Here is a 56966-nt window from a genome sequence, read left to right on the forward strand (position 1 = left end):
TGTCGACGAATCCCGGTGACCGCAGACAGACCGCCGATTCCGTTTCCGCATCGCGGACATTTACGCTCACCCGCATGACCCCTCAGCCGAATCCCCGGGCCGGCGCCGCCGTGAAGGCCGCGGACCGCGCGCACGTCTTCCACTCCTGGTCCGCCCAGGAACTCATCGACCCGCTCGCCGTCGCCGGCGCGGAGGGCTCGTACTTCTGGGACTACGACGGCAAGCGCTACCTGGACTTCACCAGCGGGCTCGTCTTCACGAACATCGGCTACCAGCACCCGAAGGTCGTCGCCGCGATCCAGGAGCAGGCCGCGACGCTGGCCACCTTCGCGCCCGCCTTCGCGGTCGAGTCCCGCTCGGAGGCGGCCCGGCTGATCGCCGAGCGGACGCCGGGCGACCTGGACAAGATCTTCTTCACCAACGGGGGCGCGGACGCGATCGAGCACGCCCTCCGCATGGCCCGGCTGCACACCGGCCGGCCCAAGGTGCTGTCGGCGTACCGCTCCTACCACGGCGGCACCCAGCAGGCGATCAACCTCACCGGCGACCCGCGCCGCTGGGCCAGTGACAGCGGCGCGGCCGGGGTCGTGCACTTCTGGGCGCCCTTCCTCTACCGTTCCCGGTTCTACGCGGAGACCGAGGCGCAGGAGTGCGAGCGGGCGCTCGAACACCTGGAGACGACGATCGCCTTCGAGGGACCGGGCACCGTCGCCGCGATCGTGCTGGAGACGATCCCGGGCACGGCCGGGATCATGGTTCCGCCGCCCGGCTATCTCGCCGGGGTGCGGGAGATCTGCGACAAGTACGGGATCGTCTTCGTGCTGGACGAGGTGATGGCCGGGTTCGGGCGGACCGGTGAGTGGTTCGCGGCCGACCTGTTCGACGTCACCCCCGACCTGATGACCTTCGCCAAGGGGGTCAACAGCGGGTACGTGCCGCTCGGCGGTGTCGCCATCTCCGGCGCGATCGCCGACACCTTCGCCACCCGCCCCTACCCGGGCGGACTGACGTACTCCGGGCACCCCCTGGCGTGTGCCGCCGCCGTCGCGACGATCAACGTGATGGCCGACGAGGGCATCGTCGACAACGCCGCGGACCTGGGCGCCCGGGTCGTCGAACCGGCGCTGCGCGCCCTGGCCGACCGGCACCCGAGCGTCGGCGAGGTGCGCGGCGTCGGCATGTTCTGGGCCGTCGAACTCGTCCGCGACCGTGCGACGCGCGAGCCGCTGGTGCCGTACAACGCGACGGGCGAGGCGAACACGCCCATGGCGGCGTTCGGTGCCGCCGCGAAACAGCACGGCCTGTGGCCCTTCATCAACATGAACCGCTTCCACGTCGTCCCGCCGTGCAACGTGAGCGAGGCCGAACTGAAGGAGGGCCTCGCCGCCCTGGACACGGCGCTCTCCGTCGCGGACGAGTACACGCGGGCGTAGGCCCGGCGGGGTGCCGCGGCCGGTGCCCCGATCCGGGCATCGGCGGTGTGCCGCGGCCGGTGCCCGGATCCGGGCAGGGCGGGAGTTCGAACGCGTAAGGTGGCGTGCTCGTAGTCATATGCGAGTACGCCATCGAACGCGACGAGGGAGACGCTCCGACCATGCCCGGCAGCAGCGGCAACGGCGCCGTGACCCGCAGCACCCTGCGGCAGCAGATCGCCGACGCTCTCCGCGACGAAGCGCTGGCGGGACGGCTTCAGCCGGGCCAGGAGTTCACGGTGAAGGAGATCGCGGAGCAGTACGGCGTCTCCGCGACCCCGGTCCGTGAGGCACTCGTCGAACTCTCCGCGCAGGGCCTGCTGGAGGCCGACCAGCACCGCGGCTTCCGCGTGCACGAGTACTCGGCCGACGACTACCGGGGCATGATCGAGGCCCGCAGCCTGGTCACCGACGGCATGTTCCTCGCCCTCGTCGAGAGCCACCCCGCCTTAGACCGCGTCGAGGACCCCCGGATGGTCGCCGCCCTCGCCGGCGTCCGGCGCCGCGGCGAGGAGGCCCAACGCGCCGCCGTGGCCGGTGATCTCACCGTGCTGATCGGCTACGACCTGCGGTTCTGGCGCGAGTTGGGCGCCCTGTTCGGCAACGCCTATCTCGCCGACTTCCTGCACCGGCTGCGCGTGCAGTCCTGGGTGTGCATGGTGCAGCAGCTGCGCCGGCTGACCGATCTGCGCGGCCAACTCTGGTCCGAACACACCGAGTTGGTCGACTCCCTGGCGCGCCGGGACACCACGACGGCACGGGCCGTCGTCGCCGCGTACAACCGGCACTCCCTCGCTCTCATCGAGCGGCTGGCCGCCTGGTGACCGCTGCGACGGAGGCCGTCGACCTGAGCGTCGTCGTGCCCGCCTTCAACGAGGAGCGGCGGCTCGGGCCCACCCTCGACGCGATCACCGCCTATCTGCACGCCAACGAGGGCCGTTTCGGCGCGTGGGAGGTCGTCGTCGCCGACGACGGTTCCACCGACGGCACCCGGGACGTCGTCACCGCCCGCGACGACGCCCGTGTGCACCTGGTCACCAGCCCCCGCAACCGCGGCAAGGGCCACGCCCTGCGCCTCGGTGTCGCCGCCTCGCGCGGCGGCCGGGTACTCGTCACGGACGCCGATCTGGCCGCGCCCATCGAGGAGTTGGAGAAACTCGACAAGGCGCTCGGCGAGGGACACACGGCCGCGATCGGCTCCCGCTCGGTGCCCGGCGCGACCATCGAGAGCCGCCAGCACCGGCTGCGTGAACTGCTGGGCCGGGCCGGCAACTTCCTCATACGCGCGGCCGCGGTACCCGGCATACGCGACACCCAGTGCGGCTTCAAGCTGTTCGACGGCGACCACGCCCGCGAGGCCTTCGCCGCCTCCCGGCTCAACGGCTGGGGCATAGACGTCGAGGTCCTCCAGCACTTCCACCGCTCCGGCCGGCCGATCGCCGAGGTCCCGGTGCGCTGGGCCCACCAGAGCGGCTCGAAGGTACGGCCGCTCGACTACGCCCGCGTCCTCACCGAACTCGGCCGCCTGCGCGCCCGCTCCGTGCGCCCCGTCGACGCCCTGGTCCCCGTCCTCTTCCTGCTGATGTCGGTGGCGCTCTACTCGGGCCGCTTCTTCGACCCGGCCCACCGCTATCTGGTGGACTCCCTCCAGGACCAGAACCAGTGGGAGTGGTTCTTCGCGGTCACCGCGCACAACGTGGCCCACCTCCACAACCCGTTCTTCAGCGATCTCCAGGGGTTCCCCGACGGCGTGAACCTGATGGCCAACACGGTCATGCTCGGCCTGTCCGTGCCGTTCACGCCGCTCACCCTGCTGGCCGGCCCGGCGGTCGCCCTCAGCGTCTGCATGGCGTTCGGCCTGGCCGCGACCGCCGCCGCCTGGTACTGGCTGATCGTGAAGCGCGTCGTACGCCAGCGGGCCGCCGCCTTCGTCGGTGCCTCCCTCGCGGCCTTCGCCCCGCCGATGGTCAGCCACGCCAACGCGCACCCCAACTTCGTGATCCTTTTCATGATGCCGCTGATCATCGACCGCGCCCTGCGGCTGTGCGCGGGCACCAGGGTCGTACGGGACGGGGTCGTGCTCGGCCTGATGGTGGCCTACCAGGTCTTCCTCGGCGAGGAACCCCTGCTCCTGGCGTCGATCGGCATGGTGCTCTTCGCGGCGGCCTACGCGGTCGTCCGCCGGGACGTGTGCGGAGCCGCCTGGCGTCCGCTGCTCAAGGGGCTGGGGGTGGCGGCGGCGGTCTGCGCGCCGATCGTCCTGATCCCGCTCTACTACCAGTTCGCGGGACCGCAGAGCTATCGCAGCGTCCTGCACGGTGACAACTCCGGCAACAGCCCCCTCGCCCTGCTCTCCTTCGCCGAGCGCTCGATGATGGCGGGCAACGCGGCCCGCGCCAACGACCTCTCCCCCAACCCCACCGAGCAGAACGCCTTCTACGGCTGGCCGCTCGCCGCCCTCGCCTTCGCGATCGTCGTACGGCTGTGGGAGCGGCCGGTGGTCAGGGCGCTGGCGTTCACCGCGGCCGGGGCGGCGGTGCTCTCCCTGGGGCCGACGTTCCAGATCCCGCTCACGCACACCGTCTACCCCGGCCCCTGGGCGTTGCTGGCCCACCGGCCACTCTTCGAGTCGGTGATCGAGGGCCGGGTGGCGATGGTGTGCGCGCCGGCCCTGGGCATGCTGCTCGCGATCGCCGTCGACCGGCTCGCGGCGACCCGCGAGATGGGCACGCAGTACGTCGGCCTGCTCGCCGTCTGCCTGTCCCTGCTCCCCCTGATCCCCGCGCCGCTGAAGGCCGTGGACCGGGCGGCGGTGCCCGCGTTCATCACGGACGGCACCTACAAGTCGTACGTCCGCGCCGACGAGTCCCTCGTCCCGGTGCCGCTGCCCGACCCCGGCGCCGCGGAGGCCCTGCACTGGCAGACCGCCGCCGGCCTCGGCTTCAAGGTCCCCGGCGGCTACTTCAACGGCCCCTACGGCCCCGACCGCGTCGGCATCTACGGCGCATCGCCCCGGTACACCTCCAACCTGCTGCGGGACATCCGCTACACCGGCGTCGTCCCGACGATCGGCACGAACTGGCGGGCCCAGGCGAAGGCGGACTTCGCGTTCTGGCACGCGGGTGCGGTGGTGCTCGCGCCGCAGCCCCACGACGACAAGCTCCGCTCGGCCCTGGACCAGCTCGTGGGCCGTCCCGGCACGTGGGTGGACGGGGTGTGGGTATGGGACCTGCACAGGGGGAGCTAGGCCGGGGCCGCACCGACTACGCTTCCTTGACCACCATGCGAACACCACGCTGCGCAGTGAGTACTCAAGGAGCCCTCTTTTGGCCTGTGACCTGTGGCTGGTCCCGCTCGTGGACATCCTGTGCCACACCCCCGACAACCCCTTCGCCGACGAACTCGCGCTCTACAACTCGCTGCTCGCCGAGGCCGGGCTCCCGCCGGTGCCGGTGTACCAGTACATGCCGGGCCTCTCCGGCGAGGTGGCCCCGGTGGCCGGGTTCGACTACGACGCGCTGCACTTCCTGCGCCGGGCGTACCTGCTCCAGGTCTGCGGACTGCCGGTGACCCCCGTGGACGAACTGGGCGGCGACTACGAGCAGTTGCTGGAGATGTTCGAGGCGACGGCACAGCAGTCCCACCTGGTCTGGCACTACGACCACGCGGGCGCCTACGTCCCGGTCGACTTCCCCCACCCGCTCGCCAACGACGAACTCCTCGCGGGCGGCGGCCCCTTGGGCTCCTCCCAAGCCCTGCTCCGCGAGCTGATGGTGGTCGCCCCCTCGATCGGCATCGACCCGGCGAACCCCCCGGCGGCCCCCGAACCGCCGTCGGCGCCCACGGAGTTGGAGGAGCCGGCCGGCCCCGCACCGTACGACCCCAGCCCCTTCGCCCGCGAGCGCCACGTCTGGCTGAGCCTGCACGCGGCGGCGACACGCAGCCTGGCCCAGGGCTCGATGATCGTGTTCAGCTAGGACCTGTCCGGTCGATCATGCGAGCCGTACAGGCCGTTCGGTCGCTGTCGTCGGCAAGTTCTGCGAATCGCACCCGGACGGGCGGGTCATGCGCGACACTGCGACCCCTTGCGAAGCAGAGGGGGCACCATGACAGAGATGGATCATCAGGCCCTGGCGGCACGTCGGAACGGCGACGTCATGCTGATCCGGCACGTGCCGGCAGGACAAGACGTCGCCAAGGTGCAGGCGGCCATCGAAGCGGCCGGATGGACTCTGGCCAGCTCAAAAGAGCACGGCGTCTTCAAAAAGAGGACTGTTCTCGCTTTCGCTGCCGCCGACTAGACCTGTCCGGTCGATCACATGCGTAGCCGGACGGTGAGGGCTGCCGCTGTCGCGGTGCCGAGGTAGACGTAGCCGCGCTTGTCGTAGCGGTGGCGACGGCTCGGAACTGTTTCCAGCGGTTGATCGCCCGCTCCATGGTGTTGCGCTTCTTCAGGCGGTTCTGGGCGCCGCGGCTACTGCCGGCAGGGCGTCCGCGCGCACCGTCCCACCGCCGACCGCCGACCCCCGCGTCAAAAGGGGCCGAAATAGCAGTCACATGATCGACCGGACAGGTCCTAGCGGGTCTTGGCGAGGCCTCTCTCGACGTCCTCCGGGGTCATCACCGGGGTGTAGGTCAGCTCGGCGCCCAGGTTGTGGAAGAGCGGCTCGCTGATCGACGGGATGTCGGAGGGGTCCTCCAGGTCGAAGAACAGGAAGGCGGTGCGCTTGCCGCCGTCAGCGGTGAAGTAGGCCGCCTCGGGCTTGATCTGCTCCATGGTCTCCTGGACCAGTTTCCCGAGGGTGCCGTGCTGGGCCGCCTCGCTCGCCTTCTCGGTGTCCATGGACGCTCTCAGCATCATGCGCATCGCAAGTCACCTTCTTCTGGTCGATGTGCACAGATGGACGACCTTATGATATGCCCGATATGCGCGTAATGCCCCCTGCCGTTCGATGGTGAGCCCGAGAGGAACCTCCGCGGACAGGCCGGGTTCGGCCGTCGGGCGGGATGCCTACGCGAGGGCGGGGCGCCCCTGCAACAGGGCGCGGGCCAGTTCGCCGCCCCGCCGCGCGGCCTCGCGGTACGCCGTGGCGCCGGGCTTGCGCGACTCGCCCCCGGCGGTAGCGACCGGTGCGGCGGCGGGAGCGGGAATGGGAGCGGGCGGGCACTTCCGCCGCGGCCGGTTCTCGACGATGGCCCCGGGCGAGTACATCCGTCGCGGCAACCCGTCCGTCGGGGCCGCCCGCACCTGCGCGCTCGTCGCGCCCCGCTCCCGCCATTCCTCGACCAACGGCGCGAGCCGCACCGCGTCGGCGGCGCCGAGCGTGAGCCGGGGCTCGGTACGCCCCAGCGAGCCGAGCAGCTTCGCGGCGAGCGCCGTGCGCTCGCTCAACTCGGCCTCGGGCGGCGGGGAGGGCGGTTCTTGTTCCCTGGTCTGTTCTCCCGAAGGGAGAGCGTCCGACGGCGCGTCGGCCAACTCGCCGGAGGCCAGGTTCTCGACTTTCTCTTCTTCACCCGCAGGCGGCCCATCCTCGTACGGAGTGTCGAAAACCTCGTACACGGTGAAGAGTTGGCCGCTCTCCGGGTTCTTGCGCACCACCCGCCGCAGATACCGCGAATCCTCCAGCTCATGCAGGGCGGCGGCGATCCGCGACCGCCCCTCCTTGCGCTGGTCGGCGAGTGTGCGGATGGTGACGCGGGCCTCGCCCGGGAGGCTCAATAGGTACGTCAGTACGCCGACCGCGCACCAGGAGAGGCGGGTGTGGACGAACTGGCCTTGGACCATCGGGCTGTAACGCCAAGTCAGCGGCCAGGTAAGACCGTCGAAGGCCGGGACCGGGATGTACGCGTGCGGTTCGGTAGTTGGACGGAATCATTGGATACACGAGGTCCGCCATCAGCGCGATGAGGACGTGCGCGACATCGCGCGCCAGTGGATGCTGAAGGAGAAGCACCCGGCACGCTTCCGTGGATTCGCCGTGAGGGGGCACCTTCCTCGCCCCCTCCCCACCCCTCGCCCTAAAAAGCGTGACACTTTCAGCTGAACCGACACGCTTTCCGCCTCGCACCCCTCCCCCCTCGCGTCCTTCGCGGTCCTGCAAGAGGACCGCTGTCCTCCGCTGCGGAAGGGAAAGCATCGCCAACTCGAACTATCCCAACCACACCGTGCAGACCCGGGCCCTGCACGCCTACCTGCGCCGGCGCAACGCCAACGCCCGCCACCGCGACGTCCTGGCCGCCGAACGCAAGGAACGCGCCCGCGTCCGCAGCGAGAAAGGCATCCGCTGGGGCGGACGCCCGCTCACGACGGCAGCCTGAACAACCCTGCAAACCACAGCTCACGACCTGTCCAGGCACCGCCCGCGCTGGCCACCGTGTACCGCGCGACGCTGGACGCGCTGGCAGCGCACGGGCCCCGGCGCGCGGGTGTGACGCACATCGCGCGGCTGGCCGACACCAACCGGCCGTTCATCTACCGGAACTGGCCGACACCGTACGTGCTGCTTCGGGACAGCACGCTGCGGGAGTTGAGACGCGTGCTCGATCTGGCCCGGGAGGTGCCGGGGCCACCGTCGGCACCGGAGTGCTTGAGCCAGGCCGTGCACGCCTGCCTCGGCCTGCCGCTCGCCTGCCCCGACTGCACGCCCCCGTTCTCCCCGGACGCGGGACCCGACGGACCTTGAAGCGACGGACCGACCCCCTACGGACCCCGACGGACCCTGCACCGACGGATATCCGACGGAACCTCTGTGGACATGGACCGAGCGGGCCACCGAGTGGTGCCGGTGACCCGCCCGCTCGTCGGCGGCCCGCTCGTGAGGCGGCCCGCCCGTGAGGTCGGTCAGAAGACCGGCGTACCGTTCTGCGTCAGCTTCCAGTTGACCGCCGCGAAGTCGGCCGGGTTCAGGCTCCCCTTCGAGGTGACGTAGTCGATCATCAGCTGGCGGATCTCGTTGGTGGAGCTGTAGGCGATGTCGGCCGAGGCGATGTGCGGGTAGCCGCTGCCGCCGTTGGCACGGTAGTTGTTGACCGCGACCACGAAGACCTGGTCGTCGGCGACCGCAGCGCCGTTGTAGGTGAGGTTCTTGATGCGCGAACCCTCCGCCTGGGCGATGTCGATGTCGTAGGAGACACCGGCCGCCGTGTCGTACATGTAGTCCCAGAAGCTGTTGGCGTTGGTCAGCGTCGCGGTGTCGACCTTCGTGCCGGCCGGCACCCGGAGGTAGTACTTCGCGGCGTACTCCAGGTAGTCCTTGAGCTGGGCGCCGGTGAGCTTCTTCCCGTAGAGGGTGTTGTCGTAGATGTAGAGGCCGGCGATGTCCTTGATGGTGACGTTCCCGGCGGGGATGTCGGCGGTGCGGGAGAAGGGCGCGGCGACCGAGATCAGCGGAAGCGCCGCGTCGGACGCGGAGAGGCCCGCCTTCACCGCCGCCATCTGGACCTCGTGGATGAAGTCCATGATCGGCACGTCCTTCCAGCAGGACTCCGCCGCCGAGAGGTCGGCGGTGCAGGTGCCGACGGTTGTGTTGACGTACTTCACCACCAGTTCGTGGTCGGCCTCCAGGAGCTTCTTGATCTCCGGGTCCTCGTCCACGGTGTTCGGGTTGAGGGTCTGGGCCGTCTTGCCGGTGACCTTCCACTGGCCGCGGACGAGTTCGAGTTCGAAGTCGAAGACGCTCAGGCGGTAGCCCCAGCAGTACGGCTCGGAGAGCAGGACGTCCGCGCCGGTCTTCTCGTTCTTGACGGTGTAGGAGGGGATCTCGACGTGGGTGTGGCCGACGAGGATCGCGTCGATGCCCGGGACCTGCTCGGCGACGAGGTTGGAGGCGTTCTCGACGTAGGGGAGTTCGTCGCCGTAGGAGGAGGAGCCGTCCAAGCCGGAGTGGTCGGTGAGGAAGACCACGTCGCAACCGAGGGCGCGCAGGCGCGGCACGTACTTCTTGGCCTGCTCGACGAGGCCGGGGAAGACCATCTTGCCGCTGACGTTGTCCCGGTCCCAGATCGCGATGCCCGGGTTGGTGAGGCCGAGGATGCCGACCTTGATGTCGGGGGCGCCGGGGACCCGGATGCGCTTCACGGTGTACGGCGCGAAAGCGGGGCGCAGGGTCTTGGCGTCCAGGGCGTTGGCGCCGAGCAGCGGGAAGTGACACTGGTGCTCGAACTTGCGCAGGACGTCGATGCCGTAGTTGAACTCGTGGTTGCCGAGGGCGGCGGCGTCGTAGCGCATGTGGTTCATGGCGGTGGCCATCGGATGCCTGGCGCCGCTCGTGATCGGGTCCACGCGCGCGAAGTAGTAGCCCAGGGAGGTGCCTTGGATGATGTCGCCGGCGTCGACGAGGAGGACGCGCCCCTCACCCTTCGCCTCGCGCTGCTGCTTGATGAGGGTGGCGACGCGGGCGACGCCGACGGAGTTGCCCTTGGCGTCGGAGTAGGCGGCGTCCCGGTAGTAGTCCCAGTCGAAGATGTGACTGTGCAGGTCGGTGGTGCCCAGGATGGAGAACGACCAGGTCTTCGGCTTGGGTTGGGGCTTCCCGTGGCGGTCGGCCGCCGCGGCCGGCGTCGCCGCGGCCGTCCCCGCGACGGCGACGGCCGCGCCGGTCACGGCCGACTTCTTCACGAACTCCCGGCGGTTCAACGGATTGACGGGCATAAGGGCTCTCCTGGGCTGGGATGGCTCGGGCTACGGCGGAGTCGTGCGGGACGTACGCGGCGGGCTACACGCGTAGATCGTGGTCGCCCGTTGCCCGCGCGAGAACCAGTAAATACCCATGTCCGGGTCAAGGATGGGTATGGCACGACAACGCCCCCGGAGCGGCCGAAGCCACGCCGGGGGCGCTGAATTACCGTGCGGGAAACGCTAGATGAACGAGTTGATCTCGATCGTCTCGGTGCGGCCCGGGCCCACGCCGATCGCGGAGATCGGGGCGCCCGACATCTCCTCCAGGGCCTTCACGTACGCCTGCGCGTTCTTGGGGAGGTCGGCGAAGGTCTTGGCCTTCGTGATGTCCTCGCTCCAGCCGGGCAGGTTCTCGTAGACCGGCTTCGCGTGGTGGAAGTCGCTCTGCGAGTACGGGAGTTCCTCGACGCGCCGGCCGTCGATCTCGTACGCCACGCAGACCGGGATCTGCTCCCAGCCGGTGAGGACGTCGAGCTTGGTGAGGAAGAAGTCGGTCAGGCCGTTCACGCGGGTCGCGTAGCGGGCGATGACCGCGTCGAACCAGCCGCAGCGCCGGTCGCGCCCGGTGGTCACCCCGCGCTCGCCGCCGATCCGGCGCAGCGCCTCGCCGTCCTCGTCGAAGAGTTCGGTCGGGAAGGGACCGGAGCCGACCCGGGTGGTGTACGCCTTCAGGATGCCGATGACCCGGCTGATCTTCGTCGGGCCGACGCCGGCGCCCGTGCAGGCGCCGCCCGCGGTCGGGTTGGACGACGTGACGAAGGGATACGTGCCGTGGTCGATGTCGAGCAGCGTGCCCTGGCCGCCCTCGAAGAGGACCACCTTGTCCTGGTCGAGCGCCTGGTTGAGCACCAGGACCGTGTCGGCGACGTACGGCTGGAGCCGGTCCGCGTAGCCCAGCAGCTCCTCGACGACCTGGTCGACCGCGATGGCGCGACGGTTGTAGAGCTTGGTGAGCATCTGGTTCTTGGCGTCGAGCGCCGCCTCGACCTTCTGGGTGAGGATCGACTCGTCGTAGAGGTCCTGGACGCGGATACCGACGCGGTTGATCTTGTCCGCGTAGGTCGGGCCGATGCCGCGGCCGGTGGTGCCGATCTTCCGCTTGCCGAGGAAGCGTTCGGTCACCTTGTCCACAGTCACGTTGTACGGCGTGATGATGTGGGCGTTGCCGCTGATCAGGAGCTTGGACGTGTCGACGCCGCGCTCGTTCAGCCCGTTCAGCTCGGAGAACAGGACCGACGGGTCGACAACGACACCGTTTCCGATGACCGGAGTGCACTCCGGTGTGAGGATCCCGGAAGGGAGGAGGTGGAGGGCGTACTTCTGATCGCCCACGACTACCGTGTGGCCGGCGTTGTTGCCGCCCTGGTAGCGCACCACATAATCCACCGAACCACCGAGCAGGTCGGTGGCCTTTCCCTTGCCTTCGTCACCCCACTGAGCACCGAGCAGCACAAGTGCGGGCACGCGCGTACACCCCTTCCGGGCGGGGCATGTCCAAGGTCAGGGGCGTACGCGGCACGGCGTGCGCCTCGTACACCGGCGACCCTCGTCGGCCGCCGTCGGCCGTCGTCGGCCGCGAACCCGTCGGACCCGGATGCCCCGGAATAGACGAAGCCCCTGGCGCAATGGCGCAAGGGGCTCTTGCACAAAGATGTTACCCGAGGAAGCGAGGCATGGCCGAGGTGGCGACTTTCGCGACTCACGATCAGCTGCTGGTCGTCATCGATCCGGTCGCCCGGCACACCGATGGGGAGTCCGTCCGTATCGCGAAAGACGTGCTCAGCGCGGGTGCCGCGACGAAGGTGTGCCTTCCGGAGGGGCCCGAGGAGTTCGCCCGCGCGCTGGCGCGGCGGGGCTCGCGCCGGCCGGTGGTCATCGGCGACGACCGGGCGCTGCTGCGGGCCGTGTCGCTGCTGCACCGGCGGCGGGAACTGGCCGAATGTGCGCTGTCCATGGTTCCGGTGGGGGGCGCGCTGACCCTGGCGCGCGCCCTGGGCGTGCCCACGGACGCGGTGGCGGCGGCTCGGACGGTCCTGGACGGAGCCGTACGACGGCTGGACCTGCTGGTGGACGACAGCGACGGGGTGGTGCTGGGGGCGCTCCGGATACCGCCGGCCCCCCCGGCGCGGGCTCCGCGGGTGGAACCGGTGACGTCGTCGTCCGGGGCGGGCCATCCGTGGCTGGCCGACCATCCCTGGCTGCGCACCTACCAGTCGCTCGTACGGACCCTGGTGCCCGCCCGCCCGCACCGGCAGCCCCTCTCCTCCGTGCCCCGGCCCGGTCCGGCCCGGCTGCGGGTCGAGGTGGACGGGGTGACGCTGGTCGACCTCGACCAGCCGGTGGCGGGGATCCGCGTCGTACCGGGGGCTTCGGGGCTCGCGGAGGTGGAGGTGCGGCCGGCCTCGGTGGGGGCGGAGGCGTCACCGCTGCGCGCGAGCGGGCGGACGGTCACCGTCTCGGGGGCGGACTTCCGTTACCGGGCGGACACGGCGGTGGCGGGACCGGTACGGACCCGGACGTGGGTGGTCCGGCAGGGAGCGTGGGGGCTCACCTTGCCGCCGCCGAAGTGAGCACCGGGATGAGCACCCAGATGAGCACCGGGTCGACCGTCTCAGTGACCGCCTGAGTCCGCGGCCGGTGCGGTCAGAGCGTGACGCTCAGCCCCTCCAGCCCCCGGATCACGAAGTTCGGCTTCCGCGTCGGCTCCTCCGCCAGGCCGAGGGCCGGGGCTCTCTCCAGCAGGGCCGTCATCGACGCGGCGAGTTCGATACGGGCCAGCGGGGCGCCGATGCAGTAGTGGATACCCGCGCTGAAGGAGATGTGCGGGTTGTCGGCGCGGGCGAGGTCGAGCCGGTCCGGGTGCGGGAAGACGGCCGGGTCGTGGTTGGCGGAGCCGAAGAGCATGGCGATCTCGGCACCCCGGGGCACGGTCGTGCCGTCGATCTCGATGTCGTCGAGCACCCACCGTTCGAAGAGCTGGAGGGGAGTGTCGTAGCGCATCAGCTCCTCGACGGCGGAGGGGACCAGCGAGTGGTCGGCGCGGAGGGCGGCCAGCTGGCCGGGGTTGCGGAACAGGGCCCACCAGCCGTTGACCGTGGCGTTGACGGTCGCCTCGTGGCCCGCGTTCAGCAGCAGTACGGCGGTGGAGATCATCTCCTGCTCGGTGAGCCGGTCCTCCTCGTCGTGGGCCGCGATGAGGCCGGACATCAGGTCGTCGCCGGGCTCCTTGCGGCGGGCGGCGATGAGTTCGCGGAGGTAGTCGGAGAACTCCACCGACGCGCGGACCGCCCGCGCCGCCGTCTCCGCGGACGGGCTCAGCTCGTACATCCCGCAGATGTCGGCGGACCAGGGCCGCAGCGGGGCGCGGTCCGACTCCGGGATGCCGAGCATCTCGGCGATCACCGCGACGGGCAGCGGCTCGGCGACCTCAGTGAGCAGATCGCCGCCGCCCCGCGCCACCAGCCCGTCCACCAGATCGCCGGCCAACTTCTCTACGTACGGCTTGAGTTGCTCCACCGTGCGCGGGGTGAACGCCTTCGACACCAGACGCCGGATCCGGGTGTGGTCCGGCGGTTCGAGGTCGAGCATCCCGTGGTCGTTGAGCGTGCGGAACGGCTCGTGCTCCGGCGGCGGCGCCGTACGGCCGAACTCCTCGTGGGTGAACCGGTGCTGGTAGGTGCGGCCCAGCCGGCGGTCGCGCAGCAGCGCCGACACGTCCGCGTGGTGCGGCACGAGCCACTGGTCGGTCGGCTCGTAGTACACGACCCGGCCCCGCTCCCGCAGCCCGGCGTAGGCCGGGTACGGGTCGGAGACGAAGCGGGGGTCCCAGGGGTCGAAGACGAGGTCGTCAGCAGCTGCCATGACCGGACGTTATCCGCCGGCCGGGCTCCTGACCAGGGTGTCCCCGCTCACCCGGTCTCAGCCCGGCGTCACCAACCGCGCCTCGTACGCGAACACCGCCGCCTGGGTGCGATCCCGCAGCCCCAGCTTCACCAGGATCCGGCTGACATGGGTCTTGATCGTCGACTCGGCGACCACCAGACGCTCGGCGATCTCCGCGTTCGACAGGCCCTGGGCGATGAGGACCAGTACCTCCGTCTCGCGCTCGGTCAGGTCGCCGTAGGCCGCGTGCGCGACGGGGGTGAGGCGCGGGGTCTCGGAGAGTTTCGCGAACTCCTTGATCAGGCGCTTGGTGACGGAGGGGGCGAGCAGCGCCTCGCCGGACGCCACCACCCTGACCCCGTCGGCGAGTTGGCGGGCCGAGGCGTCCTTGAGGAGGAAGCCGGAGGCGCCCGCCCGCAGCGCCTGGTACACGTACTCGTCCAGGTCGAACGTGGTGAGGACCAGTACCTTCGCCGAACCGTTCGCCGCGACGATCTCCCGGGTCGCCTCGATGCCGTTCAGTTCGGGCATCCGGATGTCCATCAGGACGACGTCCGGGGCCAGTTCGCGCACCCGCTCGACCGCCTCGCGTCCGTTCACCGCCTCGCCGACCACCTCGATGTCCGGCATCGCGCCCAGCAGGACCGAGAAGCCCTCGCGCACCATCATCTGGTCGTCCGCGATCAGTACACGGATCGTGCGGGTCGTCATGCCCTGTCCTTGCCGTCGTCGCCGATGTGTCCGTCGCGGCCCCCGCGGCCGCCGTTGCCCCCGCCGCCACCCGCGCCGGGTGCGACGGGTGCGACGGTGCGTCCGGGGCGGGCGTCCGCCGGTTCCGGCACCGAGGCCACCGGCAGGAACACCGCCACCTCGTAACCCCCCTCGCCCGTCGGGCCGACCGTCATCTCGCCGTCCAGCATGGAGACCCGCTCCCGCATCCCGGTGATGCCGTGGCCCGCGCCGGGCGAGGGCTTCACCAGGCTCGGCTCGGGTGCCGGGCCGTTGACCATCCGCAGCCCCAGCCCGCCCAGGACGTAAGCGATCTCCACCCGGGCGCTCGCGCCGGGCGCATGCCGCAGGGTGTTGCTCAGCGCCTCCTGGACCATCCGGTACGCCGACAGCTCGACGCCCTGCGGGAGTTCGCGCACCGCGCCGGTCACCGCCTTCTCCACTCTCAGGCCGGCGTCCCGCACGTTGGCGAGCAGCGCGTCGATGTCGGCGAGCGTGGGCTGGGGGGCGTCCGGCGCCTCGTAGTCCTCCGCGCGGACCACACCGAGGACGCGGCGCAGCTCGGTGAGGGCCGCCACCGCGTTCTCCCTGATCGTGACGAAGGCGCGTTCCAGCTCCGGCGGCGGGTTCTCCACCCGGTAGGGCGCGGCCTCCGCCTGGATGGCGACGACCGACATGTGGTGGGCCACCACGTCGTGCAGCTCTCGGGCGATCGTCGTGCGCTCCTCCAGCAGCGTGCGCCGGGAACGCTCGTGCGCGGTCACCGTCTGCTGCGCGGTCACCTCCTGCTGCGCCTGCCGCCGGATGTGCCGGACCGTGACGCCCAGCAGCAGCAGCGCGGAGACCACCAGCATCGGGCCGCTGTTGGCGTCGTAGTGGCCCCAGACCCCTTCGGCGAGGAAGCCGTAGAGCGCGGTCAGTACCCACATCCACGCCGCCGTGCGCGGCCGGGTGCGGAGCGCGACGACCGTGAGGACCACCAGGTGGGCGAGGAAACTCCCGGGCAGCCAGGGCCACTCCCCCCACGCCGAACCCAGCGCGGAGCAGAGGGCGGTCGAGCCGAGGGAGAGCCAGAACGCTCCCGCCGGGCGGACCAGCGTCATCAGGACCGGCAGCAGGGTGAGGAAGGCGCTCACCGGGGAGCCCGCGCCGTCGCCGCCGTCCCACCAGGTGATGAGCATCGCCAGGACGCCGGCCGCCACCACCAGGGCGTGCGGGGTCCACGACGCGTACTCCCGCGCGCGGCCGTTCAGCCGCCCGGTGATCCGGCCGTCGACGGCCATGCGGGGCATCGGGCGGTAGGCGAACGCGTCGCGGAACAGGTCCTGCCGCAGCCCGCGCAGGGCGCCCGCGGCCAGCCGGAACTCCGGGCCGCGCGCCTCGTGGGCACCGTCCGGGGGCATCGTCTGCGTCTGGGTCTGGGTCGTATCGGTCACATTCGAACGGTAGGCCGGGGCGGCTGCCCCGTCGTCACCTGTGAGAAGGGTCCTGCCGACTCCCTCTCAGGTACTACGGGTACCACCGGGACGCGCCCCCGGGCCGGCTCACCCGGCCGGCCGGGCGCTCGCCCATCCGGCCGGGGCGCGCTCACCACGCCGGCTGGACGCTCGCTCACCACGCCAGCTGGGCGATCTCCTCGGCCACCACCGCGCACGCGTCCGCCGCCGGATCGATCAGCGGGAAGTGGCCTACGTCCGCCAGCAGGGTCAGGCCCACCACCTCGCCGGCCCGCGCCGCGGCGTCCGCGTAGGACTCGGCGACGGCCTCGGGAACGACGGTGTCCGCGCGGCCCTGGACCAGGGTGGTCGCGATGCCGGTGGGCAGCAGGAGCGCCGGGTCCGCGTACGGCTGCCGTTCGGTGAACTCGGATTCCCCGCCCAGGAGTTGGCGGGCCGCTCCGCCGCACACGCCGAGCCGCCCCGCGACCGTGAAGTCGGCGATCGGGGCCAGGGCGACCACACCGCGCAGCGCGGCGGGGCCGTCCGTGCGCCAGGGGGCGTCCTTGGGCAGGAGATGCCGGGCCGCCGCCCACAGCGCCAGCTGGCCGCCCGCCGAGTGCCCGGTGATCACCGTGCGGTGGGCGTCGGCCTGCGGGAGCGCCTCGCGTACGAGCGAGGGAAGGGCGTCGAGGGCCGCCGCGATGTCGTCGAAGGTGTCGGGCCACCGTCCGGCCACCGGACCCGGGCCGTCCGGCTCGGCGAACCCGTCGTGCGCCTGCCCGGCTCCCGTGCTCCGCCCGGGAATCGCGGCCCCCGCCGGGGAGGGCGCCGCCCCGCGCCGGTACTCCACGTTGGCCACGGCGAAGCCCCGGCGGGCCAGGAAGTCCGCGAACGGCGTGATGTGCCGCCGGTCGTACGGGGCCCGCCAGGCACCGCCGTGCACCACGACGACCAGCGGTACGGCCCCGCCGCGCCGGTCCTCGCCGCGCGGGGCGTAGAAGTCGATCACCTGGTCGGGGTGGTCGCCGTACGCGGCGGTGCTGTCGGGGTCGACGGCGGGGTGCGAGAACGCCGACTCCTCTTCTGCGGCGGCACGTGCGCCGTCGTCCGGCATGCTCCAGCCTCTCAGCGACGGGATACGGAACGGGGACGGGCGGAATCGCGAACTAGGGGAACCAGTAAGGGATTCGGCCTGTGGCCGGGACGCTATCAGGCCGGTGACGTGCGCGGAGACGCGGATCTCACGCTCGGTGAGTAAGGGCGGCGCCGCGGTCCCCGCCCACCCGACGCGCTGCCCGCAAGCCCGGTGTGCGGACAACGCGTCGCGCCCGTGAGGGGTACCCGGTCGCGCCCGCGAGGGGGTACCCGTCCTATCCGAGCAGTTCGCCCAGCACCCGGGCCGCCCGCTCCACCTCGCCGAACCCGACGTAGAGCGGCGTGAATCCGAAGCGCAGGATGTCCGGGTACCGGAAGTCGCCGACCACGCCGCGCGCGATCAGCCGCTTCATCACCTCGCCGGCGTCCGGGCAGCGCAGCGCGACCTGGCTGCCGCGCTCCGCGTGGGCCACCGGTGTCACCGACTCGACGCGGCCCTCGGAAACGTAGGCGGTCACGCACTCCAGGAAGAAGTCCGTCAGGGCCAGGGACTTGGCGCGGACCGACTCGACCGGTACGCCGTCCCACACCTCCAGGGCGGCTTCGAGGGCGAGCATGGAGAGGATGTCCGGCGTGCCGACCCGGCCGCGCGGGGCGCCCTCGGCGGGTTCGTAGTCGGAGCGCATACCGAAGGGGTCGGCGTGCGAGTTCCAGCCGGGCAGCGGGGAGTCGAAACGGTCCTGGTGGTCGCCGCGCACGTACAGGTACGCCGGTGAACCCGGGCCGCCGTTCAGGTACTTGTAGGTGCAGCCGACCGCGAGGTCCACCCCGTGCCGGTCGAGTCCGACGGGCAGGGCGCCCGCGCTGTGGCACAGGTCCCACACGACGACCGCGCCCGCCGCGTGGACGGCGGCGGTGAGCGCGGGCAGGTCGTGCAGCCGGCCGGTGCGGTAGTCCACGTGGTTGAGGAGCACCGCCGCCGTCCGCGCGCCGAGCGCACCCGGCACCTGGTCCGAAGTGACCGGTCGCAGCGCGCAGGTGGTCATCCGGGCCGCCGACTCGGCGATGTAGCCGTCGGTGGGGAAGGTCGCCGCGTCGACCACGATCTCGTCCCGGCCGGGGTCGGCGAGCCGCGCCAGCCGGACCGCTCCGACAACCGCCTTGAAGACGTTGACACTTGTGGAGTCGCCTACGACGATCCGGCCGGGAGCCGCTCCCACCAGCGGAGCGATCAGGTCACCGATCCGCTCCGGCGCGGTCCACCAGCCGCTCTCCTCCCAGGACCGGATGCGCAGTTCGCCCCACTGCCGGCGGACCACGTCCTCGACCCGGCCCGGCACGCCGGCCGGCAGGGCGCCGAGCGAGTTCCCGTCCAGGTACACGGTGTCGTCGAGAACGAACTTCTCGCGCACGAAGGCCAGTTCGTCCGCGGCGTCCAGCTTCTCCGCGCGCATGCCCAGCTCAGACATGGGACCTCGCCGTCCACAGCTCGGGGAAGACGTTCTTCCGCGTGCGCTTCTCCAGCCAGGCCACCCCGGCGGAACCGCCCGTGCCGGTCTTCGAGCCCATCGCCCGCCGGGTGGCGACGAGATGGTCGTTGCGCCATCGCCACACCAGCTCGGCGACATCGGTCAACGCCTCGCCGAGACGGGCGAGTTCCTCACCCGGGTCACCGGAGTAGAGGTCGGTCCACACCTGCTCGACCTCGTCCGAGGGCTCGTAGCGCAGCGACACGTCCCGCCCGAGGACCGCCTCGGGGACCGCGTGCCCGCGCCGGTCGAGAAGCCTCAACACCTCGTCGTAGAGGCTGGGTTCGTGCAGCGCCTTCTCCAGCTCGGCGTGGACGCGGGGAGCGCCCCGGTGCGGTACGAGCATGGAGGCGGACTTGTCGCCGAGCAGGAACTCCATACGGCGGTACATCGCCGACTGGAAGCCGGAGCCCTCGCCGAGGGCGCCGCGGTAGGAGTTGAACTGGGCCGGTGTGAGCTGGCCGAGCGGCTTCCAGGAGGCGTTGAGCGCCTCCAGTTCCCGTACCGACCGCTTCAGCGCGTCGACCGCGACCGGCACCCGGTCCTCGCGCAGGGCGCGCGCCGCGGTCTCCCACTCGTGGACGATGACCGTGAACCACAGCTCCATCACCTGGGTGGTGACGAGGAAGACCATCTCTCCGGGGTCGTCGGAGCGGGTGTGCTGGAGGTGGGTGAGGACGTCCGCCTGGACGTAGTCCTCGTAGGGCGTCGTCCCCTGGAAGTCGAGATGCGGGGCCTCGGGCTCCTGAGTCTCCTGAGCCTGCTGGGACATCGCTGTCTCCTGATGCGTACTCCGGGTAGCGGTCCGCCCCTGCCGTTACCGACACGGGGGCCCCGGTCCCCACCGGGCATCCTCCGCAATCGTCCCCCATCGGCGCAAGGTCCGCCTGGTCACACCGGGCGGACCTGCGTCGATGCCCTTCCCTGCCGGGGGCCTCCGCTAGCCGAGCGTCCGGGCGGCGGCGGGCGAGGAGTCCTTCAGGAACTGGCTGCAGCGCTCGTACTCCTCCTGCTCGCCGATCGCCTGCGCGGCGCGGGCGAGGGCGTGCAGGGCGCGCAGGAAGCCGCGGTTCGGCTCGTGCTCCCACGGCACCGGCCCGTGGCCCTTCCAGCCGCTGCGGCGCAGGGAGTCCAGGCCCCGGTGGTAACCGGTACGGGCGTAGGCGTACGACTCCACCACGCTCCCCCGCTCGAACGCCTCGTCGGCGAGCTGGGCCCAGGCCAGCGAGGACGTCGGGTACTTGGCGGCGACCTCGGCCGACGGCGTGCCGTTGGCGAGCAGCTCGCGCGGCTCCGGGTCGTCGGGGAGATGGGTGGGGGGCGGTCCCCCGAGGAGGTTCTCGTGAATCGTCATGGGCTCCAGTCTGCGGCACGGGACCCGCCGGGGGTTAGCCGAGACTCATGCGCGCGGCCGGTGTGGGTGTGGGCGCATTCCGGGGGCTGCCGCCCCCACACCCCCACACACCGGCCTGGACGGCCTCGTCCTCGAACGCGGGACGGGCTGTAGCCACGCCCGCCGGGCTGAGCGGCGCGGCTCGCGCCGGAGCGGTCCGGTCCGGCTCGCGCCGGACCGGACCGCGCCCATCCGCGCAGGCCGAGCCGCGCCACGCAGGCCACGCCGGGCCGGGCCGGACCGGACCGCGCCGGACCGCGCCGGACCGCGCAGGCCGCGCCGGGCCGGGCCGCGCCGGGCCGGGCCGTGCCGGGCCGCGCAGGCCGGGCCGTGCCGGGCCGCGCAGGCCGGGCCGTGCCGGGCCGCGCAGGCCGGGCCGTGCCGGGCCAGACCGGGCCGAACCGTGCCGGGGCCGGGCCGGGCCAGGCCGAACCGTGCCGGGCCGGGCCGGGCAGGGCCAGGCCAGGCCAGGCCGAACCGTGCCAGGCCGGGCAGGGCCAGGCCAGGCCGAACCGTGCCAGGCCGGGCAGGCCGAGCCGCCCCGCGCCGAGCCGCGCCGAGCAGGCCGAACAGGCCGCGCAGGCCGAACAGGCCGCGCAGGCCGAACCGCGCCGGGCGCCGCCGGGCCGGGCAGGCCGGGCCGGGCAGGCCGAGCCGCCCCGCGCCCGCTGAGCCGCCCCGCGCCGCGCCGCGCCGAATACGCTCACCCCGCGTCGAGGGGCCGCTGAGGTTCCACCGGAGGACTCGTGACGCAGCCGTGGGTGCGGCACTCGGGGTCCGGCGACTGCGGGGCCGGTCGCCGCACGGTCGTGCAGGCCAGTACCGCGCCCACCACGAGGATCGCGGCGCACAGCGGCATCGCCCGGTCGAAGGCGTGGTCGAAGGCGGCCGGCGAACGGTAGGCGTCGGGGCCCATCCCGGCCAGCAGCGGGAGCGCGGCCACCGCGAGCAGGCCGGCCGCGCGGGCCGCCGCGTTGTTGATGCCGCTGGCCAGGCCGGCCCGCGCGGTGTCCACGGAGGCGAGGACCGTCGCCGTCAGGGGTGCCACCAGGGTGACCATGCCGCACCCCATGACCAGCAGGGCGGGCAGCACGTCGGTGAGGTACGACGCCCCGGGCCCGACCCGCAGCATCAGCAGCATCGCGGTGGCGCAGAGCAGGGGGCCGACGGTGAGCGGGAGGCGGGGGCCGATGCGCTGGGCGAGGGAGCCGGAGCGGGCGGAGAACAGCAGCATGAGGGCGGTCGTCGGGAGCAGGGCCGTACCGGCGCCGAGGGCGGAGTAGCCGGCCACCACCTGGAGCTGGAGCGCGGTGAGGAAGAAGAAGCCGCCGAAGGCCGCGTAGACGCAGAAGGTCACCAGGTTGACGGCGGTGAACTGGCGGGACGCGAAGATGTCCGGCGGCATCATCGGGTCCGGGCGGCGCTTCTCGACGTGGACGAAGGCCACGCCCGCGAGCAGTCCGGCGACGGCGGTCAGCGGGACGAGGAACGAGCCGCCGCGAGCCTCGATCAGGGCGTAGGTGACGAGCGCGAGGGCCGCGGCGCCGAGGACCGCGCCGAGCACGTCGAAACGTGCGTGCGGGCGGTCAACTCCTGCGCCCTCAAGGGCTGTTGAGGGTGAGGTGCCGTCGGACTCGGGGACATGGCGTACGGCGATGGGAGCGCACAGCAGGGCGAGCGGGACGTTGAGCAGGAAGACCCAGCGCCAGCCGGGGCCGTCCACCAGCCAGCCGCCGAGGAACGGGCCGACGGCCGCGCCGATCCCGCCGAAGCCGGACCACAGGCCGACCGCCCTGGCCCGGTCGTCGGGGTGGAAGGAGGCCTGGATGAGCGCGAGGGAACCCGGGGTGAGGAGCGCGCCGCCGACGCCCTGGAGGGCGCGGGCGGCGACGAGCACACCGGTGTTCGGGGCGAGGCCGCACAGCAGCGACGCCGACGCGAACCAGACGACACCGACGACGAAGACCTTGCGGCGGCCGTAGCGGTCGCCGAGCGAGCCGCCGAGGAGGATCAGGCCGGCCAGCGTGAGCATGTACGCGTTGACCGTCCACTGGAGGGCACCCAGGCCGGCGCCCAGGTCACGGCCGATGCGCGGCAGCGCGACGTTGACGACGGTCGAGTCCAGCATGGCCATGCTGGAGCCGAGCACGGTGGTGAGCAGGATCCATCTGCCCTGGGGCGAGGCGAGCCGGACGTCGGACATGCCCCCAGGTATACAGCGGGCCCGGTGCGGTGGCACCGGGCCTGCTGGGATGAAGCCGCGGACTACTTGATCTTCGTGCCGGTGGAGCGGAGGTGGGCGCAGGCCTCGGTGACGCGCTGGGCCATCGACGCCTCGGCGAGCTTGCCCCAGGTACGCGGGTCGTATGTCTTCTTGGAGCCGACCTCGCCGTCGACCTTCAGGACGCCGTCGTAGTTCTTGAGCACGTGGTCGGCGATGGGACGCGTGAAGGCGTACTGGGTGTCGGTGTCCAGGTTCATCTTCACCACGCCGTTCTCCAGCGCGGTGGCGATCTCCTGCTCGGAGGAGCCGGAGCCGCCGTGGAAGACGAAGTCGAAGGGGGACGCCTTGCCGTACTTCGCGGCCACACCGTCGCTCAGCTCCTTGAGGAGCTCGGGGCGCAGCACCACGTTGCCCGGCTTGTAGACGCCGTGCACGTTGCCGAACGAGGCGGCCAGCAGGTAGCGGCCCTTCTCGCCCAGGCCGAGGGCCTCGACCGTACGGAACGCGTCGTCGACCGTGGTGTACAGCGAGTCGTTGATCTCGTGCGAGACGCCGTCCTCCTCGCCGCCGGTCGGGGTGATCTCCACCTCAAGGATGATCTTCGCGGCGGCGGCGCGGGCCAGCAGCTCCTGCGCGACGGCGAGGTTGTCGGCGAGGGTCTCCGCCGAGCCGTCCCACATGTGGGACTGGAAGAGCGGGTTGCGGCCGGCCTTGACGCGCTCCTCGGAGACGGCGAGCAGCGGGCGCACGTACCCGTCGAGCTTGTCCTTGGGGCAGTGGTCGGTGTGCAGGGCGACCGTCACCGGGTACTTCTCGGCGACGATGTGCGCGAACTCGGCCAGCGCCACCGAGCCGGTGACCATGTCCTTGCTGTACTGGCCACCCAGGAACTCGGCACCACCCGTGGAGATCTGGACAATGCCGTCGCTCTCGGCCTCCGCGAAGCCGCGCAGCGCAGCGTGCAGGGTCTGGGTCGAGGTCACGTTGATGGCCGGGTAGGCGAACTTGCCTGCCTTCGCCCGGTCGAGCATCTCGTTGTAGACCTCGGGGGTTGCGATGGGCATCTGTCCGCTCCTTGGTATGTGCGGGTTGGCGTGCTCTACGTGCTCTACGTACTACGGCCCTGACCTAGACCTTGGGTGCGACGTCATCGTCGTGCCCATCTTTCCAGACCTGGCCGGATGTTCGGTCCAGTCCGTCTCGGCCTGTGGATAACTCCGGCTGGAGCCGAGCGGACCGCCCCCGAACGGGTCCTATTCCAGGCCGAGTTCGTCCTTGGAGTAGGCGAACAGGTACGGGACACCCGCGCCCTTCTCGATCTTCTCGGCGGCGCCGGTGGCCCGGTCCACGATGGTCGCCACGGCGACGACCTCGGCGCCCGCCTCGCGCACCGCCTCGACCGCCTCCAGCGGGGAACCGCCGGTGGTGGAGGTGTCCTCGACGACGAGCACCCGGCGGCCCCTGATCTCCGGCCCCTCCACCCTGCGCTGCATGCCGTGCGCCTTCGCGGCCTTGCGGACGACGAAGGCGTCCAGCCGCTGCCCGCGCGCGGCGGCGGCGTGCAGCATGGACGTGGCGACCGGGTCGGCGCCCATGGTCAGGCCGCCCACCGCGTCGAAGTCCAGGCCGCCGGTCAGGTCCAGGAGCACCTGCCCGACCAGCGGAGCGGCCTCCCCGTCGAGGGTGACGCGCCGCAGGTCGACGTAGTAGTCGGCCTCCAGACCCGACGACAGGGTCACCTTGCCGTGCACCACGGCCTTGTCCTTGATCTGCCGCAGCAGCGCTCCGCGTACGTCACTCATACCGGCCACCTTAGGGGAGGGCGCGCCAGGTCCAGGTGGTCGTGGCCTCCAGGGGGTCGATCGGTGTGACCAGGCGCGGCAGGGTGTTCAGTCCGTTGGGCGGGCCGGTCTGCGGTTCCACGCAGACGGCGGCCTCCTGCTCGTCGTAGACCACGACCCACTCCTCCGGGCTGGTCACCCTCAGCTCCAGTTGTCCGGGCCAGGTCAGGGTCACGTCGACGCCGCCCGGCATGCCGAAGCAGTCGTCCCAGGGGCCGGGCCCGGGGGCGACGCGTTCGCCGGTGGGCAGGTGGTCGTCGCCGCGCTCCTCCTGCCAGGCCGGGGTGAAGGCGACCGTCGCGTCCTCGCCGCCCAGGTTCCGGTTGAACCAGGGGTGCCAGCCGATCTGGGCCGGGAAGGAGTCCTCGGCCGCCTCCACGGAGATGGTCAGGGTCAGGGAGTCCGCGGTCAGCGCGACGAGCTGGGTGACCCGGCCGGGGAAGGGCCAGGGCGCCACCAGGTCGTACGTGATCACCGTCTCGTCGGCCGTGCGGCGGGCGACGCGCCAGGCGCCGTCGCGGGCGGTGCCGTGGATGGCGTGCGGCGGGGAGTTGAGCGGCATCTGGTGCACGGCCACCCCGTCCAGGAACCGTCCGTCGCGGATCCGCCCGCACCAGGGGACCATCGGGAAGCACCCGAACCTCTCGCCCTGGCGCAGCAGTTGGGCCCCGCCGACGCGGAGCCCTCCGATCCGGCCGCCGTTGCCCGGCTGCACGGTCACCTCCGCGTCTCCCGCGGTCAGCGTGATGTCTTCGTTACGCACGCCCTGACCCTACTGGGCCGACCGGCCGACCAGGAGGACGACCGGTGCACTCCGGGTACGCGCTCAGTGGCGCTTGCGCAGGACCCGGCCGACGACGATCGCCCCCGCCACGACCAGGGCCGCGGCGGGGGCCGCCCAACGGAGGGTCACGTTCACCGAGACGGCCTGGGGCGCGGGGACGGGTGCGTACCGTCCCCGCGGCGGGGCGTGGTCGACCTCCTCCGCGCTGCGCCCGATCATCGTGCGGCGGGCGTGCGCGGCTTCGGCGGGCGGCTGGGGAAGATCGGGAACCTCGGGAATCTCGACCCCCTCGGGGATCCCCTCGGCGATGAGGATCTCGTCGGCCTCCTTGTCCACCGCCGAATCGCCGTCCCCCGATTCGCCGTCCGCCGAGTCGCCGTCGAGCGATGCGTCGTCCACCGAGTCGTCCTCCCCGGCTTCGTCGTCCACCGAATCGCCGTCCCCGGCTTCGTCGTCCACCGAATCGCCGTCCCTGGCTTCGTCGTTGAGCGCTTCCTCGTCCACGGCTTCGTCGTCCGCCGATACGTCGGCCTTCGCCTCTACGGCGTCCAGCGCGGCGGACTCGCCGGTTCCGGCGGTTCGGGCGGTTCCGGCGGTTCGGGCGGTTCCGGCGGTGTCGTCGGCGTCATCGGCGTCACCCGTGTCCCCGGCGCCCCCGGCCCCGGCCGGGTCATCGGCGAGCGGTTCCGCGGAGGAAACGGCCGGCTCCGCGGACGCGGCCGGCCCCGTCGCTCCCAGATTCTGCGCGAAGCGGTCGAGCAGGCGCAGGGCCGCCGCCCGCACCGTGGCCGGGGGCAGCTGGGCGATGCGCCCGGCCGCCGTGGCCGTGCCGCCGAAGACGAGGGTGGAGCCGGTGCCGGTACCGCGGAGGCTCAGGGTGAGGGCGAGCCCGACCGAACCGGCGCCGCGTGACTCGGTTGCGTCCCCCTCGACGCTGTACGTGCCGTCCTCGCGGGCGGCGACCCGGACCGAGCCCCGGTAGGTGACGGAGTGGCTGCCGACGCGGATCTTCAGTCGGCCGGCGACGGGTTCGGTGCCCGCGTCCTGCTGGAGCCCGGGCACCGCGCGGGCGACCCTCGCCGGATCGGCGAGCGCCTCTCGCAGTCGCTCGGCGGGAACCGGAACGTGCACCTCGTGCTCCATGTCTGCGGAGCCTACCCAGGGGAGACGAACGCGCACCCCCGATGCCGGGAACCGGACGCCCTCCGTGTCGGGCGGGCCGACCCGCGCACCGACCGCCGCACCGACCGCCGCTCAGTACCGGGGGTGCACCAGGGTGGACGGCGACACCCCGTCCACCCGGGTGCGCGCCGCGTCCCACGCGTCCCGGGTCAGTCCGTCCGGGGTGAGCGTGCGCGGCCGTGGGGCGCGCGGATCGAGCCGCAGGGCGGGCAGTCCGTCGCGGGTCGCGAGGATGAACCCCCAGTCGCCGGGTGCGCGGGACGCGCCCGTCGTACGGTCGGGACCGGCCGCGAAACCGGTCGCCCGGCCGCGCACGCGGTAGGGCAGCGTCCGCAGGCCGGCCGCGTTCATCGTCGATTCGACCGTCCAGAAGACGTGCGGGCGGGAGGAGACGGGACCGCCGTGCACCACCAGTCGGCCGCCGTGGGTCAGGGCGCGGCGGGCGAGGCCGTAGAACTCCTCGGAGTACAGCTTGGTGCTGGCCGTCATACCCGGGTCCGGCAGATCGGCGATCACCACGTCGTACGTGGCGGGCGGCACCGTCCGCAGTGCGGCGAAGGCGTCGCCGGTGGAGACATGGACGCGCGGATCGTCGTAGGCGTGGGTGTTCAGGGCGGAGAGCCCGGGGTCGCGGCGGCCCAGCCGGACCACGCTCGCGTCCAGCTCGACGATGTCGAGCCGGTGCACGCCGGGGTGGCGCAGCACCTCGCGGGCGGCCAGGCCGTCGCCGCCGCCGAGGATCAGCACGCGCGCGTGGCGGCCGGTCATCGCGGGGTGCACCAGGGCCTCGTGGTAGCGGCGCTCGTCGCGTCCGCCGACCCGCAGGCGGCCGTCGAGGAAGAGGTCCAGGGGGTGCCCGTGGGTGCCGCCGGTGAGGACGACCTCCTCGCCGTCGCTCTGCTGCGCGACGCGCACGTCACCGCCGTAGACCGCGCGGCGGGCCGCCCGTTCGAAGTCGTCGACGAGGACGGCGGCCGAGGCGAGCAGGCCGAGGACGACGACGTTGGCGAGGAGGAGGAGCCAGCGGCCCCGGCGGGTGAGGTCGCGGCGGAACAGGCCGAGGACCAGGGTGGCGCCGGCGACCACGTTGACCGTGCCGGTGAGCAGGGTGCCGGTCAGCTGGCCCAGGAAGGGCAGCAGCAGGAACGGGAAGGCCAGGCCGCCGACGAGCGCGCCCACGTAGTCCGCCGCGAAGAGGTCGGCCACCGCGCCGCCCGCGTCCTGGCGCCGGATGCGCTGTATCAGCTCCATCAGCAGGGGCACCTCGGCGCCGATCAGCAGGCCGATGGCGAGCGAGAAGGCGACCAGCAGACAGCGGGGTCCGTCCGACCACAGGCCGCCCCAGCCGCCGGTCCAGGCGAAGACCGCGTACAGGGCCATCGCGCTGCATCCGCCGATCAGCGCGAGGGCCGCCTCGACGGCGCCGAAGCCGGCCGCCGCGTGCCGGCGCAGCCGCTTCGCGGCGAGGGAGCCGATGCCCATCGCGAAGACCATGACCGACAGGACGACCGACGCCTGGGTGACCGAGTCACCGATCAAGTAGGAGGCGAGGGCGACCAGTTCGAGCTCGTACACGAGTCCGCAGGCCGCGCAGACGAAGACGCCCGCGAGGACCAGGAGCCGCCCCGTGGCCGGCCGGACGGACAGCCGCGCGGGTCCGCCGCGGGACGGCGGAGCGCCCGGGGGAGCGGGCGCGTGCGGTTCGATCACGCTGTGACGTTACGTCACATGCCGGGGACCCTTCGTCACCCACACGTGTGGTCTACGGTTTACGGCGGCCAGGGCCGGACCGGCGCCCACCGGTCAGACGGGGGAGGCGCTGAGCCGGCTCGCCGGCACCCGCACCCCCACCCGCGTCCGCGTCGCCACCAACTGCCCGTCCTGCGGATACGCGTGCCAGGTGCGCCAGTGCACCTGGCCGTCGCGGCGCTGGGCGAGCAGCGCGGTGAAGGCGTGCGGACTGCCCGGGAAGACGCCCGCGAGACCGTGCGGATGATCCGCGACGAGGGCCAGCAACTCCTGGGCACGGCCCGCGAACTGGCCCGGGGAGAGCGCCTCGACCCGGGCCGCGAACTCGTACTCCCAGTCGCCGACGCGCTTGGCGACGCCGAGCGGCAGGGGCGTGCTGGAACCGGGAAGGCACGCGACCGTCTCCGAGCAACTCCCCTGCTCCTCCTCCAGAAGTACCTGGTGGGACGCGCCGAGGAGTCTCAACTGAAGTGCGGCGCCCTCCAGTTCGAGGTCGAGGGTGGCGAGGGCGGGGAGCGGCTCGCGCCCCAGGGTCCAGGCGAGGTCGGCCGCGCGCGTGTCGGTGTAGGAGGTGTTCAGGGTCGTGAGCATGGATCGGCTCCGCTGGCGCGCAAAGAAAGGGAGAGGTGGAGGTACGGGGTCCGGCGCGTCCCGGCCGATACCAGAGATCGACCCGGGTCAGCCCAGTCAGGAGAGGTGTCCAGGACGTCCGAGGGGCCGCGTTGGTGTTTTAGAGGGAATCATGAACGGTGACGCCATCACAGGGTTTTTACCCAACTTCGTGCGGTTTCCATCCCTCAGAGGGCTCCACAGCTCAACTGTTCAACCACGGCGTACGCCCGGTGGAGGCAAGCGCGCGCCGGAGCGCCCGCCGGGAGGGGTCTCCCGACGGGCGCTCCGGACCCGCTTCATGGCGCCGGCTCACACCTCAGCCGCCTCCCGCGCCCCTCAGTTGCCGCCCCCGCCGCATCCGCCGCCGCCCCCGCACGACGAGCCTCCGCAGGAGGAGCCGCCACCGCAGGACGAGTGCCCGCCGCCCCCGCACGAGTGGTGGCCGCCCGAGTGGCCGCCCGAGGACGAGCCGCTGTCACCACTGCCGGCCCACCAGCTGGAACCACCGGCACCCCCGCCGTACGTCCCGGCCCGGCGGGCGGACCGCATACGACCGCCCCCGCCCCGGCGCACGCCGGAGACCACGATGCTCACGACGACGACCACGATCACGATCACGATCACCACCAGGATGATGCCGAAGAACATGGCGTCACCCTCCTTCCGATTCCCCCGAAGCGGCCCCCCGTGGGCGCCTCGTCCGTTGCGTGCCCGGGAGATGCCCCGCCGTCCCGCCCGCCAAAGCGGAGTTGAGCAAGTTCTGAGGCTGTCCCCGGAAGGGAAGGGCGAGTTGAACCGGCCGGGGCGCCCGGCCGTTGTCTTGCACGAGGTTCTTCCGCACGGCCGTGCCCGGCACATCGCCGTGCGGGAGCCAGCCGCTGCCACACTCGCTTTCCCTACCGGGACGGGGCGGGACAGGACAGGAGTGCACCATGCCAGAAGCCGACAATCTGTACGACGACTCCTACGACAGCCGCTCTCCGAGCCCCTCATCTCGGTTGCGCGAGGAGAGCCCGCAGCCCGACAGTTACCAAGAGGGCATGGTCAACCAGCCGACCTCCTCAGCATTTCCGCCCCGACATGATTGGCTGTCGGACACGCGGGGAGACGGCCAGTCCATCACGAGCCAGGACGCGTACGTAGACCAAGCCGACAACTACAACCGGCACAGCCAGAGGTCCGGCACGAGCCAGGACGCGTACGTAAACCAAGCCGACAACTACAACCGGCACAGCCAGAGGTCCGGCACGAGCCAGGACGCGTACGTAGACCAAGCCGACAACTACGACCGGCGCGGCCAGAGGTCCGGCACGAGCCAGGACGCGTACGTAAACCATGCCGATGACTTCGACCGGCGGAGCCAGAAGTCCGCTCACACCGACGCCTCGCACGACAAGGACCAGCAGCCCGAGAAAGGCAAGGAGCGTAAGGGCGGCTGGCTGCGCCGGACGGCCAGGCAAGTGGGGGACCTGGCGTCCAAGGCCATCAAGTGGGCCAAGTCGCCCCAGGGCAAGAAGATTCTGGGAGCCACCCTGGCCGTGGCCGGGCTCGTGACGGCCGTCGGACTGGCCGCCAGCGGGCTCGGGGCCGGCATCGGCGTCGGGATGATGCTCGGCGGCGGCGCCCTGTACGCGAACGGGCGCAGGGCGCAGAAGCGGGAGGACGCGGCCAAGTGGCAAGCCGAACAGCCCATGTCGTCCGGGCCTTACGCGGGGATGCCGGCGCCCCAGCAGGCACCGATGCAGCGGCAAGAGGGCCTCACCGTGCGTCTCGGGCGGGACAACTCGATCGAGCTGCAGATGGGCCAGCAGAGGGTGACCCTGGTGACGGCCCAGCCGACGCAGGGGGAGGACCGGCGTTTCGTGGCCACCTCGCCCATCACACCCGAGGCGTACCAGCACATGACGGCCCCGGACCACGTCCCCTCGCGCCAGTCGGCAGGGGACCACGACTTCTCCAGGGCGCCGTCCCCGCATTCGGTCCAGCAGCCGGCCGCGCGACACGGGCGGTAACGACGGCCGGGACGTTGAGTTGAGGAAACCCGCAGCTTGGGCGCAGGATGACGGGCATGACCTCCAGCGCACGCCCCCTCCTCAACCGCCGGCTCGCCGAGTTCGGGACCACGGTCTTCGCCGAGATGTCGGCGCTGGCCCTGCGGACCGGAGCGATCAACCTGGGGCAGGGTTTCCCCGACACGGACGGCCCCGAGGAGATCCGGGAGGCGGCGGTGCGGGCGCTGCGCGACGGGCGCGGCAACCAGTACCCGCCGGGTCCTGGCGTGCCCGAGCTGCGCACCGCGATCGTCGCCCACCAGGAGCGACGCTACGGCCTGTCGTACGACCCGGACACCGAGGTCCTCGTCACGGCGGGCGCCACCGAGGCCATCGCCGCCGCCCTGCTCGGCCTGCTGGAACCCGGTGACGAGGTCATCGCCCTGGAGCCGTACTACGACTCCTACGCGGCCTGCATCGCGATGGCGGGCGGCACCCGCGTGCCGGTCACCCTGCGTCCGCACGAGGAGTCCCGGGACGGGGTCACCCACCGGCGCTTCCGCCTCGATCTGGACGAGCTGCGCGGCGCCGTCACCGACCGGACCCGTCTGCTGCTCCTCAACACCCCGCACAACCCGACCGGGACCGTACTGACCCGCGAGGAGCTCGCCGCGATCGCCGAACTCGCCGTCGAGCGCGACCTGTTGGTGGTGACGGACGAGGTCTACGAGCACCTGGTCTTCGACGACGCCGAGCACATCCCGCTCGCCACCTTCCCGGGGATGCGGGAGCGCACGGTCTCCATCAGCTCGGCCGGCAAGACGTTCTCGTTCACCGGCTGGAAGGTCGGCTGGGTGACGGCGAACGGCCCGCTCGTCTCCGCCGTCCGGACGGCAAAGCAGTACCTGACGTACGTCAGCGCAGGCCCGTTCCAGTACGCGATCGCCGAGGCGCTGCGCCTACCGGACTCGTACTTCGAAACCTTCCGCGCAGACCTCCGCCGCAAGCGCAACCTGCTCGGCGACGGCCTGCGGGCAGCCGGGTTCGAGGTCTACCAGCCCCAGGGCACGTACTTCATCACCACCGACATCACCCCCTTCGGTGAGAAGGACGCCTACGCCTTCTGCCGCGCCCTCCCCGAACGCTGCGGCGTTGTCGCTATCCCCAACTCCGTGTTCTACGACCACCCTGACGCCGGTCGCAGCCAGGTCCGCTTCACCTTCTGCAAGAAGGACGACGTTCTCCGCGAGGCCACCGACCGCCTGCAACACCTGGCGTCCTGAGCTCACGCCCCTTCGCCCCGAACGAGCCCGAGGCAAGACCGCCACCAGCACGAACGGGTCGACTCCCGGACCGGTCCGCACTCGAACGAGTGCAGACCTGCCGATCGAACTCGGCAGCAATTAGCGCCCCATAGCGTCGCCACATGGAGCACAGACACGTAACTCGGGCGTGCCGCTGAGAAATACCAGCTGACACGTGCGGATCACCGTCGGCAGGAAGAGGCGGTGGCCATGGCGGACTGGATACAGCGCCAAGTGACCAAGGCACCGCGGTGGTCCGACGGAAGTTCAGGGCCGTGCAGGAACTGCTCGTTCCGCCCTCTCGCCAACCGGAGTTCGTGCGCTGGCGTGTTCCTTGACCCATCTCCCTTGGAGTCGGAGGCCGCAGCTGCGAACGGGGGAACGCGCGATGGGCGACGGTAAGGACCCGGCCAAGGTCCTCGACATCAAGACCGCTGATCTGAAGCGGGCGGCGCCGGACTTCCAGACGGCGGCAGTTGATCTGGGCAAGGCACTGACCGCGCTCGTCAAGTCGCTGGACGGCCTGGGTGAGCCCTGGGGAAACGACAAGCAGGGCAAGGAGTTCGGTGACTCCTACAAGCCGCTGCAGAAGAAGATCGAGAGTGCGGCGGGCACGCTGGTGCTCGGTCTGACGAGTATTCACGAGGCGATGGTGGACCTGGCGGACGGCCACGTCGACAACGACGAGTTGATCGCAGGCATGTTCACCGAAGTAAAGGTCACCAAGGTGGATGGTGCCGGTGAGCGTTGAGGACCAGGCGCGCCACATCCTTCTCGACCTGGGCCTGTGGTGGCCGGAGGCCGACTCCGGGAAGCTGCGGTCCGCGGCGACGGCCTGGCGAACCTTCGCGGACGCCGTTGACGACCTGCGCGGCCCGGTCAACCAGAGCGCGTCGTCGATCATCCACCACAACACCGGTGAATCCATCGAGGCGTTCGACAGGTTCTGGGGCCGCTACGCCAAGGACAAGGACAGCGGCTGGCTGAAGGACCTGGCCGACTCCGGGCGTGAAATGGCCACGGCGCTCGACAAGTTCGCCGACGCGATCGACGACGCGATCAACAAGCTGTGGACGCAGATCGGCATCGACGCGGCCGTGATCGCGGGCGGGGTGGCGCTGGCCTTCTTCACCGCGGGCCTGGCTTCCGGCGCGGCAGTCGGGGCGGCCGACCTGGTCATCGAGTTCGGCGCGGGCATGGGCATCGCGGTCTCCACGACGATCGCCGAGATCGCGGGGGGCACGCTGGTCGCCGCGGCCTTCGGCGGGGTCGAGTCGGTGACGGTCGACCTGGCCGTGGCCCAGCCGCTGAAGATGGCGACAGGACTGCAACAGGGCTTCAGCCTCGACGAGGTCAATCAGGCCGCCAAGGACGGCACGCTCTTCGGCGGCGCGCTCGGCGCCGGAAGCGGCGTACTGAAGGCGACCATCGAAGGCGGGTTCGCCGACACCACAGCGCTCCTGCTGCGCCCGCCCTCTCTCCGCCCCGACCTGGTGGAGCTGGGCCCGGCCGCGCGCAACGCGGAACGCACACCGTGCGTCGGCGAGCCGATCGACGTGGCGACCGGCGCGATGCTGATGACAGCGACGGACCTGGCCCTGCCGGGCAGCCTGCCGCTGGAGTTCACCCGCACCCACCTGTCCTCGTACCGCGGTGGCATCTGCTTCGGTCCGACCTGGATATCCACCCTCGACGAGTGCCTCCAGATCGACGGCGAGGGTGTCGTGTTCGCCGCCGCCGACGGTATGCGCCTGGTCTACCCGGTACCGGAACCGGGCGTGGCGACGATGCCGCTGAAGGGCGTGCCCTGGCCCCTGGAGTGGGACGGCAAGCCGGACAGCGCGATGACGGTGACGGACCCGGTGACCGGCGTGGTCCGCACGTTCGGCGCCCCCGTTCCCTCCCCATCCTTCGGCGTCTTCCACCTGGCGCTGGACTCGTGGACCGACCGCAACGGCCACCGCATCGACGTCGAACGCGACGACGACGGCATCCCGTTCGGCATCCGCCATTCCGGCGGCTACTACGTCGCCGTCGACACCACCGGCCCCCGCATCACCGCCCTGCGCCTGCTCGACGAGCCACCGTCCCGCTACCGGCCGGGCACCGCGACCGACGAGGGCACGGTCGTGATGCGCTACGGCTACGACGCCGCCGGCAACCGCACCGAGGTGACCAATTCCAGCGGCGAGCCGCTGCGGTTCAGCTACGACGAACAGGGCCGGGTCACCAAGTGGACCGACCGTAACGGCACTTGGTTCGGTTACGTCTACGACGAGCGCGGCCGGGTGGTCCGCACCGAGGGCGTCGACGGAATCCTCTCCGGCACGCTGGCCTACGACGACACGACGCGCACGACGACGTACACCGACTCCCAGGGCCGCGCCTCCACCCACCGCCACAGCCCGGAGGGCATGGTCGAGGAGGAGACCGACCCGCTCGGCAACACCACCCGCACCCAGTGGGACGAGTACGGCACCCGGCCCGTCAGCGTCACCGACCCTCTGGGCCACACCACCCGATACCGCTACGACGAAGCCGGCAACCTGACGGAACTCACGCTGCCCGACGGATCAGTCGCGCGGGCCACGTGCGACGCGTTCGGGCAGCCGACCGAGGTCGTCGAGCCAGGCGGGGCGCTCTGGCGACACACCTACGACGATCGTGGCAACCTCCTCACCACCGTCGACCCGACCGGCGCGGAGACCCACTACGCGTACGACGAGCACGGCCACCCTATGACGATCACGAACGCGCTGGGCCACACCCGCACGGTGGCTTACGACCTGGCCGGCCTGCCCGCCGCGACGACTGACGAACTGGGCCACACGACGACGATCCGCCGGGACCACTTCGGCCGGATCGTCGAGGTGACCGACCCGTTGGGGCACACCACCCGCATGGGCTGGACCACCGAGGGCAAGCAAGCGTGGCGCCAACACCCGGACGGCACACGCGAGTCATGGTCCTGGGACGCGGAAGGCAACCTCCTCAGCCACACCGACGCCGCCAGCAACACGACCCACCACACTCCGGGCCCCTTCGACGTCCCCGCTGCACGGACGGACCCGGACGGCGCCCGTTATGAGTTCGCCTACGACACCGAACTCCGTCTGACCGGTGTCACCAACCCGCAGGGGCGTAGCTGGTCGTACACCTATGACGAGGCGGGGCGGCTGACCGCAGAGACGGATTTCAACGGCCGCGTGCTCACGTACGTCCATGACGCGGCCGGGCAGTTGGCCTCCCGAACCAACGGTGCCGGTGAGACGCTGCACTTCACGAGGAACGCGGTAGGGCAGGTGCTGGAGCAACGGTCCGGGACAGGCGCTGTCACGACGTTCGTGTACGGCCCTGACGGTGGTCTCGCGCACGCGGCCAACACCGACACCGAACTCGTACTGGAGCGGGACTGCCTGGGCCGCGTGGTGTCGGAGTCGGTGAACGGCCGCACGACCACGTACGCCCACGATGCTCTCGGCCGCCGTGTCCGTCGGGTGACGCCGTCCGGGCTTGCCTCAGAGTGGGCATACGACCCAGCGGGTCGCCCGCTGACCCTGCGCTCGTCCGTGGGCGAGCTGGACTTCGCCCACAACCCCGCGGGCCGCGAGACAGAGCGCCGCCTCGGTGGGGAGGTGAGGTTGACCCAGAGCTGGAACCAGCGGAGCTTCCTCACCGGCCAGAGCCTCACCTCCGGCAGCCCGGAGGCGGACGGTGTGGACCGCCTCCTCCAGCACCGCACCTACACCCACCGCGCCGACGGCTACCTCACCGAGATCCGCGAACTGACCTCGGGCACCCGCCGTTTCGACCTCGACGGCATGGGACGCGTCACCGGAGTGAGGGCCTACGGCTGGACCGAGACCTACGCCTACGACGCGGTGGGCAATCTGCTGGATGTCACCGCGCCCGCCCACGAGGAGCCCGGCGAGCGGGAATTCGACGGCACCCTCGTCCGCTCAGCGGGCGAAACCACGTACGAGCACGACGCGCAAGGGCGCCTGATCCGCAGAACCCGCAGACTCCTGAACGGTCGGAGTCATACATGGATCTACGTCTGGAACGCCGAGGACCGTCTGACGGAAGTGGTCACCCCAGACGGTGACCGTTGGCGCTACGTCTACGACCCGTTGGGCCGGCGCATCTCCAAGCAGCGGGCGGCCGAGAACGGCTCGGAGCACGACCGCACGGAGTTCAGCTGGGACGACACTCTCCTGGCCGAGCAGACCGCGCCGGACGGTCGGGTTCTGACTTGGGACTACAAGCCGGGAACCCCCAGCCCGGTGGCCCAGACCGACCACGAACCATCGGCCACGCGGTCGAACACGTCGTTCCTGGCGCGCTTGGCCGAGGAGACGGACCCAGAACGCGCCGCCCGTTTCTATGCCGTGGTCACGGATGCCGTCGGCACCCCCACAGAACTGGTGTCCTCGTCCGGAGACCTCGTCTGGCAGCGCCGCACCACCCTGTGGGGCACGGGCTTCCCGGTCCCGGACGACGGCGCCGAACAACCTGTCGACTGTCCGTTGCGTTTCCCCGGACAGTACGCCGACTACGAGACAGGGCTGCATTACAACCTGCACCGTTACTACGACCCAGAGACGGCCCGGTACATCAGCGCGGACCCGCTGGGGCTGGAGCCGGCGGGCAACCACCACGGCTATGTGCGCACCCCGCTCACCTGGATCGACCCCCTCGGCCTCTCCCCCTGCAACTACAGCACCGACGACCTGTACCAATCGGCCACCACCATCAAGAAGGGCCAGCTGTCGCCGGCCGGCAGGGCTCTGCAGAAACACGGTGACCCGAGCCCGGGCAATCTGGCGAAACGCGGCCAGGCCCATGTCGATATGTACAACTTCGGCAAGGTCACCAACAGTGAGCGGACCGAGATCGCCAATGAGATGATCCAGGACATACTCACCGACCCGAACGTGGTCGAGAAGGTCAACACCTCGGCGTCGACCCAATACGGCGGCATCACCCAGGACTTCCGGGTTCCTGGAGGCTGGGGCGCCCGATGGAGTTGGCGTGGTGGCCAGCTCACTTTCGAAGGATTCCTGTGATGGCGAGGCAGCACGAGGCCGAACCGACCTACCGGGCAGAGGACTTCGTCGCGGACGGAGCGCTGCGGGACGTCTGCGTACTCAACGCCACGATCGACGACTGGCGGCGCGTGTTCGACGGGCTCCACGCGGTCCCGGGGCGCCATGTCCTTACATGGACGCTCGCCGGCACGGCGGAGAAGGGGCCCTTGGACGCCCCTGCCGTATGGTCCCGGCTCGAACGGGATCCGGAGGAATCGGCAAGTCTGGCCATCGACATCGACGGCGTGTGGTTCACCTGCTACTTCTTCGACATCGAAGAGATCGAGTTCACCTTCGATCCTTCCGACGTGGTCGACAACGCGACCTTCACACCCGTTCGCTCCTTCGTGACCTGGCTGGGGACGGCGACGGGCCGGGAAGTCATCGTGACGATGGAAGGCACCGACCACGCCGCCATGCCGCCCTTGATCCGGTGGTGGCCCTGAAGCTCGTCAAGGCCGACTGAGATCCCAAGCCGCACGGCGTCCGTCTGGATACAGCCAGCCCGACCCTCGATGCGGAGGATGAAGCGGTCGTCGGGGTCGGAGAGGTTACTGGCCAAGCGGGACCTGCTGGCGACGGGGCTCGCGGAGGCGGGCTCCGGGGTGTTCCGGCCCGCGGGCACGTACTTCGTCACCACCGACATCCGCCCGCTGGGTGAGAGGGACGGCTTCGCAAGGCATGCGCGCACTGACCCCCGCTCCATGGGGCCGGTCGTCCTCCGGCTCCGGTCGGCCCGCCACCTGTTCCGAGTCGCGCGCACATCCCTGGTCCGGCCGCACACCGGTGCACCGGGCTCAGCCGGCCGCTCGGAGGCGGTCCGTGGACCGGCAGTCGCGGCAGCGACCGGGGGTGGTGGCGCGGAACGCCCGCTCGCAGCCGTCGCAGGTCTGGAAGGGCCGCACGACCGGTCGGGGCGCGTGCTCGGCGGGCGGGCGCTGCGGCGGGGCGGGGAGGGGTGTGTCCCGGAGGCGGTAGGCGAGGATGCCCGCCGGGCGGGTCAGGAACCGGACGGGGAGCCCTGCCGTCAACCGCGCGGTGATCAGGGAGGGGGTGACATCGGCGGCCAGCCACTGGGCGACGGCCGGTGCCAGACGCGCGGCCTCCGACTCGGTCAGGACGAGCCGGGGATCGACCCGCGAGTGGCTGCCGGGGGCGGGCGGGTGTCGTCGCCATCCCGAACGCCGTCTTCTACGACGATCGCTAGGCGGGCGCGCCCTTCGTCCGGTTCGCCTTCTGCAAACGGACCGGGGTGCTGGCGGAAGCGGCGGAACGACTCCGCAAGGCATGCGCGCACTGACCGTCGCCCGGTGTTTGCAGGCACCGCCAGAGCAGACGTACAATTTTCTGTACGTAGAGGAGGTTCCATCGTGAAGACCATGACGTACTCCGAGTCACGCGCCAGGTACGCCGAGGTGCTCAACTCCGTCACGGACGACCGCGAAGAGGTCGTCATCACCCGGGCCGGACATGAGCCGGTCGTCATCGTCTCCCTTGAGGACTACGAGTCCCTGAAGGAGACCGCGTACCTGCTGCGAAGCCCGGCGAACGCCCGGCGCCTGCTCGCGTCCATCGACGAACTGGAGAACGGCGGCGGCACCGTACGCGAGCTGGCGACCGACGAATAAGGGCTACGAGTGAAGATCACCTTCTCTTCCCGCGCTTGGGAGGACTACCTGTGGTGGCAGCTTCAGGACCGGAAGATCCTGAAGCGCATCAACACGCTCATCGCGGACATCGCCCGGAACGGCAACGAGGGGATCGGCAAACCGGAACCGCTCAAGCACGGATTCCAGGGCTACTGGTCGCGCCGCATCAATGACGAGCACCGACTCATCTACAAAGCCACCGACGACGGCGCCCTCATCGCACAGTGCCGCTACCACTACGAGAGCTGACACCGGCCGGCTGTTTCAACTCGCCTATGAACGCTGCCCAGGCGGCGGATTCGAAGCAGAGCGCCGGGCCGTGCGGGACCTTGCTGTCACGGACGGGGACGGCGGCCGTGCAGCCGTCGGCCACCTCCACGCAGTTGCCGCCCTCCTGATTGCTGTAGCTGCTCCTGCGCCACGCGGCGGCGCTCAGATCGGGACGGGACGTTGGCTCCACGGTTGTAGCCCTCCATCGCGGATCGGATCATGCCGAGTGACATGAGCGGGGGCAGGGCGTTCGCCCGTAGCCGATCGTAGGTCACCGTGAAGCGCCCGACTTCGGTTGGATCCTCGATGAGTTGGCCGTAGTGAGCACCCTCCGTGTAGACGACTTCGGAGCCGTCCGGCAGCGTCAGCACGGTCAGGGAACCGCCCATCGCATCGTGCTCGCCCTGGTCGAACGGCAGCACCTGGAGCGTGATGCGACGGTCCGCCGCCGCACGGAGCAGCACCCGCAACTGCTCGCTCATCACGCCACTCCCGCCGATCGGACGTCTGAGAACCGCCTCGTCGAGCACCACCCACAGGTCGGGCCGGTCGCGCGACCGAAGCCGCTCCTGTCGCGTCATGCGCACCGCGAGCCGTTCTTCCAACTGTTCCTCGTCACTGAGCGTCAGACCGACACTCAACACGGCCCTCGCGTATCTCGCGGTCTGCAACAGACCGGGCACCACGTGCGCCGCGTACTCGCGGATCGCCACCGCCCGTTCCGCATACTCCATGAACGTCCGCGACCAGTCCGGGAAAGCCTCCCGGTACACGTACGGCCACAGCTCGACCAGCAGGTCGTCCGCGCCCAGTACCGCGTCCAGCGCACGCGCCAGGTCCAGCGTGGGCCTGGCTCCGGAGGCGCGCTCGATCTGCGTGATCCGGGTGCTCACCACATGCGTGCGCGCGCCGAGTTCGGCCTGGGTCAGCCCGGCCGCCAGGCGGAGTCTGCGCACCCGCGCGCCGAACAGTGCCGCCATCGACGCACTGGGGTCAATTCCGTTGGCCAAAGCGTCACTTCCGTTCCTTACGGGCTGAAAGGTAAGGCGGTTCCCCCTGTTGAGCTTAGGGCGACGGGACGACTCTTGAGCACAGAACGTGACGGCCCGATCACGGGTCTGCGCATGCCATTCGGACAGTTAAGGACCGACCAGCCGTGGCGACAGGAACCCCCACCCCGACCGCATCCCAACTCCCCTCGTCCAGCGCACAGTTCGTCTCGACGCCGCGAGGCGCCCGGCTCGCCCGGCAGTTCGCCGTCCGGCGGCTGGCCGAGTGGGGGCACCCGCCCCGGTCGGAAACCTCGTACGCGGTCGCCCTCGTCGTCGGCGAACTCGCGGCCAACGCCGTACGGCACGGGGGCGTTCCGGGGCGGGAGTTCGGGCTGCGGCTCGCCCTGGACGCCGCCGCGGGCCTGGTCCGTGTCGAGGTCGCGGACGCCGCCGTGACGAAGCTGCCGCCCACCGCCGCGCCCTCGTCGTACCCCGAGGGCGAGTCCGGCCGGGGGCTGCTCCTGGTGAGCGTCCAGGCCGCGCGGTGGGGGTCGGCGCCTCGGCACCCCGTGGGCAAGACGGTGTGGGCGGAGGTGCCGGTCGAGGTGGCTGCGCAGCCATGACGGGTGCGGGAAATCCGGCCGCGTCACGCCGACACGCCGGGCGCCGTGCAACGCTACCCGCCCGGCCGCCCAGCACTAGCACATATCCCTTTCGCCCTGCAATGTGCGGGTGTGACCCACGCCAGCGCCTTCGCACCGCCACCCCCCGCCGTCACACAACCCGACACCGGCGGGATCTCCCGGCGCCGCCTCGCGACGGCGCCCGTCACCGCCCTCGGGCTCTTCGCCGCCGTACGGCTCGCCGGGGCGGCCGTGCTCGCCCTGACGGCCTGGGGGCACGGCGGCCACCCGCTCACCCTGCTCGGCAGATCCTGGGACTCCAGGTGGTACCTGGGGATCGCCGCGCACGGCTACGGCCACGCCTACCACTACCGGCCCGGCATCATCCACAACGACCTGGCGTTCTTCCCGCTCTACCCGATGCTCATCCGCGCGGTCACCACCGTGACCCCGCTGAGCGGCGCCGGCGCCGGCCTGCTCGTCTCCTGGACCGCAGCCGCGGTCGCCGCCTGCGGCATCCACGCGGTCGGCACCCGGCTGTACGCCCGCGCGGTCGGCACCGCGCTCGTGGTGCTGTGGGCCCTGTGGCCGCACTCGGTCGTGCTGTCGATGGCGTACACCGAGCCGGTGCTGACCGCCTTCGCCGCCTGGTCGCTGTATGCCGTGCTCACCCGCCGCTGGCTGTGGGCGGGGGCGCTGGCCGCGCTGGCGGGGGCGTCCCGGCCGAACGGGTTCGCGGTGGCGGCGGCCGTGCTCGCGGTCGCCGCGACGGAGATCTGGCGCGGGCGCGGCCGGGTCACGCACAGGCTGTGGACGGGCGCCGCGCTCGCCCCGCTGGGGTGGGGGGCGTACGTCCTGTGGGTGGGCCGGCGCGAGGGCGACCCGCTCGGCGGCTACTTCACCGTGCAGCGGCTGTGGGGTTCCACCTTCGACCTGGGCCGCGGCTCCCTGCGCTTCGTCGAGCACCTGCTCCTGCACGGCGACCGCTTCGTCTTCCCGGTGACGCTGGCGATCGTGGCGCTCGCCGTGGTGCTCTACGCCCTGCTCCTGGTGGACCGCGCCCCGCTGCCCCTGCTCGTGTACACCGGCGTGCTGCTGCTGATCGCGCTGGGCGGCTCGGGCTTCTTCGAGTCCAAGCCGCGGTTCCTGCTGCCCGCGTTCCCGCTGCTGATCCCGCCCGCGCGGGCGCTGGTGCGGACGGCGAGAGCCCGGCCGTGGCACGCGACCGTGGTGGTCACCGCCCTGGCCGGGCTCTCCTCCCTCTACGGCGCGTATCTGGTCGTGCTCGCGCGCACGCCGCTGTAGGGCCGGGTCGCTCCCTGGCGGGGACTCCTCTCCGGGACTCCCCGTCGGGGCTACTCCTCGTCGTCGGGCTTCTCCGCCTCGTCGACCTCCTCGGTGAGGCCGAGCTGCTCGACCAGCCAGCGGTCGAACTCGATGGCGGCGCGCACCCAGCTGACCGTCGAGGAGACGAAGTGGTTCAGGTCCACGCCGGTGCCGACCAGCATCTGCGCCTCACCGATGAGACGGACGGTGCCGTCGTCGTGGGTGTGGCTGTAGACCTTCGGCCACAGCGTGCGCCGGTTCCAGTCGTCGATGGACTCCAGCAGCTGCGGCTTGGCGTCGATCGGGTGCGGACGGTCGTAGAACGTCCGCACCGAGAAGACGAGCTGGTCACCCTCGCCACGGAACATGAAGTACGTACGGAACTGCTCCCACGGCGCCGCGAGGTCACCCTCGTCGTCGATGACGTACTTCAGCTCCATCTGTTCCAGGAGCTGCTTCACGAGGTCCTGATCCGGGACGACGGGGCCTGCCGGTCCTTGGGGGTTCGGCTCGGGCTGGCCCCCGAAGTTCGGAATCGAGGACGGGTCGATGCTCACCGTGTTTTTCCCTTCGTACGGATTCCGCCATCCTCCCCCATGCGGGGAGGGGCGTGGCAAGTGCTGCCGCCCCTGTCCGCCACGGGCTGACCCGATCAGGTCCACGGGCCCGCCGCACACCGGGGCGACGGGCCCAGGCACCACGGCCGCTAGAGCGTCTTGCCGGTATCCGGTCCCACGATCAGGCCGTCGCCGAAGACGTTCACCCGGACCGTGTCGCCGTCCTTGACCTCGCCGGAGAGGATCTCCCGGGCGAGCCGGTCACCGATCGCGGTCTGCACCAGGCGGCGCAGGGGGCGCGCGCCGTAGGCCGGGTCGATGCCCTTGTCGGCGAGCCAGGTCAGGGCCTCGTCCGAGACCTCCAGGGTGAGCCGGCGTTCGGCCAGGCGCTTGGCCAGGCGGCCGATCTGGAGGGCGGCGATGCGGCCCAGCTCCTCGCGGTCGAGGGCGGAGAAGACGACGAGGTCGTCCAGCCGGTTGAGGAACTCCGGCTTGAACGAGGCCCGCACCACCTGGAGGACCTGCGCCTTCTTCTCCTCCGCTCCGGTGAGCGGGTCGACCAGGAAGTTGCTGCCCAGGTTGGAGGTGAGGATCAGGATCGTGTTGCGGAAGTCGACGGTGCGGCCCTGTCCGTCGGTGAGCCGGCCGTCGTCCAGCACCTGGAGCAGGATGTCGAAGACCTCCGGGTGCGCCTTCTCCACCTCGTCGAGGAGGATCACCGAGTACGGGCGCCTGCGCACCGCCTCGGTCAGCTGGCCGCCCTCCTCGTAGCCGACGTAGCCGGGCGGGGCGCCGAGCAGCCGGGCGACGCTGTGCTTCTCGCCGTACTCCGACATGTCGATGCGGACCATGGCCCGCTCGTCGTCGAAGAGGAAGTCGGCGAGCGCCTTGGCCAGTTCGGTCTTGCCCACGCCCGTCGGGCCGAGGAAGAGGAACGAACCGGTGGGGCGGTCGGGGTCGGCGATGCCCGCGCGGGTGCGCCGTACGGCGTCGGAGACGGCGCGCACCGCCTCCTGCTGGCCGATCAGGCGGCGTCCCAACTCGTCCTCCATGCGCAGGAGTTTCTGGGTCTCGCCCTCCAGCAGCCGGCCGGCCGGGATGCCGGTCCAGGAGCCGACGACGTCCGCGATGTCGTCCGGGCCGACCTCTTCCTTGACCATGGTGTCCTGGGCGGCGGCCTCCTCCTCGGCCTCGGACGCCTCCTCCAAGTCCCGCTCAAGGGAAGGGATCTCGCCGTAGAGCAGCTTGGAGGCGGTGTCGAAGTCGCCGTCACGCTGGGCGCGTTCGGCCTGGCCGCGCAGATCGTCGAGCCTCTCCTTCAGCTCGCCGACCCGGTTGAGGGACTGCTTCTCCTTCTCCCAACGGGCGTTGAGGCCCCGCAGCTCCTCCTCCCGGTCGGCGAGATCGCGGCGCAGCCGGTCCAGGCGCTCCTTGGAGGCGGCGTCCGTCTCCTTGCTCAGCGCCAGCTCCTCCATCTTCAACCGGTCGACGACGCGCTGGAGTTCGTCGATCTCGACCGGGGAGGAGTCGATCTCCATGCGCAGCCGGGAGGCCGCCTCGTCGACGAGGTCGATCGCCTTGTCGGGCAGGAAACGGGAGGTGATGTAGCGGTCGGAGAGCGTGGCCGCCGCGACCAGCGCGCTGTCCGCGATCACCACCTTGTGGTGGGCCTCGTACCGTCCCTTGAGGCCGCGGAGGATGGCGATGGTGTCCTCGACGGACGGCTCGGCGACCAGCACCTGCTGGAAGCGGCGCTCCAGCGCCGGGTCCTTCTCGATCCGCTCGCGGTACTCGTCGAGGGTGGTGGCGCCGACCATGCGCAGCTCACCGCGGGCGAGCATCGGCTTGAGCATGTTGCCCGCGTCCATCGCGGAGTCGCCGCCGGCGCCCGCGCCGACGACGGTGTGCAGTTCGTCGATGAAGGTGATGATCTGGCCGTCGGAGTCCTTGATCTCGCCCAGGACGGTCTTGAGCCGCTCCTCGAACTCGCCCCGGTACTTGGCCCCGGCGACCATCGCGCCGAGGTCGAGCGAGACGAGCCGCTTGTCCTTGAGGGACTCGGGCACGTCACCCTTGACGATCCGCTGGGCGAGCCCCTCGACGACGGCGGTCTTGCCGACGCCGGGTTCGCCGATCAGCACCGGGTTGTTCTTCGTGCGGCGCGAGAGCACCTGCACGACTCGGCGGATCTCCTGGTCCCGGCCGATGACCGGGTCGAGCTTGCCCTCACGCGCCGCGGCGGTGAAGTCGGTGCCGAACTTCTCCAGCGCCTTGTACTGACCCTCGGGGTCGGGTGTGGTCACCCGGCGCCCTCCCCTCGACTTCTGGAAGGCCTCGCGCAGCTTCTTCGCACTGGCCCCCTGACGGGAGAGTACGTCGCCGGCCGCGCCGCCCTTCCCCGCGATACCGATGAGCAGATGCTCGGTGGACAGGTACTCGTCCCCGAGTTCCTTCGCCGTCTCCGCCGCGTCCGCGATCACCGCGAGCAGTTCGCGGTTGGGCTGCGGGGGCGCGACCGTCGCTCCGGTCACGCTGGGCAGCGCGCCGAGCGCCCGCTCGGCACCCGACCGTACGGCGGCCCGGTCGGCGTCGACGGCGGCCAGCAGGTCGGTGATGTTCTCGTTGTCCTCCCCCGCGAGCAGCGAGAGAAGCAGGTGGGCCGGGGTCAGGTCGGCGTGCCCCCCGGACACGGCCCGTTGGGTGGCCGCGTTGATCGCGTCCCGGCTCCTGTTGGTCAGCTCGGCGTCCACGTTCGCTTTCTCCTCCTGGCGTCAGCCGTTGGTGGCCGGCTCGTCACGTCTCCCCGTACTGACTCTGCCAACCTGCACAAAGTTGAGTCTATTCCACTCAAGGCAGTGGCGCGAGTGTGCCAGGGACGGGGTGACGGCGCATACGGCCGGGGTGGCGGGCGGGCCCAGTGCGGGGCGCGGCGCCCGCGACTCGGTGGCCGGCGGTCCGCGCGTCCCGGGCGGTGGCCGCGACCGGGCCCGACGGAACGCGACGAAGGAGCGGCGGAAAGTGAGCGGAGAGCGGCGGAAGCGGGGCGGAGCGATCAGTTCCAGCCACTGCCGCCGGGCGCGTACCAGCACATTCCGCGCAAACTGCAGCGGCGTCACCGTGTTCAGGTCACGGTGACGCCGCTGCGGGGGGAAGCACCTGAGCGATCTGTTACGACGGGGGAATCGCGTCAGGCACTGCGGGGGGTGGCTGAGATGGCCCGAACTTGGGGGGTTTCCGGTTCCACCAGCCTGTGGTCTCGCTGATCAAGATTGACGAAGATCATGCCGTATCGGATCGCGCACCGGACCGGCTGCGGCGCCCCCCGAGGCCGCCGCAGACACCGATACGCCCGTACGTCCTCGTCGTCGTCCCGCGTCACGACGACCGGCTCTCCGAAGACCGTCACCATCAACGAGTCACCACTGTGGGGGATGGCGGTGACCAGGTCGATGAAGTGCCAGCCGGAACGGTAGGCGGTGGCCATTTCGCGGCGGAAGGAGCGGTCGTCGGGAGGCGTTGTCACATCAGCTCCACGCACTGTCATCCGCGCCGTCGGCAGTGGCGGAGCCGCCGGCGACCGCGTCGGTTGCGGTCGGCAGTGACCAGGCACTGTCCGCTCGGATGTCACCCTTCTCGACAGAGAGGCCAGTCAGCGTTCCGAAGGCCACAACGGTGGAGAAGGCGGCGACAAGCACCGAGCGAAGCATTCTCTTACGCATAGTCGGCTTCGTCCTCACTTGAAGGTCCCCTCTTCCCCCGTCGAATAAGACGATGGCTCATTCGGGCACGTCATGGCCACACAATCGATGCATCATGTTCCTGCATGTTCAGGACCCTGGGGGGTGGAGATTTGGCAATGAATCGGACTAAAGCGACGCATCCCCATGCCGTGACGGAGCTGTGCGCGGACGGTGGGCGTCTCTATGCGAATGCGCTCCGCACGGGACGTATCGCCCGTGCGGACGTGGAGGCCACTCCGTGTCTGATGGAGTTCGCCCTGCTCCATCCCGATCCGGACGACCCGAACTGGCTGCGCCCCGTGCCGCCCTCGGTCGCCCTCGCCCAGCGGCTCAACCCCCTTGAGCACGAGATCACGGAGCGGCGCCGGCTGTCGATCGAACTGGCCGACGCCTTCGAGCCGTTCATGGACCTCAGCGCCCAGGTCACCGCCTCCACCCACTCCATCACCGTGCTGGAGGGGCTCGACCGCATCAACTCCGCGCTCGACCTGGCCACGGCCCAGTGCCAGAACGAGATGGTCACCGTCCAGCCCAGCCACCGGCACCCCGAGCGCCGCCTCATCGCCGCCCTGGAGCGCGACCGGCCGCTGATCGAGCGGGGCGTCCGGATCCGGACGCTCTACCAGCACACGGCCCGCTACAGCCCCGAACGGCTGGCCTACGTGGACCAGTTCGCGGACGGTAAAGCCGAGTACCGGACGATCGACGAACTCGTCGAGCGGCTCATCATCTGCGACGAGACGGTCGCCTTCATCCCCATCAGCGACGACCGGCAGGTCGCCCTGGAGCTGCGCCACCCCGGCCTGGTCCGCTATCTGGTCAAGGTCTTCGAGTTCATGTGGGGCCGCGCCGTACCACTGCGGGCGGGCACCCCGTACGACACCGACCCGGACGGCATCACCGACATCCAGCACTCCATCGCCAAGCTGCTGGTCGAGGGTCATGTGGACGAGGCCATCGCGCGCCGGCTCGGCATGAACGTACGCACCTGCCGGGCCCACATAGCCAAGCTGGCGACGGCCCTGGGCAGCGGCAGCCGCGCCCAACTGGGCTACCTGATAGCGCAGTCGGGCATTCTGGAGCGGCAGCACTGAGCCCGCGGGACCCCACCCGGCCCCCTCAGCGGACGGTCGGCGACTTTTGGTCGGCGGCGGTGGGCCGGGCGGGCCCGTCCGCCGGACGGGCCGGCCCGTCCAGGCCCGCCTGCGCGATGCGCACCCCGAGCTGGGTACGGCTCGCCGCACCCAGCGTCTCCGAGAGCCGCGCGATGTGCGCCCGGCAGGTACGGACGCTTATCCCCAGGCGCTCCGCGATGACCGCGTCCTGGTGGCCCTCCGCCAGCAGGGCGGCGATGGACTGCTCCCGGTGCGAGATGCCCTCGATGCCGGTGTCGGGCAGCGGGGCCGCGACCGGGATGGCGAGGCGCCACAGCCGCTCGAAGACGGTGCCGAAGTACTCGACCAGCGCGGGGTGGCGCAGCTCCAGCGCCATCGTGCGGTCGGCGTTGGCGGGGATGAAGGCGACCGTGCGGTCGAAGAGGATCAGCCGGTCCACGACCTCGTCCAGCGTCCTGGCCTCCACCGCGTCGCCCATCAGCTCCAGGTAGTTGAGCAGCCCCTGGCCGTGCCGCGCCACATGCGTGTAGAGGTCGCGCATCCGCACCCCGCGGCTGCGCAGCGCCACCGCCCGGTGCAGCCCCTCGGAGAGTTCGGGCTCGCGCCGGATGCCGCCCGGCTGGACCGTCAGCACCTCGGTGGTGCACGCCTCGGTCGCCGCGTCCATCGCGGCCTGGATGCGGGAGAGTCCGTCCAGGACCCGGATCGCGGCGCCCTCCAGCGAGGCGGAGGCGGACGCCTGGATCTGCCGGCCGAGGCCCGCGTACCACTCGAAGGCCTCCACCGCCGAGCCCACCCGCAGATGGCTTGAGCTGACCTCCTGGTACACCCCGCGCAGCAGCCGGGTCATGACCTCCTGCGGGGAGGTCGGCACCAGCCACGCCATGTCGTCGGGGTCCGGGTGCAGCAGGGCGAGTTCCAGCAGGCACGGCACCGTGTCGGCGTCCTCGCGCGACACGCGGCCCCGCCGTACGGCCCGGGAGTAGACGCGATCCCCGGTGGCGCACAGCCGGTCAGCACCGTGTGGATGCTCGTCCGTCCCGTGCCCGGTCATCGCCCATCCCACCCCCGCTTTCCGGCTCTTCCGCAGCGCAACTATGCGCGGAGCGGACCCGGTCCGCAACACACCTCCCCCCGGCCCGAGCTGTGAAAACCCCCGAAATCAGCTGGTATCTCCCGGCCTCCGACCGCCGCGTTGCAACAAGCGGATGGGGGTGGACCGTACCGCCCGCATGCCTCCGCCCGGGCCTCAACCACCGCAGCGGGCAACGCCGGTGGGTGCGCGCCGCGGGACGACGACGGCACGGACGGGAGGAGGCGCGAGAAACCGGAGGAGGGGAGAGAGGAGGGGATGAGAGGAGAAGGGCGCCGCGGAGACGTGAACCGGGCCGAGACGCGCGCTAGTTGGCGAACGCAAACCTCAACGTCATCGCGCAGCACGGAAGTCGGCGGCCGGAGCCGCACCGGCCCGTGCCGGGAGGGGCGGAGCCGCAACGGCACCGTGCACGGGGAAAGCTGAGCCGCACCGGCCTCGTACGCGGAAAGGCGGCACCGCATCGGCTCGTGCACCGGAGGGCGGAGCCGCGTCCGTACGGCGTCCCGGGGCGTGGGGCGGGAGCCCGACCGCGGCGCGGGCTCCACGAGGGCGCTCGCCGGGGCGTGAGGGGCGGCCGGTCGGAGGGGGGGCGGAGTGGCGCCCGGAGCGCCCGGGAGGGCGCCAGGCGGCGACTGAGGGCCGCCGGGGCGGTGCGGGGGCCCCGGCGGCCGTCCGTGAGCCGGTGGGGCTACTTGAGGCCGATCGCCGAGCAGTCCGCCTTGTACGCGCTGGTGCAGATGTCCGACACCTTGTAGATCCCGTCCGCGACGACGGTCTCCTTGATGTTGTCCTTGGTCAGGGCGACCACGGAGACCAGCTGCGAGGGGATCTTCTTGTTGGTGGGGCTGTCGACCGAGTCGCGGGTGAGGGAGTCGAACTCGATGTCCCGGCCCTGGACCAGCGCCACGGCCGCCTTCGCGGCCGCCTCGGCCTCGTCCGGGTAGGGCTTGTAGACGCTCATGTACTGCTCGCCGGAGACGATCCGCTGCACGGCCGTGAGTTCGGCGTCCTGGCCGGTGATGGGGGGCATCTTCGTCACGCCCGCCGCCTTCAGGGCCTTCACGATCCCGCCGGCCATGGCGTCGTTGGCGGAGTACACCGCGGCGACGTTGTCCTTGCCGAGCTTGCCGATCGCCTCGGTCATGTGCGCCTGGGCCGTGTCCGGGCTCCACTCGGCCGTGTCGTAGGTCTCGGCGATCGTCACCTTGCCGGTCAGCTCGGACAGCGCGCCCTTCTTGAACTGGGCGGCGTTCGGGTCGGTCGGCGAGCCGTTGACCATGACGATCTTGTCGGAGGAGTCGAGGTTGCCGCCCAGCGCCTCCAGCAGCGAGCGGCCCTGCACCTCGCCGACGAGCTCGTTGTCGAAGGAGACGTACGCGTCGATGGGCCCCTCGGCCAGACGGTCGTAGGCGATGACCGGAATGCCCGCGGTCTTGGCCTTCTTCACCATGGCCCGGATGGCGTGCGAGTCGACGGCGTCGAGCAGGATGACGTCGACCTTGTCGTCGATCATCTTCTGCATCTGCGCGTTCTGGACCGTCGCCTTGCCGCCGGCGTTCGCGTACTCCGACGACCCCTTCTTGGAGGTGAGTTGGGAGACCGTCGACTTGATGATCGGGTAGTCGAACTCGGCGTACCGCGTGTTCGTCTTCTCCGGCATCAGCACGCCCACCGTGATGTCGTTGCCCTTCGCCGGGGTCGCGTCCGTGCTGCTCCCGGACGAGCTCATCACGCCACAGGCGGCCAGCGGGAGGGCCAGCGAGGAGGCGGCCACGGATATGGCGATACGGCGCATTGGGGTGCTCACTTCTGGTGCCTTCCGAACGCGGGCGCAGCGTTGCGACCCAGGTGACTGAAAAGCCAACGCGGCGGCGCCCATCGGCGTCAAGCGGAATCACTTAACGAGATAGCAACATCACGTTCCGTTTGGTATGTGAAGGCATTGCGGAACCGCCCACAAACACTCTTTACGGACCCTCCACCCAACGGGAGTTCACGGGGAGGCAAAGACCAGTACAACCAGCCCCTTTCGGTACGAGTCGCTCGCGGCCGGCCGCGAGCCGCCCCCGGGGGTGTCCGGACCGGTGAGCGAACAGACCCGGCCAGCAGGGCGCTTCGGACCGGGCGGCGCGAACACGCGAAGGGGCCCGGAGTTGCCTCCGGGCCCCTTGAACCGTGCTGCGCGATGGGCGCTGTTCAGTCGGACGACTGCTGCCGCTTGGGCCGCCACACCACCAGCGCGCTGGTCTGCTGGACCTCCTGGTACGGGACCAGGTCCCGGCGGTAGGAGGCGTGCACCGCGGCCTCGCGCTGCCGCATCGTCGCAGCCGCGCCGTCCACCGCCGACTCCAGCTCCGCGACCCGGGACTGGAGCGCGGCGACCTGGTTCTCCAGCTCGATGATGCGCTTGATGCCGGCCAGGTTGATGCCCTCGTCCTGCGACAACTGCTGGACGGTACGCAGCAGTTCGATGTCGCGGGCCGAGTAGCGCCGGCCGCGGCCGGCCGTGCGGTCGGGCGAGACCAGGCCGAGGCGGTCGTACTGGCGCAGCGTCTGCGGGTGCAGACCGGAGAGCTGGGCCGCCACCGAGATGACGTACACCGGCGTCTCGTGCGTCAGTTCGTACGGATTTCGTCGACGGCCGTCCATCCCTGTCAAGCTCCCTTCGCGGCCTGGAACAGCTCCGCCCGCGGATCCTCACCCGCGGTCGCCTCGCGATACGCCTCCAGCGCGTCACGAGCCTTCCCCGTCAGATCCTTCGGGACACTCACCTCGACGGTGACCAGCAGATCGCCGCGGGTGCCGTCCTTGCGGAAGGCGCCCTTGCCGCGGGCGCGCATCGTCAGCCCGTTGGGCGTGCCCGGCGGCAGCTTCAGCGTCACCGGCGGCCCGCCCAGGGTGGGCACCCGGACCTCGCCGCCCAGCGCCGCCTCGGCGAACGTCACCGGCACCGACACCGTGAGGTTGTCCTCCTTGCGCCCGAACACCGGGTGCGGGTCGACGTGCACGACGACGTACAAGTCGCCCGCGGGACCGCCGCGTTCACCCGGCGCGCCCTTGCCCCGCAGCCGGATGCGCTGGTTGTCCGAGACGCCGGCCGGGATACGGACCTGCATCGTGCGCGAGGACTTGGCGCGCCCCGAACCCTTGCAGACCTCGCAGGGGTTCTCCGCGATCAGTCCGCGGCCCTTGCAGTCCGGGCAGGGATCGGTGAGCGAGAAGCCGCCGCCCGAGCCCCGCGCCACCTGGCCGGTGCCGACACACGTCGGGCACACGCGCGGTGTGCCGTTGGCGTCGCCGGTGCCCGAACAGGCCTTGCAGGGCGCCTGGGAGGACATCCGCAACGGGACCGTGGCGCCCTCGATGGCTTCCGTGAAGCTCAGTGTGACCTCGGACTCGATGTCCTGGCCGCGCCGCGGCTGCACCCGCGTGGTGCCGCCCGCGCCGCCGCGGTTGAACAGGCCCCCGAAGACGTCACCGATGCCCCCGCCGAAGCCGCCGGCGTTCCCGCCGCCGCCCTGGGGGGCGCCTCCGAAGAGGTCCCCCAGGTCGAAGTTGAAGTTGCCGCCGCCCGCGCCCGGCCCCGGACGGTATCCGCCGTTGCCGAAGAGGGCGCGCGCCTCGTCGTACTCCTTGCGCTTCTTGGGGTCCCCGAGGATGTCGTTGGCCTCGGAGATCTCCTTGAAGCGCTCCTCGGCCTTGGTGTTGCCCTTGTTGGCGTCCGGGTGGAACTCGCGGGCGAGCTTCCGGTACGCCTTCTTGATCTCGGCCTCGGTGGCGTCCTTGGGGACGCCGAGGACCTTGTAGTAGTCCTTCTCGATGAAGTCCTTGGTGCTCATCCTCGACGTCCCTCCCTTCCCTCTGGTCCTTCTCGGCCGTCCGGTCCTCGCGGTCCTTGCGGCCTCACCGGTTCAACCTCAGCCCTCGTCCGGGCCACCGCTCTCCTTGTCGTCCGCCGTCTCCGCCGAATCCGAAGAGTCCGCCTTGACGGGCTGCGCCCCCGGCTGGGGCTCGGCCACCGCCACCCGCGCGGGGCGGATGGTGCGCTCGCCGAACCGGTAGCCGGGCTGCAGGATCGCCACGCAGGTCGTCTCGGTGACGTCCGGCGCGTACGAGTGCATCAGGGCCTCGTGGATGGTCGGGTCGAAGGGCTCGCCCTCCTTGCCGAACTGCTGGAGGCCCATCTTGGCCACGACGCTCTCCAGCGACTCCCCGACGACCTTGAAGCCGCCGACGAACTCACCGTGTTCGCGCGCGCGGCCGATGTCGTCGAGGACGGGCAGAAGCTCGGTCAGGATGTTCGCGATCGCGATCTCCTTGACCGTGATCCGGTCGCGCTCGACACGGCGGCGGTAGTTCTGGAACTCGGCCTGGAGCCGCTGGAGGTCCGCGGTGCGCTCGTCGAGCGCCTTGCGCACCTGGTCCAGCTGGGCCGTCAGACCGGCGATCTGCAGTGCTGCGTCCCCGGCCGGGGCCGCCTCCTCCCCCGGGGTGCCCGGGGAGGAGGCGGCCTGCGGCTCGGCGTCGTCGGGGGTGGCGCCGGAGGGGACGTCGGGCTTCTCCTCGAAGCCCGGAGTCTCCTCCGTCACGCGGCACCGTCCTTGCGCTCGTCGTCCACGATCTCGGCGTCGACCACGTCGTCGTCGGCCCTGGGCGCCTCGGCACCCGGGGCGTCGCCGCCCGCGGCCTGCGCGGCCTGGGCGTCGGCGTACATGGCCTGGCCGACCTTCTGGGAGACCGCGGCGACCTTCTCGGTCGCGGTGCGGATCTCGGCCGTGTTGTCGCCTTCGGCGGACTCGTTCTTGAGCGCGGTCTTCAGCTCCTCGACGGCGGCCTCGACCTCGGTCTTGACCTCGCCGGGAACCTTGTCCTCGTTGTCCTTGAGGAACTTCTCCGTTTGGTAGACGAGCTGCTCGCCCTGGTTGCGGGTCTCGGCGGCCTCGCGGCGACGGTGGTCCTCGTCCGCGTACTGCTCGGCCTCCTGGCGCATCCGGTCGACCTCGTCCTTCGGCAGCGAGGAGCCGCCGGTGACGGTCATCTTCTGCTCCTTGCCCGTGCCCAGGTCCTTCGCGGTCACGTGCATGATGCCGTTGGCGTCGATGTCGAAGGAGACCTCGATCTGCGGGACACCGCGCGGGGCCGGCGGCAGACCGGTCAGCTCGAACATCCCGAGCTTCTTGTTGTACGCCGCGATCTCGCGCTCGCCCTGGTAGACCTGGATCTGCACGGAGGGCTGGTTGTCCTCGGCGGTGGTGAAGATCTCGGACCGCTTGGTCGGGATCGTCGTGTTCCGCTCGATCAGCTTGGTCATGATGCCGCCCTTGGTCTCGATACCGAGGGACAGCGGGGTCACGTCGAGGAGCAGGACGTCCTTGACCTCACCCTTGAGGACACCGGCCTGGAGGGACGCGCCGATGGCGACGACCTCGTCCGGGTTGACGCCCTTGTTGGCGTCCTTGCCGCCGGTGAGCTCCTTGACGAGCTCGGCCACGGCGGGCATACGCGTCGAACCGCCGACGAGGACGACGTGGTCGATCTCGTTGATGGAGATGCCGGCGTCCTTGATGACGTTGTGGAACGGCGTCTTGCAGCGCTCCAGCAGGTCGGCCGTCAGCTGCTGGAACTGAGCCCGGGTGAGCTTCTCGTCCAGGTGCAGCGGGCCCTCGGCGGACGCCGTGATGTAGGGCAGGTTGATCGAGGTCTCGGTGGACGAGGACAGCTCGATCTTGGCCTTCTCGGCGGCCTCGCGGAGGCGCTGGAGGGCCATCTTGTCCTTGCCCAGGTCCACGCCGTGACCGGAGGCGAACTGCTTCACCAGGTAGTCGACGACCCGCTGGTCCCAGTCGTCACCACCGAGGTGGTTGTCGCCGTTGGTGGCCTTCACCTCGACGACGCCGTCGCCGATCTCCAGCAGGGAGACGTCGAAGGTGCCGCCACCGAGGTCGAAGACGAGGATCGTCTGGTCGTCCTTGTCGAGGCCGTACGCCAGCGCCGCCGCCGTGGGCTCGTTGACGATGCGAAGGACGTTCAGGCCCGCGATCTCGCCGGCCTCCTTCGTCGCCTGGCGCTCGGAGTCGTTGAAGTACGCCGGGACCGTGATGACCGCGTCGGCGACCTTCTCGCCCAGGTAGGCCTCGGCGTCCCGCTTCAGCTTCTGCAGGATGAAGGCGCTCATCTGCTGCGGGTTGAAGCTCTTTCCGTCGAGCTCGATCTTCCAGTCCGTGCCCATGTGGCGCTTCACGGAGCGGATGGTCCGGTCAACGTTGGTGACCGCCTGACGCTTGGCGACCTCGCCGACGAGCACCTCACCGTTCTTGGCGAAGGCGACGACGGACGGCGTGGTCCTGGCGCCCTCGGCGTTGGTGATGACGGTGGGCTCGCCGCCCTCCAGAACGCTGACGACGGAGTTAGTCGTGCCCAGGTCGATGCCGACCGCACGTGCCATGGTTGATTCCTCCAGCAATGACTTGAGTGGAACGGACTCAAGTGTGCACGACGTCCGGCGCGCGGTCAACAGAGCTGAGTCAACCAGGCTCAACTCTTATCCGTTCCTTACACGCAACTGAGTCCTGACCTGCGACGACACGGGCCGACGGAGTTGCCGACGGACTCCGTAGACCGGAACCTTCAGCAGCCCGAGGACGACGACGGCCGTCCCGCCCGCCACCCAGACCACGGCCGAGTCGCCGGCCCAGCCGTTGTGCGCGAGCACCGCGACGAGCACTCCGGAGAAGCCGCCGGCCCCCAGCAGCACGACCGCGCCCTGCGGGGTGAGCCCCAACCGCCTTAGCCGGTGCGCCAGATGATCGGGTCCGCCCCTCGACAGCGGCCGTCCGGCCAGTCGCCGGGACACCACCACCAGAACGACGTCGGCGCTCGCCACGACGGTGAGCGCGAAGAGCACGCCGACGCTGGAGGCGAACCCGTGCCCGGCCCGGGTGGACACGGCCGCCGAGGCGAGCACGAACCCCGCGTACAGCGACCCGCACGCCCCGAGGGCGCTGCGCGCGGGATGCCAGTTGTGCATCAGGAACCCGGTCAGCGCGGCGGCCAGCACGCTGAGCAGCACCGCGAGCCCGTCCATCACCTCCGCCGTCGCGCAGGCCCCGACCCCGAAGGCGGTGACCACCCCCACGGTTCCCGCCAGCCCGTCCGCGTGGTCAAGTCCCTTGAAAGCGGCGGCTGTCCAGACGATCCATCCCACCGCCAGCAGCCCGGCCGGCACCCCGGTCTCGTCGTACGGCACGACACAGGCCGCCGCGATCGCCGTACCGGCGAGCAGGAAGCGCGTCCTGAGCCGCCACGCATCGGCGGCCAGCCCCAGCACCGCCACCGCGGACGCTGCGGCCAGCAACTCGCCCACCCCGTCCCCGATCGGCGCGATCCCGGTCCAGTCGCACCCCCAGGTCACCAGCGCGACGGCGAGTACGACGGCCAGGCCGCCGAGCAGCGGAACCGGCCGCGCCCGCCGCCGGTCGACGAGCCCGGCCCGCAGCGCGGGCACCCGGAGGAGGGCGGCGAGGAGGGCGGCGAGGAGCAGGGCGGTGACGGCGGCGACAATCGCGTAGAGCACGGCCCTAAAGTAAGCCTGATGTCATGATTTGCGGTGAATAACAGGATTGTCCGGCGTGCCTCTCCCGCCGCACCGGGTGAGGGGCGCCTCAGCGACGCAGATCACCGCGCCGCTGGCTACAGTGCGGCACCAGAAGTGGGTAGTCTCAGACGGACTGCATAAGTTACCGCTTAGTAATCACCTCCGAGCCTGCTCGGAGACACCCCTCGCAGGCCCGAGGAGCCTTGACATGCAACTCGCCGCGATCATCGTGTCGCTGGTACTGATCGTGGTCGGTGTGGCGCTGTTCGCCCGCGCCGTCCTGCAGATCTACACCTTCATGCGACTCGGCCAGAACGTGCCCGCGGGCACCCGCACCGACGAACCGGTGCAGCGCACCGTCACCGTGGCCAAGGAGTTCCTGGGCCACACCCGGATGAACCGCTGGGGCATCGTCGGTGTCGCGCACTGGTTCGTGGCGGTCGGCTTCTTCACGCTGCTGCTGACGATCGTCAACGCCGTCGGCCAGCTGTTCCAGGCCGACTGGCTGCTGCCGGTCCTCGGCGAGTGGGCGCCGTACAACGTCTTCGTCGAGTTCATCGGCACCATGACCGTCCTCGGCATCCTGACGCTGATCGTGATCCGCCAGCTGAGCAGCCCGAACCGGCCCGGCCGCAAGTCCCGCTTCGCCGGCTCCAACTTCGGCCAGGCGTACTTCGTCGAGGCCGTCATCCTCATCGTCGGCGTCTGCATCTTCATGCTGCACGCCCTGGAGGGCGCCCAGCACCACGTGGACGGCTACGAGGCCTCGTTCTTCCTCTCGTACCCGGTGGTGTCCTGGCTGCGCGGCCTGGACGTCTCCACGCTCCAGAACCTCACCTACCTCTTCGCGGGCGTGAAGATCGCGGCCTCCTTCATCTGGATGATCACGGTCGCCCTGAAGACCGACATGGGCATCGCCTGGCACCGCTTCCTGGCCTTCCCGAACATCTGGTTCAAGCGGAACGCCACCGGCGCCACCGCGCTCGGCCCCCTGCTGCCGATGACCTCCGGCGG

General features: G+C 70.9%; 51 protein-coding genes and 5 pseudogenes (1 of these 56 only partly in view). 22 read left to right on the top strand and 34 right to left on the bottom strand.

The window, feature by feature from the left end; translation table 11 throughout:
* Nucleotides 1-74: 74 nt before the first annotated feature.
* From ABZT12_RS01250 to ABZT12_RS01270, 5 genes are all read left to right on the top strand, one after another.
* Nucleotides 75-1433 (top strand): aspartate aminotransferase family protein, encoded by a 1359-nt coding sequence (locus ABZT12_RS01250; RefSeq protein ID WP_356375301.1) that lies wholly within the window; start codon nt 75-77, stop codon nt 1431-1433.
* A gap of 161 nt (nt 1434-1594) precedes the next feature.
* A complete protein-coding gene (locus ABZT12_RS01255) occupies nt 1595-2296 on the top strand; it encodes a GntR family transcriptional regulator (RefSeq protein WP_356376679.1) in 702 nt (233 codons plus the stop codon).
* Nucleotides 2293-4719, top strand: a complete 2427-nt coding sequence (locus ABZT12_RS01260; protein WP_356375304.1) for a dolichyl-phosphate beta-glucosyltransferase — start codon at nt 2293-2295, stop codon at nt 4717-4719. The genes ABZT12_RS01255 and ABZT12_RS01260 overlap by 4 nt, the downstream gene beginning before the upstream one ends.
* Nucleotides 4720-4798: 79 nt before the next feature.
* Nucleotides 4799-5449, top strand: coding sequence for a hypothetical protein (locus ABZT12_RS01265; protein WP_356375307.1), 651 nt, complete (start codon nt 4799-4801; stop codon nt 5447-5449).
* Between the two features lie 129 nt (nt 5450-5578).
* Nucleotides 5579-5773 (top strand): hypothetical protein, encoded by a 195-nt coding sequence (locus ABZT12_RS01270; protein WP_356375310.1) that lies wholly within the window; start codon nt 5579-5581, stop codon nt 5771-5773.
* 14 nt (nt 5774-5787) lie between these two features.
* On the opposite strand, the pseudogene ABZT12_RS01275 reads toward ABZT12_RS01270, so the two are convergent.
* The 3 genes and pseudogenes from ABZT12_RS01275 to ABZT12_RS01285 form a co-directional block, all read right to left on the bottom strand.
* Nucleotides 5788-5966: pseudogene (locus ABZT12_RS01275) on the bottom strand (IS5/IS1182 family transposase); the annotation flags it as partial.
* An 82-nt stretch (nt 5967-6048) separates the two neighbouring features.
* Nucleotides 6049-6339 carry a hypothetical protein gene (locus ABZT12_RS01280; protein ID WP_356375313.1) on the bottom strand — a complete coding sequence of 97 codons (291 nt, stop codon included), beginning with the start codon at nt 6337-6339 and terminating at the stop codon, nt 6049-6051.
* Between the two features lie 144 nt (nt 6340-6483).
* Nucleotides 6484-7257, bottom strand: a complete 774-nt coding sequence (locus ABZT12_RS01285) for a hypothetical protein (protein WP_356375316.1) — start codon at nt 7255-7257, stop codon at nt 6484-6486.
* Nucleotides 7258-7586: 329 nt separating this feature from the next.
* Here ABZT12_RS01285 and ABZT12_RS01290 point away from each other — a divergent pair.
* Nucleotides 7587-7790 (top strand): annotated as a pseudogene (locus tag ABZT12_RS01290) (IS630 family transposase); the annotation flags it as partial.
* Between the two features lie 56 nt (nt 7791-7846).
* Complete coding sequence (locus ABZT12_RS01295) at nt 7847-8155, top strand: TetR/AcrR family transcriptional regulator (protein ID WP_356375319.1); 309 nt, start codon at nt 7847-7849, stop codon at nt 8153-8155.
* A gap of 158 nt (nt 8156-8313) precedes the next feature.
* Here the strand turns inward: ABZT12_RS01295 and ABZT12_RS01300 are convergent, their stop codons facing one another.
* Together ABZT12_RS01300 and ABZT12_RS01305 are read right to left on the bottom strand one after the other, a co-directional pair.
* The gene (locus tag ABZT12_RS01300; RefSeq protein WP_356375322.1) at nt 8314-10122 is read right to left on the bottom strand and encodes a 5'-nucleotidase C-terminal domain-containing protein; all 1809 of its coding nucleotides are present in this window, start codon (nt 10120-10122) and stop codon (nt 8314-8316) included.
* Between the two features lie 207 nt (nt 10123-10329).
* A complete protein-coding gene (locus ABZT12_RS01305) occupies nt 10330-11613 on the bottom strand; it encodes an adenylosuccinate synthase (RefSeq protein ID WP_356375325.1) in 1284 nt (427 codons plus the stop codon).
* A gap of 209 nt (nt 11614-11822) precedes the next feature.
* Between ABZT12_RS01305 and ABZT12_RS01310 the strand changes: the two genes are divergently transcribed.
* Entirely contained in the window at nt 11823-12719 is an 897-nt protein-coding gene (locus ABZT12_RS01310) for a diacylglycerol kinase family protein (RefSeq protein WP_356375328.1), read from the top strand.
* A 73-nt stretch (nt 12720-12792) separates the two neighbouring features.
* Here ABZT12_RS01310 and ABZT12_RS01315 read toward each other — a convergent pair whose 3' ends face one another.
* The 7 genes from ABZT12_RS01315 to ABZT12_RS01345 form a co-directional block, all read right to left on the bottom strand.
* Nucleotides 12793-14010, bottom strand: a complete 1218-nt coding sequence (locus tag ABZT12_RS01315; RefSeq protein ID WP_356375331.1) for a cytochrome P450 — start codon at nt 14008-14010, stop codon at nt 12793-12795.
* A 57-nt stretch (nt 14011-14067) separates the two neighbouring features.
* The gene (locus tag ABZT12_RS01320; RefSeq protein WP_356375334.1) at nt 14068-14742 is read right to left on the bottom strand and encodes a response regulator transcription factor; all 675 of its coding nucleotides are present in this window, start codon (nt 14740-14742) and stop codon (nt 14068-14070) included.
* Entirely contained in the window at nt 14739-16163 is a 1425-nt protein-coding gene (locus tag ABZT12_RS01325; protein ID WP_356376682.1) for a histidine kinase, read from the bottom strand. The genes ABZT12_RS01320 and ABZT12_RS01325 overlap by 4 nt, the downstream gene beginning before the upstream one ends.
* Nucleotides 16164-16371: 208 nt before the next feature.
* Complete coding sequence (locus tag ABZT12_RS01330) at nt 16372-17313, bottom strand: prolyl oligopeptidase family serine peptidase (RefSeq protein ID WP_356375337.1); 942 nt, start codon at nt 17311-17313, stop codon at nt 16372-16374.
* A 256-nt stretch (nt 17314-17569) separates the two neighbouring features.
* Nucleotides 17570-18763: a kynureninase gene (gene kynU / locus ABZT12_RS01335; RefSeq protein WP_356375340.1), complete on the bottom strand. Its 1194-nt coding sequence runs from the start codon at nt 18761-18763 to the stop codon at nt 17570-17572.
* The gene (locus ABZT12_RS01340) at nt 18756-19595 is read right to left on the bottom strand and encodes a tryptophan 2,3-dioxygenase family protein (RefSeq protein WP_356375343.1); all 840 of its coding nucleotides are present in this window, start codon (nt 19593-19595) and stop codon (nt 18756-18758) included. Before ABZT12_RS01340 ends, kynU begins: the two co-directional genes overlap by 8 nt.
* Before the next feature lie 168 nt (nt 19596-19763).
* Nucleotides 19764-20177, bottom strand: a complete 414-nt coding sequence (locus tag ABZT12_RS01345) for a DUF3151 domain-containing protein (protein WP_356375346.1) — start codon at nt 20175-20177, stop codon at nt 19764-19766.
* Nucleotides 20178-20594: 417 nt separating this feature from the next.
* On the opposite strand from ABZT12_RS01345, the gene ABZT12_RS01350 reads away from it, so the two are divergent.
* Nucleotides 20595-20888, top strand: coding sequence for a hypothetical protein (locus ABZT12_RS01350; RefSeq protein ID WP_356375349.1), 294 nt, complete (start codon nt 20595-20597; stop codon nt 20886-20888).
* 31 nt (nt 20889-20919) lie between these two features.
* Here the strand turns inward: ABZT12_RS01350 and ABZT12_RS01355 are convergent, their stop codons facing one another.
* From ABZT12_RS01355 to ABZT12_RS01390, 8 genes are all read right to left on the bottom strand, one after another.
* Nucleotides 20920-22419: an MFS transporter gene (locus ABZT12_RS01355; RefSeq protein WP_356375352.1), complete on the bottom strand. Its 1500-nt coding sequence runs from the start codon at nt 22417-22419 to the stop codon at nt 20920-20922.
* 62 nt (nt 22420-22481) lie between these two features.
* Nucleotides 22482-23504 carry a class II fructose-bisphosphate aldolase gene (gene fbaA, locus ABZT12_RS01360; RefSeq protein ID WP_356375355.1) on the bottom strand — a complete coding sequence of 341 codons (1023 nt, stop codon included), beginning with the start codon at nt 23502-23504 and terminating at the stop codon, nt 22482-22484.
* Between the two features lie 189 nt (nt 23505-23693).
* A complete protein-coding gene (pyrE, locus tag ABZT12_RS01365; protein ID WP_356375358.1) occupies nt 23694-24242 on the bottom strand; it encodes an orotate phosphoribosyltransferase in 549 nt (182 codons plus the stop codon).
* A gap of 10 nt (nt 24243-24252) precedes the next feature.
* Complete coding sequence (locus ABZT12_RS01370; protein WP_356375362.1) at nt 24253-25044, bottom strand: aldose 1-epimerase; 792 nt, start codon at nt 25042-25044, stop codon at nt 24253-24255.
* Between the two features lie 63 nt (nt 25045-25107).
* Entirely contained in the window at nt 25108-26208 is a 1101-nt protein-coding gene (locus ABZT12_RS01375; protein WP_356375365.1) for an SRPBCC domain-containing protein, read from the bottom strand.
* Nucleotides 26209-26319: 111 nt separating this feature from the next.
* Nucleotides 26320-27957 (bottom strand): polyamine aminopropyltransferase, encoded by a 1638-nt coding sequence (locus ABZT12_RS01380; protein ID WP_356375368.1) that lies wholly within the window; start codon nt 27955-27957, stop codon nt 26320-26322.
* Between the two features lie 93 nt (nt 27958-28050).
* Nucleotides 28051-28587, bottom strand: a complete 537-nt coding sequence (locus ABZT12_RS01385) for a DUF2617 family protein (protein ID WP_356375371.1) — start codon at nt 28585-28587, stop codon at nt 28051-28053.
* Nucleotides 28588-28944: 357 nt separating this feature from the next.
* Entirely contained in the window at nt 28945-29256 is a 312-nt protein-coding gene (locus tag ABZT12_RS01390; RefSeq protein ID WP_356375374.1) for a hypothetical protein, read from the bottom strand.
* Between the two features lie 284 nt (nt 29257-29540).
* Here ABZT12_RS01390 and ABZT12_RS01395 point away from each other — a divergent pair, with 284 nt between their 5' ends.
* The 6 genes and pseudogenes from ABZT12_RS01395 to ABZT12_RS01420 all read left to right on the top strand — a co-directional run.
* Nucleotides 29541-30620 (top strand): hypothetical protein, encoded by a 1080-nt coding sequence (locus ABZT12_RS01395; RefSeq protein WP_356375377.1) that lies wholly within the window; start codon nt 29541-29543, stop codon nt 30618-30620.
* 47 nt (nt 30621-30667) lie between these two features.
* Nucleotides 30668-31882, top strand: coding sequence for a pyridoxal phosphate-dependent aminotransferase (locus ABZT12_RS01400; RefSeq protein ID WP_356375380.1), 1215 nt, complete (start codon nt 30668-30670; stop codon nt 31880-31882).
* A 409-nt stretch (nt 31883-32291) separates the two neighbouring features.
* Nucleotides 32292-32654: a hypothetical protein gene (locus ABZT12_RS01405; RefSeq protein ID WP_356375383.1), complete on the top strand. Its 363-nt coding sequence runs from the start codon at nt 32292-32294 to the stop codon at nt 32652-32654.
* Nucleotides 32635-36969, top strand: coding sequence for a DUF6531 domain-containing protein (locus ABZT12_RS01410; RefSeq protein WP_356375386.1), 4335 nt, complete (start codon nt 32635-32637; stop codon nt 36967-36969). The genes ABZT12_RS01405 and ABZT12_RS01410 overlap by 20 nt, the downstream gene beginning before the upstream one ends.
* Entirely contained in the window at nt 36969-37436 is a 468-nt protein-coding gene (locus ABZT12_RS01415) for a hypothetical protein (RefSeq protein WP_356375389.1), read from the top strand. The genes ABZT12_RS01410 and ABZT12_RS01415 overlap by 1 nt, the downstream gene beginning before the upstream one ends.
* Before the next feature lie 105 nt (nt 37437-37541).
* Nucleotides 37542-37667: pseudogene (locus ABZT12_RS01420) on the top strand (aminotransferase); the annotation flags it as partial.
* A gap of 120 nt (nt 37668-37787) precedes the next feature.
* On the opposite strand, the pseudogene ABZT12_RS01425 reads toward ABZT12_RS01420, so the two are convergent.
* Nucleotides 37788-38129: pseudogene (locus ABZT12_RS01425) on the bottom strand (hypothetical protein); the annotation flags it as partial.
* Between the two features lie 17 nt (nt 38130-38146).
* Between ABZT12_RS01425 and ABZT12_RS01430 the strand changes: the two are divergent.
* From ABZT12_RS01430 to ABZT12_RS01440, 3 genes and pseudogenes are all read left to right on the top strand, one after another.
* Nucleotides 38147-38290, top strand: a pseudogene (locus ABZT12_RS01430) (aminotransferase); the annotation flags it as partial.
* Between the two features lie 70 nt (nt 38291-38360).
* The gene (locus tag ABZT12_RS01435) at nt 38361-38618 is read left to right on the top strand and encodes a type II toxin-antitoxin system prevent-host-death family antitoxin (RefSeq protein WP_037676836.1); all 258 of its coding nucleotides are present in this window, start codon (nt 38361-38363) and stop codon (nt 38616-38618) included.
* Between the two features lie 9 nt (nt 38619-38627).
* On the top strand, nt 38628-38888 hold the full coding sequence (locus ABZT12_RS01440) for a Txe/YoeB family addiction module toxin (protein WP_356375392.1): 261 nt from the start codon (nt 38628-38630) through the stop codon (nt 38886-38888).
* Here the strand turns inward: ABZT12_RS01440 and ABZT12_RS01445 are convergent.
* The gene (locus tag ABZT12_RS01445; protein WP_356376685.1) at nt 38854-39075 is read right to left on the bottom strand and encodes a DUF397 domain-containing protein; all 222 of its coding nucleotides are present in this window, start codon (nt 39073-39075) and stop codon (nt 38854-38856) included. The genes ABZT12_RS01440 and ABZT12_RS01445 overlap by 35 nt on opposite strands.
* Nucleotides 38975-39889 (bottom strand): helix-turn-helix transcriptional regulator, encoded by a 915-nt coding sequence (locus ABZT12_RS01450; RefSeq protein ID WP_356375395.1) that lies wholly within the window; start codon nt 39887-39889, stop codon nt 38975-38977. Before ABZT12_RS01450 ends, ABZT12_RS01445 begins: the two co-directional genes overlap by 101 nt.
* Before the next feature lie 176 nt (nt 39890-40065).
* Here ABZT12_RS01450 and ABZT12_RS01455 point away from each other — a divergent pair, with 176 nt between their 5' ends.
* Both ABZT12_RS01455 and ABZT12_RS01460 read left to right on the top strand, forming a co-directional pair.
* Nucleotides 40066-40524 (top strand): ATP-binding protein, encoded by a 459-nt coding sequence (locus ABZT12_RS01455; RefSeq protein ID WP_356375399.1) that lies wholly within the window; start codon nt 40066-40068, stop codon nt 40522-40524.
* A gap of 111 nt (nt 40525-40635) precedes the next feature.
* Entirely contained in the window at nt 40636-41829 is a 1194-nt protein-coding gene (locus tag ABZT12_RS01460; protein ID WP_356375402.1) for a hypothetical protein, read from the top strand.
* A gap of 50 nt (nt 41830-41879) precedes the next feature.
* On the opposite strand, the gene ABZT12_RS01465 is transcribed toward ABZT12_RS01460, so the two are convergent.
* From ABZT12_RS01465 to ABZT12_RS01480, 4 genes are all read right to left on the bottom strand, one after another.
* Complete coding sequence (locus ABZT12_RS01465) at nt 41880-42407, bottom strand: YbjN domain-containing protein (RefSeq protein ID WP_356375405.1); 528 nt, start codon at nt 42405-42407, stop codon at nt 41880-41882.
* Between the two features lie 149 nt (nt 42408-42556).
* Nucleotides 42557-45157 (bottom strand): ATP-dependent chaperone ClpB, encoded by a 2601-nt coding sequence (gene clpB, locus ABZT12_RS01470; RefSeq protein ID WP_356375407.1) that lies wholly within the window; start codon nt 45155-45157, stop codon nt 42557-42559.
* A gap of 437 nt (nt 45158-45594) precedes the next feature.
* Nucleotides 45595-45930, bottom strand: coding sequence for a hypothetical protein (locus tag ABZT12_RS01475; protein ID WP_356375410.1), 336 nt, complete (start codon nt 45928-45930; stop codon nt 45595-45597).
* Nucleotide 45931: 1 nt separating this feature from the next.
* A complete protein-coding gene (locus ABZT12_RS01480; protein ID WP_356375413.1) occupies nt 45932-46126 on the bottom strand; it encodes a hypothetical protein in 195 nt (64 codons plus the stop codon).
* Between the two features lie 137 nt (nt 46127-46263).
* On the opposite strand from ABZT12_RS01480, the gene ABZT12_RS01485 reads away from it, so the two are divergent.
* Nucleotides 46264-47241 carry a helix-turn-helix transcriptional regulator gene (locus tag ABZT12_RS01485; RefSeq protein WP_356375416.1) on the top strand — a complete coding sequence of 326 codons (978 nt, stop codon included), beginning with the start codon at nt 46264-46266 and terminating at the stop codon, nt 47239-47241.
* A 25-nt stretch (nt 47242-47266) separates the two neighbouring features.
* On the opposite strand, the gene ABZT12_RS01490 is transcribed toward ABZT12_RS01485, so the two are convergent.
* From ABZT12_RS01490 to ABZT12_RS01520, 7 genes are all read right to left on the bottom strand, one after another.
* Nucleotides 47267-48316, bottom strand: coding sequence for a helix-turn-helix transcriptional regulator (locus ABZT12_RS01490; RefSeq protein ID WP_356375418.1), 1050 nt, complete (start codon nt 48314-48316; stop codon nt 47267-47269).
* Between the two features lie 730 nt (nt 48317-49046).
* Nucleotides 49047-50153, bottom strand: coding sequence for a substrate-binding domain-containing protein (locus ABZT12_RS01495; RefSeq protein WP_356376688.1), 1107 nt, complete (start codon nt 50151-50153; stop codon nt 49047-49049).
* A 401-nt stretch (nt 50154-50554) separates the two neighbouring features.
* Complete coding sequence (locus ABZT12_RS01500) at nt 50555-51007, bottom strand: helix-turn-helix domain-containing protein (protein ID WP_356375421.1); 453 nt, start codon at nt 51005-51007, stop codon at nt 50555-50557.
* Between the two features lie 5 nt (nt 51008-51012).
* Complete coding sequence (dnaJ, locus tag ABZT12_RS01505; RefSeq protein WP_356375424.1) at nt 51013-52197, bottom strand: molecular chaperone DnaJ; 1185 nt, start codon at nt 52195-52197, stop codon at nt 51013-51015.
* A 78-nt stretch (nt 52198-52275) separates the two neighbouring features.
* Nucleotides 52276-52947 (bottom strand): nucleotide exchange factor GrpE, encoded by a 672-nt coding sequence (gene grpE, locus ABZT12_RS01510; RefSeq protein WP_356375427.1) that lies wholly within the window; start codon nt 52945-52947, stop codon nt 52276-52278.
* The gene (dnaK, locus tag ABZT12_RS01515; protein WP_356375430.1) at nt 52944-54803 is read right to left on the bottom strand and encodes a molecular chaperone DnaK; all 1860 of its coding nucleotides are present in this window, start codon (nt 54801-54803) and stop codon (nt 52944-52946) included. Before dnaK ends, grpE begins: the two co-directional genes overlap by 4 nt.
* A 96-nt stretch (nt 54804-54899) precedes the next feature.
* A complete protein-coding gene (locus ABZT12_RS01520) occupies nt 54900-55931 on the bottom strand; it encodes an MraY family glycosyltransferase (protein WP_356375434.1) in 1032 nt (343 codons plus the stop codon).
* 229 nt (nt 55932-56160) lie between these two features.
* On the opposite strand from ABZT12_RS01520, the gene ABZT12_RS01525 reads away from it, so the two are divergent.
* Nucleotides 56161-56966 carry the 5' portion of a (Fe-S)-binding protein gene (locus ABZT12_RS01525; protein WP_356375437.1) on the top strand. Its footprint extends 1486 nt past the window's final position, so 806 of the gene's 2292 nt are visible here — the first part of the coding sequence; it begins with the start codon at nt 56161-56163; the stop codon falls past the right edge of the window.

The sequence above is a fragment of the Streptomyces sp. NPDC005423 genome (genome assembly GCF_040606415.1).
Classification (GTDB): domain Bacteria; phylum Actinomycetota; class Actinomycetes; order Streptomycetales; family Streptomycetaceae; genus Streptomyces.

Coding starts and splice junctions, on each gene's coding strand:
- ABZT12_RS01315 (WP_356375331.1), bottom strand. CDS start 14,010: ATGGCAGCTGCTGACGACCTCGTCTTCGACCCCTGGGACCCCCGCTTC.
- dnaK (WP_356375430.1), bottom strand. CDS start 54,803: ATGGCACGTGCGGTCGGCATCGACCTGGGCACGACTAACTCCGTCGTC.
- ABZT12_RS01395 (WP_356375377.1), top strand. CDS start 29,541: ATGCCAGAAGCCGACAATCTGTACGACGACTCCTACGACAGCCGCTCT.
- ABZT12_RS01300 (WP_356375322.1), bottom strand. CDS start 10,122: ATGCCCGTCAATCCGTTGAACCGCCGGGAGTTCGTGAAGAAGTCGGCC.
- ABZT12_RS01450 (WP_356375395.1), bottom strand. CDS start 39,889: ATGGCGGCACTGTTCGGCGCGCGGGTGCGCAGACTCCGCCTGGCGGCC.
- ABZT12_RS01330 (WP_356375337.1), bottom strand. CDS start 17,313: ATGCCGGACGACGGCGCACGTGCCGCCGCAGAAGAGGAGTCGGCGTTC.
- ABZT12_RS01500 (WP_356375421.1), bottom strand. CDS start 51,007: ATGGACGGCCGTCGACGAAATCCGTACGAACTGACGCACGAGACGCCG.
- ABZT12_RS01495 (WP_356376688.1), bottom strand. CDS start 50,153: ATGCGCCGTATCGCCATATCCGTGGCCGCCTCCTCGCTGGCCCTCCCG.
- ABZT12_RS01325 (WP_356376682.1), bottom strand. CDS start 16,163: ATGCCCCCGGACGGTGCCCACGAGGCGCGCGGCCCGGAGTTCCGGCTG.
- fbaA (WP_356375355.1), bottom strand. CDS start 23,504: ATGCCCATCGCAACCCCCGAGGTCTACAACGAGATGCTCGACCGGGCG.
- ABZT12_RS01485 (WP_356375416.1), top strand. CDS start 46,264: ATGAATCGGACTAAAGCGACGCATCCCCATGCCGTGACGGAGCTGTGC.
- ABZT12_RS01285 (WP_356375316.1), bottom strand. CDS start 7,257: ATGGTCCAAGGCCAGTTCGTCCACACCCGCCTCTCCTGGTGCGCGGTC.
- ABZT12_RS01250 (WP_356375301.1), top strand. CDS start 75: ATGACCCCTCAGCCGAATCCCCGGGCCGGCGCCGCCGTGAAGGCCGCG.
- ABZT12_RS01405 (WP_356375383.1), top strand. CDS start 32,292: ATGGGCGACGGTAAGGACCCGGCCAAGGTCCTCGACATCAAGACCGCT.
- kynU (WP_356375340.1), bottom strand. CDS start 18,763: ATGTCTGAGCTGGGCATGCGCGCGGAGAAGCTGGACGCCGCGGACGAA.
- ABZT12_RS01340 (WP_356375343.1), bottom strand. CDS start 19,595: ATGTCCCAGCAGGCTCAGGAGACTCAGGAGCCCGAGGCCCCGCATCTC.
- ABZT12_RS01400 (WP_356375380.1), top strand. CDS start 30,668: ATGACGGGCATGACCTCCAGCGCACGCCCCCTCCTCAACCGCCGGCTC.
- pyrE (WP_356375358.1), bottom strand. CDS start 24,242: ATGAGTGACGTACGCGGAGCGCTGCTGCGGCAGATCAAGGACAAGGCC.
- ABZT12_RS01415 (WP_356375389.1), top strand. CDS start 36,969: ATGGCGAGGCAGCACGAGGCCGAACCGACCTACCGGGCAGAGGACTTC.
- ABZT12_RS01480 (WP_356375413.1), bottom strand. CDS start 46,126: ATGCGTAAGAGAATGCTTCGCTCGGTGCTTGTCGCCGCCTTCTCCACC.
- ABZT12_RS01320 (WP_356375334.1), bottom strand. CDS start 14,742: ATGACGACCCGCACGATCCGTGTACTGATCGCGGACGACCAGATGATG.
- ABZT12_RS01255 (WP_356376679.1), top strand. CDS start 1,595: ATGCCCGGCAGCAGCGGCAACGGCGCCGTGACCCGCAGCACCCTGCGG.
- dnaJ (WP_356375424.1), bottom strand. CDS start 52,197: ATGAGCACCAAGGACTTCATCGAGAAGGACTACTACAAGGTCCTCGGC.
- ABZT12_RS01385 (WP_356375371.1), bottom strand. CDS start 28,587: ATGCTCACGACCCTGAACACCTCCTACACCGACACGCGCGCGGCCGAC.
- ABZT12_RS01345 (WP_356375346.1), bottom strand. CDS start 20,177: ATGACGATTCACGAGAACCTCCTCGGGGGACCGCCCCCCACCCATCTC.
- ABZT12_RS01490 (WP_356375418.1), bottom strand. CDS start 48,316: ATGACCGGGCACGGGACGGACGAGCATCCACACGGTGCTGACCGGCTG.
- ABZT12_RS01390 (WP_356375374.1), bottom strand. CDS start 29,256: ATGTTCTTCGGCATCATCCTGGTGGTGATCGTGATCGTGATCGTGGTC.
- ABZT12_RS01355 (WP_356375352.1), bottom strand. CDS start 22,419: ATGTCCGACGTCCGGCTCGCCTCGCCCCAGGGCAGATGGATCCTGCTC.
- ABZT12_RS01280 (WP_356375313.1), bottom strand. CDS start 6,339: ATGCGCATGATGCTGAGAGCGTCCATGGACACCGAGAAGGCGAGCGAG.
- ABZT12_RS01270 (WP_356375310.1), top strand. CDS start 5,579: ATGACAGAGATGGATCATCAGGCCCTGGCGGCACGTCGGAACGGCGAC.
- ABZT12_RS01310 (WP_356375328.1), top strand. CDS start 11,823: ATGGCCGAGGTGGCGACTTTCGCGACTCACGATCAGCTGCTGGTCGTC.
- ABZT12_RS01375 (WP_356375365.1), bottom strand. CDS start 26,208: ATGGAGCACGAGGTGCACGTTCCGGTTCCCGCCGAGCGACTGCGAGAG.
- ABZT12_RS01410 (WP_356375386.1), top strand. CDS start 32,635: ATGGTGCCGGTGAGCGTTGAGGACCAGGCGCGCCACATCCTTCTCGAC.